Raw genomic sequence first — 55,953 nt, forward strand, 5'->3', positions numbered from 1 at the left:
CGCGCGCACCAGCTCCGTCACCTCGACCCCTTGCGCGAAGATGCCGGTGACGCGTCCGTCCCGCCCGGTGATGGGTTGGTACGTGGTGTTGAAGAAGCCTTCCTCCAGCGTGCCGTTGCCCCGCCGGTCCCACCACAACGGCACCTCGTTGCCCACGTAGGGCTCGCCCGTGCTGTAGACGCGGTCGAGCAGCTCGAAGTAGCCCTGGCCCTCGACCTCCGGGACGGCCTCGCGGGCGGGTTTGCCCAGCACCTGCCTGCCTCCGAAGAGCTGGGTGTGGAGGTTGTTGGTCAGGGTGATGACGTGCTCGGGCCCCTGCATCAGGGCGATGGCCGAGGGGGCCTGCTGGAAGAGGGCGGCCATGCGCTCGGATTGCTCCTCGGACTCGCGCAACAGCCGGGCCTCGGCCTCCTGGTGCTCGCTCAGGTCCGTGGCGAGCGCGTCCACCCTCTCGGCGATGTCGTGGACCAGGAAGGAGAGCAGGGTCCGGACGTCGGACAGGGACAGGCGCGTGCCCGTCTCCGCCACCGAGTCGAGGATGCACTCGTGCAGCACGGCGTACTCCCGCACCAGCGTCGGCAGGTCGACGCCGGGGCAGTGGTGCTGCTCGTGTGCTCGCGTCTCGAGGCCCCGCTCCGGACGCCCGGAGGCCTTGGGGTGCCCGCTCCGGTGCAGCACCCGGGTCAGCTCGTGGAGGTAGCCGTCGACGTGGTCTTCCAGCACGCACCGCGTCCGGGCATCGGGAGTCAGGCTCTCGCTCAGCCGCTCGACCCAGTGGTGGGTGATGTCCTCTCGCCGTGCTTCCAACATGTCCGCCAGGGTGGTGGGCGAGGACGTGGGCCAATGCATCTCGAGGTTCACGGCGGCTCTCCTCCCCCTGCGGCGAAGACGACTTCCCCTTCAAGACACCCGTTCGCTGGCCCATAGTCCCCACGCCAGGAACGCCCCCTTCCCCTCGTCCCCTCGTCGCGCATCCACGCCGGGGCTGCCTGTGGAGGGAGCCCTCGGTCCGCCGTGTCGCCCGGAGGCTCAGCCCGCGCGCCGCACGCGGCCACGCACGCTGGCGAGCACGCACAGCATCACCAGCACGGAGACACCGAACGTGCCGCGCCCCACGGGCTCGCCGAGCAGCAGCGCGCACCACAGCAGGGTGAGCAGCGGCTGGACGAGCTGGAGCTGGCTGACGCGCGCCACGCCGCCGAGCGCCAGTCCCCGGTACCAGGCGAAGAAGCCGAGGAACATGCTCACCACCGAGACGTAGCCCATGCCGAGCCAGGCGCGCGGGCTGGCGGAGAGCATCTCGGGGCGCACGGAGAGCGCCACCACGGGGGCGAGGAAGGGCGCGGAGAGCACCAGGGCCCAGCAGATGACGCGCCAGCTGCCCAGCTCGCGCGCCAGGGCTCCACCCTCGGCATAGCCCACCGCGGCCGCGGCCACGGCGAGCAGCATCAGCGCATTCCCCAGCGTGGGCCGCCCCGTGGCCTGGGCCAGCGCGAAGCCCACCACGCAGCCGAGCCCCGCCAGCGCGGACAGCCAGAAGCCCCACGAGGGCCGCTCGCGCGCGCGGAACACGGCGGCCACGGCGGTGGCCGCGGGGAGCAGGCCCACCAGCACCGCGCCGTGCGAGGCGGGCATGTGGCGCAACGCCAGCGCGGACAGCAGGGGGAAGCCCACCACCACGCCCCCCGCCACCAGCGCCAGGCGCGGCCAGTGCCGGCGCTCGGGGAGCCGCTCGCGCCGTATGGCCAGCAGCAGTCCCGCGAGCACCGCGGCGATGAGCGCGCGCCCCAGTCCCACCACGGTGCCACCCAATTCGGGCACGGCCACCCGGGTGGCGGGCAGGGTGAAGCTGAAGGCCACCACGCCGAGCGCGCCGAGCAGCAGTCCTTCCCAGGTGCGCGCCGACTCGGAGGGCGGCGTGGGCGCGAAGTACAGGCGAGCGGGCCGCAGCGCCTGCACCACCACCCGTCCGTGTCCCTCCATCTGGAGCGCGTCCCCGGGTTGGAGCACGTGGTCCTCGGTGTCCCCCTCGCGGGTGAGCCACACCGTGCCCTCGCCGCAGGAGAGCATCAGCCCTCCCATTCGCGGCAGGTACGTCCACAGCGCGCCCTGTGCGAGCGCCAGACCCGCCGGCTCCCCACCGGCACCCAACATCGTCGCGGCCATGTCTCTCCGCCTCCTGTTCCACGCGCAACATGCGTCCGGCGCGGCGAGCAGAACAGATTCAGCGGATTGCGTTTGTGACCAGTACAGTTCAGGGTTCCCGAACTGTGCTGGTCCTCGCGGGGGTCAGCTGTACCTGGGCCGGGCGGCGTCCCCTCGTTAAAGGAGGAGGTGGCTTCGGGCCCGGCATGGAGGCGCGATGAGGCAGGCGAGCGAGACACCCCACTCCACGCTGTACGAGCAGGTGGCCGAGCGGCTCGGCGAGGCCATCGCCGCGGGCACGCTGAGGGCGGGGGATCGGCTGCCCTCGGTGCGCCAGCTCAGCGCGAGCGAGCGGGTGAGCGTGTCCACGGTGCTGCAGGCCTACGTGCACCTGGAGTCGCTGGGGCTCATCGAGACGCGGCCCCAGTCCGGGCACTACGTGCGCCGGCGCGAGCGCCCCCTGCCCGCCGAGCCCCAGGTGTCGCGGCCCTCGATCGCGGCCACGCCGGTGAGCGTGAGCGCGCTGGTGGCCCGGGTGTACCGCGCGGCGAGCGACCCGCGCATCGTCCCGCTCGGGGCGGCGGTCCCCTCGCCGGCGCTGCTGCCCACGCGGCGCCTCAACCGGGAGCTGGCCGCGCTCGCCCGCGAGGCCGGTGAGGTGGGCATCGACTACGACATGCCGCCGGGGTGTCTCACGCTGCGCCAGCAGGTGGCGCGCCGCTCGTTGGACTGGGGCTGCCCGCTCTCGCCGGAGGACTTCGTGATGACGTGCGGGGCCTCGGAGGCGGTGCACCTGAGCCTGTTCGCGGTGGCGCGCACCGGGGACACGGTGGCCATCGAGTCTCCCGCCTACTACGGCACGCTGCAGGCCATCGAGGCCCAGGGGCTGCGGGCGCTGGAGATTCCCAGCCACCCGCGCCACGGCATGGAGCTGGACGCGCTGGAGGCCGCGCTGAGGAAGCGCAAGGTGGCCGCCGTGCTGGTGGTGCCCAGCTTCAGCAATCCGCTGGGCAGCTGCATGCCCGAGGAGAACCGCCAGCGGCTGGTGGCGATGCTCGCCGAGCGCGGCATCCCGCTCATCGAGGACGACATCTACGGGGACCTGCACTTCGGCCCCCGGCGTCCGAGGCCGGCGAAGGCCCACGACAAGGAGGGACTGGTGCTGCTGTGCGGCTCGTTCTCCAAGACGCTGGCGCCGGGCTACCGGGTGGGCTGGGTGGCGCCGGGGCGCTTCCGGGAGAAGGTGGAATTGCTCAAGTTCGCACAGACAGTGGCCACGCCCACGCTGCCGCAGCTCGCCATCGCCGCCTTCCTGCGGGATGGGGGCTACGACAGACACCTGCGCGCGTTGCGTCGGCGGCTCGAGGCGCAGGTCCGGCAGGTGGTGGAGGCCGTCGGCGAGCACTTCCCGGAGGGCACGCGCGCGACGCGCCCCGAGGGGGGACCGCTGGTCTGGGTGGAGCTGCCGCGCAAGATGGACGCCCTGGTGCTGCACGAGCGGGCGCTGGCGGCGGGCATCAGCATCGCGCCCGGCCCCATCTTCTCGGCACAGAAGCGCTACGGGAACTTCATCCGTCTGAACTGCGGTTTTCCGTGGTCACCGCTGCTGGAGGGGGCGCTGGCCACCCTGGGGAGCCTCGCGCGCAACATGGCATGAGGCGTGGCCTCACTGCCATACTGGGCGTCCTCGCATGCCCACCCAGTCGCTCGTGAATGGAACCAGGACGTGGTCCTCCCCCAACGGAGAGCTGCGCCGCTGGCTGCCCGCCCCTCATGTCCTCGTGTTGAGATTCCGCGGGCGCTTGTTCGACGCCGAGCGCTCCAAGATCGCCGTGGCCGTCATCAACGAGTTCGTCGCCGACACCTCGCAGAAGGTGGACATCTTCCACGACTGGGAGGCGATGGAGCTCTACACCACCGAGGCCCGGACCGAGCTGACGGAGCTGGGATTGCGGCTCGCATCGCGGATCAGCTCCCTGAGTGTGCTGATCGGCTCGAACGTGGTCGAGATGGGCGTGACGATGGCCGGCATCAAGCTGGGCGGCATCCGCATCTTCACCACCCGGGCGGAGTTCGATCAGGCCGTGCGACAGGCCGTGGAGTCCCGGGGCGGTACGTACACGCCGCTGCCTCCGGAGTGAGGGACGGCCGCCAGTGGAGTGTCCACGAAGTCATTGGACAGGGTCCGAGGGCCCGTGGATGTCCCCTCTCCCTCTGGGAGAGGGCTAGGGTGAGGGTCTTTCGCCTGGGAACGCGGGTGAAGACCCTCACCCCCCGCCCTCTCCCAGAGGGAGAGGGAGCATGCGCAACACTAGCTCGCCGGATCCACCGCGCTCGGCGCGGGCCTCTCCGCCTCCCGGGTGGCATGGACGGACCGCCACCAGGGCTCCACACCCTCCACCCGCGAGGGCTCCACGGGCACGCCCAGCTTCGGCATCACGAGCCGCACCCGCTGCTCCTGTCCGAGTCGCAGGAGCGTCTCCGCCGGATCATCCCACGCGTGGATGGCGAGGTTGAACGTGCCCCAGTGCACCGGCAGGAAGGCGCCGCCGCCGAGCAGCTCCAGCGCCTTCAGCGCGTTCTCCGGCCCCAGGTGGATGTCGCCCCACGCCGGGTGGTACGCGCCCACCTCCAGCATCACCAGGTCGAAGGGCCCGAGCCGCTGGCGGATCTCCCCGTACTCCGGCGTGAGCCCCGTGTCGCCGCTGAAGAAGACCTTGTGCCTGGGGGTCTCCAGGACGAACGACGACCAGAGCGTGCGGTTGCGGTCTCCCATGCCGCGGCCGGAGAAGTGCTGCGACGGCGCGGCGGTGATGCGCAGCTCGCCGCGTGGGAGCGTGGCGGACTCCCACCAATCCAGCTCGGTGATGCGCTCCGGCGGCACGCCCCAGGCCTCCAGGTGCGCGCCCACGCCGAGCGACGTGTAGAAGGGCACGTCCATTCGCGCCAGCTCGAGGATGGTGGGGTAATCGAGGTGGTCGTAGTGGTCGTGCGAGACGATGACCGCGTCCAGCGGCGGCAGCTGCGAGAGCCTCACCGGCACGGGGTGGAAGCGCTTGGGTCCCGCGAAGGACGACGGCGAGGCGCGCTCGCCCCAGACGGGGTCCGTGAGGACGCGCAGTCCCTCCATCTCCAGGAGCACCGTCGAGTGCCCGAGCCACGTCGCGCGCAGCCCCGTGTCCACCGGCCGCGCCCACGTCGCCAGCGGGCTCTCGAGCGGCAGCGGCGCGGGCGGCGTCCGGTTCTGTCCTCCGAGGAGGAACTCGCCCATCGTGGAGAACGCGGTGCCGGGCTTGAGCCCGGGGCCCACCCCCGCGGTGTTCTTGAAGACCCCCTCCAGGAAGCGGGGAGAGGCGCGCATGCGCTCGAGGCGGAGACCGTGAGCCTTCCCACCGAAGACGGAACCCTTGGGCATGGGGTGGGTTTAACGCCGGACCCCCCGCGCCTCAACTCGCGGGTATGCGCACGACGAAGGTGTACTCCACGTCGAGCGGCCTGCCCTGCTGGGTGACGGGCGTGACGCGCCAGCTGGACACCGCCTCGAGCAGCTCCTGGTCCATGTAGGGCAGGCCGTTGAGCATCTTGCAGCCCTTCACCTGTCCCTCGCGCGTCACCACGCAGCGCACCAGCGCGGTGCCTCGCACGCGCTCGGCGCGGGCCTCCGGGGTGAGCCGGGGCTCCCTGCCGCTGACCCGCTGCGGGCGCGTCATGGCCGAGGGCTCGAACGGAACGGGCTCGGACGACAGGGCACCAAACCCCTCGGCCTGGGGCCGCCTCGGCTCGGGCGTCCTCGCCGCGACGGACGTCCTCACCTCCGGCGAGGGAGCGGGCGCGGGCTTGGGAGCGGAGCGCTTGGCGACGGACTTGGGGCGCTCGGCCCTGGCGGGCGCCGGGGCGGGCTCGGGCTCGGGCGCCGGGGCCGGAGCGGGCTGGGCCACGGGCTCGGGCATGGGCGCGGGAAGGGTGGAGGTGGTAGCGCGTGAGGTAGTGGCACACCCGGTACCACCCAGGGCAACGCACGCGGCCAGCAGGACAGCGAGGGCAAGGCGGGGCTGCACGGAGAGGGAAGCGCCAGTCATGCCGTAATTTTACACCAAAAACGGCCGAAGGGGTGCGGGCCCGCTGAGAAATCCGTGCTACCCCGGGCCGGGAGGCCGAGGGCTGAGTGCCGAGGTGGGATGGGGTCTCAGCGGCGGGGCCGGACGCGTATCGGGGACTCGATGAGGACGGGCTCGGTGGCCTCCGGGTCGTCCGGGTCGTAGGCCGGTGCGTAGGGGCCGGCGTGCGTCTCCTTCCACTTGCGAGGCACGCGCTCGATGCCCACCGGGTACACGGTGAGCTGGCCCTCCTTGTCGATGCGCAGCCGCAGGAAGTTCTTCCAGTCCTCGATGGCGAGCGAGATGAAGGCCTCGTTGTAGTGGGCGCCGAAGGCGTTGACGCTCACGGCCAGGTACAGGCCCATGATGAAGGGGCCCACGAGGAAGCCGCCCGCGAAGGTGAAGAGGGCGCCCAGCAGGAACTTGGCCCAGACGTGTGTCCACCCGGCGGCGCACAGGGCGACCCCGGGCACCAGGGCCGTGTTGCCGGAGATGACGTCCGGGCAGATGCCCATGACGCTGACGGTGAAGTACACCGAGCCCCAGGCCACGAAGAAGGCGGCGGTGATGTGTGCCAGGCCATGCAGTGTGCCGGCCAGCACGCGCCAGCGCCCGAAGGTCGGGTCCGCGAACCCGATGAGCCCGCCGATGGTGGCCAGCCCCAACGTCAGCGACCACGGGCGCGTCACCACCGAGGACGCCACCGCGGCGAGTGCATCCACCATGTTCGAGAGCCCGAAGACGCCAATCTCCGTGTACGTCGCCAGCGCGAGCAGCAGGTAGAGCGCGCCCGTCATCAGCCCGAAGAGGGGGCTGGAGCGGATGAGCATCAGGTTCCTGCGTGCCAGCTTCCGGGACGTCCGCTCGTCCGGGAAGCACTCCTTCTGCTCGTACCCATCGCGCAGCCGGTGCGCCGACGGCGTGTGCGTGGGGTGCATGAAGGCCCCGGCGCCACCGGCGGTTATCTTCTGACGGCCCTCGGGGTCCTCGTGCCGTTTGTAGTGGTGCAGGTCTCCCGCGAGGAAGAGGCTGATGCGCCGGCCGAACACCTTCTCCTGGAGGTACTCGAGGTTGTTCTCCAGGTAGCCGCGGCGCTGACTGGTGGCGGCGAGAATCCAGGCGGGCTCCGCGTTGCAGAGGATGACGCGGTCGTCCGGCTTCATGTGCGTGGCCACCTGGTGGAAGTACTCCACCTGGGGCACGTCGATGTCGCTGTTGAGCTGCACGTCCGTGCCGATGAGCCACCAGCCACGTGGCAGCTTGAGGGCGAAGTAGCTGCGGCTCTGGCGAGTGCGCCGCCCCGCCAGCCAGCGGTTGGCGCAGAACAGCCGCATGAAGGCGGACAGCCCGTCATACCAGTCGTGGTTGCCGGGGATGGCGAACAGGTCCGGGCTGGGCTGCTTCGTGCGCGCCATCGCCTCCTCGTAGGGAAGCACCAGGCGCTCCTCGTACGTCTCGCGGCTGGCGCCCGGGTACACCTGGTCTCCGCCGAGCACGAGGATGCGCCCGCGCTCGGTGGGGTGCGTCTGGCCCGCAGCGTCCTTCAGCTCCATGGAGGGCAGCGCCATCAACCGCGCCACCGTATAGGTGGAGTTCCACCCGTCACCGCTGTCCGCCGCGTAGTCCAGCCAGAAGTCCCCGTCGGGCGACTCCTCCGAGTAGTCGAAGAAGGGTGGCTGCGGGCGCACCACGGCCTCGATGAGGCGGTGGTCCGCGCGAGCGCCGAAGGCGGCGGCCACCAGCGCGTCCAGCCCGGTGCGCACGAGCATGGCGGGGTGGAGCCAGCGCACCATGTCCGCGTGCTGCTCGGGCCTCGTCGCGGTGCCCGTCTGGCAGGGGCGGGTCTCGTGGAGTGGGGGGTCGCGAGGAGGCGCTTCTTGCGTCCCCGCGGCCTGCTGCTGCTTCGCGGTGCCGGGCTCGTGCGGTGTCACTGAGGGCACGGTCCCCCAGCACCGTGCCCGGGTCAACTCCCCGACGGGGAACTGCCCCGTCAGGTTCCACGCCAGACGGGGAATCCTGGAGCGAGCATCCAGGGGAGCGCTTCCGCCTCGGGCCGGTGGGCCTCCAGCCGATGATTCCGATTGCCCCGAATGGCCGGGCGTGATGCATGGCCCGCCATGAACGACTTTCCCATCACCGTCCGTTTTCCCATGCACTGGGGCGACATGGACGCGTACGGCCACGTGAACAACGCGCGTTACTTCACCTGGTTCGAGGCGGCCCGAATCGCCTACATGGCGCGGGTGGGGCTGGTGAGCACCGAGATGCAGAAGCCCGAGGGGGGCGTGGGACCCATCGTCGCCGCGACGAACGCGGAGTACCTGCGCCCGGTCGTCTTCCCGGCGGACCTGGTGGTGGGGGCGCGAGTCTCGCGGCTCGGTACCACCAGCATCACCATGGAGTACGCGGTGGACGATGCCCACACCGGGGTGCGCTACGCGCGCGGGGGCGCGGTGCTCGTCACCCTGCAATACCCCACCTACCAGAAGGTGGCCGTGCCTCCGGAGATCCGCGCCGCCATCGAGGCGCTCGAGGGCCGCATCTTCGAGTGAGGTGGGAGCGTTCGGGCGCTACCCTCCGCGGCGCGCGTCCGCGGGGGCGTTGGGGTGGCGCTGGAGCAGCATGCGCAACTGCGGTTGCCTCCGGACGGCCTCCTGCTTGAGCAGGTGCGCGATGAGGGCCGGCGGCGCCGCGCTCCAGCGCGCGATGTTCTGGATGAGCATGGGCGAGCGGTACGTGCGCCCGCACAGCAGCGCCCCCGTCTTCCCGTCCACCGCCAGCCCCACCAGCGAGGCCAGCACCCGGCCCTCGGTGTTGAGGATGAGCTCCACGCGTTCCTCCGCGGGCGCGGTGTTGAAGCGCGTCCGCATCACCTCGCGCGCGGTCCGGCGGGTGCCCTCGGGCACGTCCCGGTCCATCGCCACCTTGTACTGCTCCAGCAACCGGCGGCCGCTCCACAGGCGGCGGTAGAGCCCCGCGGGCAGCTGCGGGTTGCGCACCAGCCAGCGTCTCACCCCCGTGTCCGCCACGAAGGCCGCCCGGCCACACAGGGCCTCGAGTCCCACCGGGTTGTGGTGGTGGCGCGCGATGAGCCGCGCGTGCCCCAGTCCCACCCGCGTGTTCTCCAGCACCGACTTGATGACCGCGGGCACCGGATCGAAACAGAACGCGGACAGCTCCGGATCCTCCGCGCCCCGGGCCCTGCTGGCGCGCTCGTCCTCGGGGAGCGGGTGCAACTGCCGCTCGAAGATCTGCCTCCAGTTGCCCGCGGCGGCCTCGACCGTGGCGTCCTCGGGGGCCTCTTCCTCCCCGGCGGCGAGCGGCTCCTCGCCCTCGGCCGGTGTGTCCTCCTCGGGCGGAGCCTCGGCCCTGGCCCCGGTGGACGGCGGCGGCGCGGAGGTGGGCGCGGGTAGGACGGCGCCGTGCTCGACCAGGCGCGTCAGGATGGCCTGGATGCGCTCGGGAGGGAACCCGGTGAGGGCCGTGAGGTGCCTCACGGGCGTGGCGCCGTCCAGACGGGACAGGACGAAGCCCTCCTCGGGGGTGAGGGGGAGCTTCGCCAGGGCGGCCGAGGGAATGGGCTTGGGCGTCCAGTCGTTCACGATCCGTCTCCCCGGAGACCGTCAAGCCTAGACGAATGACACAGAAGCGCCAAAGAGGTGTGGCGGAGGGTTGACGAATGGGGAGGCTCCAGCAGCACAATTCACCTATGAACGAGCGCATCCCGACCTACGCCGAGTTCTGGCCGTACTACCTGCGTGAGCACTCGCTGCCCATCACCCGCTGGTTGCACTTCGTGGGCACCTCGCTGGCGGTGGGGCTGGGCGTCACCGCCGCGCTGACGGGCAGGGCGGGCCTGGTGCCGGCCATGCTCGTGGCGGGTTACGGCTTCGCCTGGGTGAGTCACTTCACCCTGGAGAAGAACCGGCCGGCCACCTTCAAGTACCCCCTGTGGTCGCTCTTCTCCGACTTCCGCATGGCGGGCCTGATGCTCGTCGGCCGGCTCTCCAAGCACCTGGCCCGCGCGGGCGTGCGTGACGAGGACGACCAGTCCGGCGGCCACCTCCGTCCGATTCCGGTGCCCGTCCGCTCGCGCCGCAACGGGCGCTGAGCCTCGGGGCCTGACCGGGGGAATCACTCCCCCGGTCCAGAGGAAGCGGGCAGGCAGCCAGGGTGCGAGGGTTCTTTCCTCTCCGCCCCTCCACTGGTCTACCTTGCACGCTCCATGCAGCCCCCCGCCGAGTCGTCCCCGAGCGTGCTTCCTCGCTGGTTGGCCCCCGTGCTGTGCACGTTGGCGGGCCTCGGCTGGAGCGTGTACATCATCGGCCTCGAGCCCCTCCTGCCCGGCTCCATCGAGTGGATGGTGCAGGATGACTGGGCCCAACCGCTGTTCGGCTGGCTCTACTCGCGCACCAGTCCCTGGAGCCTCCCCATGGGGGACTCCTCGGGCTACCTCTACCCGCTCGGCACGTCGCTGGCCTACATGGATGCCACGCCGTGGTGGAGCACCCTCTTCAAGCCGCTGTCCCCGCTGCTGCCCCTGACCTTTCAAATCCATGGCCCGTGGCTGGCGCTCTGTTTCTCGCTGCAGGGTCTCTTCGGCGCGCTGCTCGTCTCGCGGCTCTCCCCGCGTCCGCTGCACCAGGTGCTCGGGGGCATGCTCTTCGTGATGTCCCCGGCCCTGGCCATGCGCCTGGGCCACCTCTCGCTGTGCGCGCACTGGCTGGTGCTCGCGTCGCTGTGGCTCCACCTGCGGCCCCTCCCCGATGCGCGCGCCGCCTCGCGCACGCTGGGCCTCGCCGCCTTCTTCGTCGTGCTGGCCGCGGGCGTCCACGTCTATCTGGCCACCATGGCGCTCGCCCTGGCGCTCGGGCTCGTGCTGCGCCTGTGGCGCGTGCAGGGCCTCCTCTCCGGCGCGAGGGCCGGGGCATGGGCGGCCGGCCTCTCCGGCTCGGCGCTCGGGGTGATGGCCCTGTTCGGCTACTTCTCCCGCGCCACCACGTCCGCCTCGGGCTTCAACCACTACTCGTCCAACCTCCTCACCTTCATCAACCAGGGCGGCATGTCGCGCTTCCTGCCGGAGATTCCCACCGGCGGCGGGCAGTACGAGGGCGCCGCGTACCTCGGGCTCGGCGTGCTCCTGGTGGGCTTCGCGTCGCTGGGGGTGCTGCTGGCGAAGCGCGAGCACTTCGGGCCGCTGCTGCCCCCGGGGCTCTGGCCGCTGTTGACCGTGTGCGGGCTCATGGCGCTCTTCGCCTTCTCGGCCCGCTTCCAGTTCGCCGGGTGGACCGTCCTCAGCTTCCAGCGTGCCTCCGAGGTGGTGCTCGCGCCGCTCGCCCGCGTCTTCCGCTCGTCCGGGCGTTTCATCTGGCCCCTGCACTACCTGCTCATCCTTGGTGCCATCGCGGGCCTGCTGCGCGTGCTGCGCAACCGCCCGGCCTGGGCCGCCGCCGCCCTGGGGCTCGCCGTGGTGCTCCAGGGCGCCGAGGTGCCCGCACAGGACTGCTGTCGCGCCCGCTTCACCCCGCACGTGCGGCCCGTGCCCGGAGGCGACGCCACGTGGGCCCTGGCCAAGGGGACGTACCAGCACCTCGCCCTCTACCCCGCCACGCGCGTGGATGGTGCCGGGCGCGGCTGCCCGGGCCTGTTCACCAACAGCGAGCTGCTCCCCTACGCCTGGCAGGCCTGGCTGAACGGGATGACGTTCAACAGCGGGTATGTCGCCCGGCTCGATGCGCCCGCCACGCTGGCCACGTGCGAGCGGGAAGAGGCGGACGTCCAGGCCGGCCGCCTGTCGCCGGACACCCTCTACGTGGTGCATGCCCAGGTGGCCGAAAGCTTCCTGGCGAGCACCGCCGGACACGCCGCCTGCGGCAGGGTGGACGGGGTGCTCGTCTGTGTGTCCAGCGAGGTCCAGGGGCCCTTCCGCGAGGCGCTCGCACGGGAGCCGGTGACGGCGGACGTGGCCCGGGACACGCCGTAGGCCCTGGTGTACAGGTGCGGGGCGATGCGCTCCCGACTCCTCGTCCCGCTGTGTCTGCTGCTGCCCTCCCTCGCCCTCGCCGGTGATGCCCGCTGCAAGGGCACCGCCCAGGCCCGCGCCGCCCGCTTCTCCGAGAAGGCGCTGAAGGGCAAGTCCCCCGCCGAGCGCTACGCCGAGTACGTGCGCGCCTGCGCCCTCGACGAGGTGGTGGACCTCACGAAGTCGCTCGTCCGCTTCAAGACGGTGAGCAGCGAGCAGCCCGCGGCGAAGAGCCCGGAGATCGCCGCCATGGGACGCTTCCTGGAGAAGTGGGCCCGTGGCCGGGGCCTCGGCTTCCGCGCGGTGGGCGGCAACGAGGTGTTCGAGCTGTCCTGGGGAGAGGGTGAGCCGCGGCTCGGGTTCGTCTTCCACGGAGACGTGGTTCCCGCGCCGGCGCACGAGTGGAAGAAGCCGCCCTTCGAACCGTATGTGGAGAAGGGCCGCCTCCATGGCCGGGGCGTCGAGGACGACAAGGGGCCGCTGGCCTCCGCGCTCGTGGCGCTCGCGATGGCGAAGGAGCTGGGACTGTCCCCGCGGCAGGGCAAGGTGCTCGTCATCGTCGGCAACGGCGAGGAGAGCGACTGGACGGGCATGCAGCAGTACGCGGAGACGCAGAAGCCGCACCCCACGCACGTCATCTCGGTGGACTCGGACTACCCGGTCATCGCGGCGCAGTGTGGCTTCGTCGCCTGGCAGCTCGAGGCCGAGCTGGGGGCCGTGCCGGAGAAGCCCACCGAGGGCCAGCTGCGCGCCGTGGACGTCACCGCGGGCGAGTTCCTCACCCAGGTGCCCGGTGCCGCCACGCTGAAGCTGGAGCCCGCGGGACTCGCGCCGGAGAAGGCGCTTGCCGCCGTGCGGGAGGCCGTGGCCGCGGTGGGCAAGGAGCGCCCCTCGCTGCGCGCCGAGGTGAAGCAGGAAGGCAACCGGGTCATCCTCACGACCCACGGAAAGGCCGTGCACGCCTCGGTGGCGGAGGAGGGGGCCAACGCCCTGTGGGACCTGGCCGCCGTGGCCGCGAAGCTGCCGCTGGAGCCCAACGGCATCGAGGCCATGCTGAAGGCGGTGACGCTCCGCTTCGATGGGGACCACTGGGGCGAGAAGCTGGGCGTGGCCTACCAGGACGAGCTGATGGGCCGCCTCCTCGTCGCGCCCACCGTGCTGCGCGTGAAGGACGGCAAGGTGGGCCTGGGCATCAACATGCGCCGGCCCCGGGGCAAGGATGCGGCCGTCTTCAACGCCTCGCTCGATGCCGCCGCGGAGCGGCTCTCCCAGGACACCGGTGGCCGGGTGAAGGAGGTGAAGGGCGGAAAGCCGGGCGAGGGTGGCCGCTACGTGGGTGACCCGCATGTGGCGGACACGTCCGGGCCGCTCGTCACCACGCTGCTCGACATCTACAAGCGGCACCGCAACGAGCCGGACGCGAAGCCACAGTCCGTGCGCGGTGGCACGTACGCGCGCCTCTTCCCGCGCTCCGTCGACTTCGGGCCCGCCTTCCCCGGGGACCTCTACACGGGCCACGCCCCGGACGAGTCCATCTCGCTCGACAACCTCGACGCCACCACCCGCATGGTCGCCGAGGCCCTCCACACGCTGGCCCTCACGCCGCCCGAGAAGTGAGGCCCGTCGGCGCTCGTGCGCGAGCCCGAGTCAGAGTGAGCCACCCGGCCGGGGAACGGGTCGGGTGGCCGCGTCGAAGCAGGAGCGGCAGGTTCCCGGGAAGGCATCGATGAACGCCTGCCGCATCTCGGGTTCTGCCTCGAAGACGGCCATCCAGACGGACCAGTGGCCCTGACTTCTCGCCGAATCGATGATGGCGTCGCGGATGTCCGGATCGCCTCTTTTCCGCTGCCATCTTCCCAGGCTCCGCTGGGCCATGTCCCAGGCCTCGCGCCGATTGAGCCAGCGGAGATCCCGAGAGCGGGGATCGCTCGCGGGGGTCTTGTCCAGGCCGAACAGCTTCAGCGTCCTGCGCGCTTTGTCCCGCTGTTCCGGTGCGAGCTCGGGATGGGGGGAAATGAGTCCTTCCTCTCCGTAGCGGAAGGCACGCGCCGTGTTGTCCCTGTCGGGCAGATAGACGTCGGAGGTCTGTGCTCCCTTGGTGCCGTTGCAGTTGGCGCAGGCGAGCAGGAAATTCTCCCAGTCGAGCTCCCGGTGTGGGGCATGGAGCTTGGGCTCGATGTGGTCGATGGTCAGGGCTGCGCTCTGGCGTACCTCGCAGTACGCGCAATACCTGCCGAATCTCGCGATGAGGCTCGATTTGGCTTCCTGGTAGACCGCCATTCGCACTGGATGCCCGGCGGTATCCAGCGGGTGAGGGCCTCGCTCGACAGGCCTCATCGAGGTTCCTCGTCCTGGCCCAGTCCGGCGGCCTCACGTTCCATGCGCAGGAAGGCGTGATACGCCACGTTGTCGCTGAAGGGCGCGGACAGCTCATCGAGTCGGAGCTTGAGGGACTCGCGCCGTTCTGGAGACGTGGTGGCCTTGGCCTCTTGGAGGACCCGGTAGTACTCCTCCGCCGCCTCCATCATCTTCTGGTAACGCTCGCTGCGCTGCGGCACTTCGACGCCCATCACCTGCTCGGCGATATCCTCGATGCTCTGACTCGGAGGCCCGGATTGCGTGGGCTCCTCGAGGTTGATGAGCTCCCCAGGTCTCAATGACTGGATGATGAAGGGCGAGTGCGTCGTCGCCACGAACTGGACCTGGGGGAAGGTGGTGCGCAGGTCATCCACCACGCGCCGCTGCCACTTGGGGTGGAGGTGGAGGTCGATCTCATCGATGAGGACGATGCCCGGCGTCTGTTCCGCCGCGCGCTCTCCGAGATGTGGATTCAGGACGGCCGCGCGGTAGGCGATGTCGGCCACCATCGCCAGCATGTTGCGCACGCCATCGCTCAGCATCCGAAAGGGCAGCTGACGCCCGTCCTCGGCCTCCGCGAGCAGGTCATCCTGGTTGATGTCGAACCAGACCCGCTTCCATCCCACCATGCAGCGGACCACGGCGGTCTTCACTGCTTCCAATGTTCCGATGGTTCGCCCCTGTTGGAGCTGCACCAGCTCCATTCTCTTGGCCCATTTCAGAAGCAGCTTCTGATTCGAGGCGGGATCCAGACAGCCGATATACCCCTCAAGTCGTGAGGTGGGTGGCGCGGGTTCCAACGGGTGCTCATGCTTCTGTAGCCAGAGCCGTCCCGTTCCATAATAGGAGAGGAGCGGCAACGTGATGTCCTGTCCTGCCTGCACCTGACGCTGCCAAGTGGCTGCGATCGGCAGGAGTGGATTCTCATGGATGTTGAGGGTGTATTCGTCCTTGGAGCGGCGCCACGAGAGTTGCTCGCCTTCCAGCCGACCCGTGCACTGCACCTGGACCGGGAACTGCTGCTCGATGGTGGCGATTCCATCCTTCAGGTAGACGACCCGGCGAACGTCATCCTCTCGAACGAAGGGGGCCGAGATTTCCTTCAGGGTGATTCCGACGAGGAAGCTCCCCGCCCCGATGGCCAACGCATCCAGCACGGCCGTCTTGCCGGCACCGTTCTCGCCGATCAACACGTTGAACTGGTCGGAGAGCGTGAAGGTGCGCTGGTCGAAGCCGCGGAAATTGGTGACCTCGAGTCGGTGAATCTTCACCCCTACCTCCTGCCGGTGCGTCCGGGCGACGGTGCCCACTGGGAGCCGATGCTCTTATGGCCCAACACGCGCCTTCAGGGAACGTCATTCCCGGCCGGCTCCTTGCCGGGCTCGGGGAGGCCGCGCGGCAGGCGCACGGTGAAGGTCGTGCCACCCGCCTGGGTGGAGTGCACCGTCACCTGACCCCCGTGCGCGTGCGCCACCTGCTGGACGATGTACAGCCCCAGTCCCACGCTGCGCGTGGCTGCCTTGCCGGTGGTGCCGCGCCGGAAGGGCTGGAACAGCACCGCCTGAAGCTCGGGGCCAATGGGCTCTCCCTCGTTGTGCACGGAGAGGAGCACCTCGGGGCCGGCGTCGCGCACCTCCACGCGCACGGGCGTGTCCGGCCTCCCGTGCTGCAGGGCATTGCTCACCAGGTTGCCCACCACCTGCGCCAGCCGGTCCGGGTCCCAGCACCCCCACCCGTCTCCCTCCACCTCCAACTCCAGCCTCCGGCCCGTGTTGGCCACCTGCAACTCCTCCACCGCGCTCCGACAGATGTCGTGCAGGTTCACCCGCTCGCGGTGCACGGGCAGTCCACCCCCGATGCTGCTGCGCGCGAAGTCGAGGATGTCCGTGAGCATCCTCGCCATCCTCGCCGCGCTGTTGCGGATGCGCTCCACCGCCCGCACTCCTCCCTCGCTCAGCTCCTCCGTCCTCCGCAGCAGGAAGGCCGAGGCGGTGATGGCGTTGAGTGGGTTGCGCAGGTCGTGCCCCACCACCGCGATGAGCTGCTCGCGCATCTCGCCGGAGTGGCGCAGCTCGGCCTCCACCTCCTTCTGCTTCGTGATGTCCACCACCACGCAGCCCAGGCCCACCACCTCGCCGCTCTCCGTCCGCACCGGGTAGTAGTTGCCCAGCCAGTGACGGGTGGGGGTGTTCCCACGAGGCTGGCTGCTGAACTCGTGGTTGGACTGCGGCTGACCCGTCTCGACGACCCGGCGGAAGATGGGCTCGCAGACGTCGGCGACCCGGCTGGGCAGCACCTCCCGCACGGTCTTCCCCAGGTGGAAGTCCACGGGCTTGCCATGGAGCTCCGCCAGCGTCTCGTTGATGCGAAGGAAGCGCAGCTCCCGGTCCATGAGGCTGATGCCCACCGGGGCGGCCTCCAGCAGCGTGTTCAGCTGCGCCAGCGCTCGCTGCACCTCGTCCCGCGCCGCCCGCTCGCGCCCGGCCAGATCCGCCTGCACGATGAAGCCGGTGGCGCGGGTGATCATCGCGCGGAAGAGCAGCTTGTCGGACTCGCTGAAGTCGAAGACGGTCCGTGAGCTCATGTGCGCCACGCCCACCAGGTTGTCCCCGTGCAGCAGGGGGATGCTGTAGCTGGCGCGAATGCCGAGCCGCCGGATGACGTCGTACGCCAGCCTCGGGTCGGTGGCCACCGAGCGCGAGGAGATGGGGTGACGCTCGGCGGCGACCCTGCCGCTGATGCCCTCGCCGATGGGAATGGTGTAGTCGTCGGCCAGCCCCTCCCGGGCGCCCAGCCCCTCGGCCGCGCGCACCCGCAGCCGGTCTTCCTCCCTCAGGAGGATGGAGGCCGCGTCCACCGCCACCGCCGCCTCCATCAACACCTTCAGCAGCTTGGGCAGGAAGGTGTCCACGTCCTCGCTCTCCAGCGCGGCCTGGGAGACACGCTCCAGCGCCTGCAGCATCCGCTCGCGCACCCGTGCGTAGCTGGTGACGGCGCGTGTGATGCCCTGGTCGATGGCCTCGTCGAGCAGCTCCAACTCGGCGAAGCTCGGCCAGTGGTTCTCCCGCTCCAGGCTCCGGAGGATGCAGTTGCGCAGCAGTCCGTACTCGAAGGCCACCTCTCCCGGCTCGTACCCCAGCTCCAGCCGCTCCAGGGCGTGCTCGTCGGTGATGGCCAGGGGCAGCTGGGGGGCGTGCTCGTCGTGGACGTGCTCCGCCGCGTCCGCGAGCTTGTCCAGGAACTCGGGGATGTGGTCGCGCAGTTGCTCGCCGCCCGGCCGCTGCTCCGGGTGCCACGCGCGCAGGGCGCGCTCCCAGTCCGAGAGGATGTCCTCCCGGTGCTTGCGGAGGAAGTCCGCCAGCCGATGGGGTTCACCGGGCTCCGGACCGGATGGCCGGAGCGGTTGAGGTGGATCCTGGTCCCTCATGAGAGCGCTCCCCGAAGGCTGCCTCCCCGCCGCCAGCCTTGAGACTGCTCATGCAAGGAGGGCATGGCGTCGTACCAGCGAACCAGGAGGAGGCGCCCGGGAGGGGCCCGCCCCTTCCCTCGTCACGCCCCGGGGCGTCCTGGCGCTCCGAGGCCCGGCCGTCCATCCCCGGGGGCCCGGGTCCGCGCCGACTCCGGAGAAACGAGACCCCACCGGAGTAGAGGGGAAGGGTTAGGTTGGAGGCAAGATGAGCACGCTCCTGCTGACCCGCACCGACGTCGTCCGCCACATGGAGGCCCTCACCCTGCTCTCGGAGATGCGCGAGGCCTTTCGCGCGGATGCCGAGGGCCGCGCGGTGGAGCCCCAGCGCGCCCGCGCTCCGCTGCACGCCCAGGGCTCCGCGCTGGTGGTCTTCCCCGGCATCCTGGCCGGCATCCCCGCCTACACCGTGAAGGTGCACGCGAAGTTCCCCGGCCGTTCTCCGGCCATCCAGGGCGTGGTGCAGCTGCATGACCTGGAGACGGGGGCGCTGCTGGCGGTGATGGACTCGGGGCACCTCACGGCGCTGCGCACGGGGGTGGTGGGGGCGCTGGCCGCGGACGTGCTCGCCCGGCAGGATGCCGCCCGGGTGGCGCTCATCGGCGCGGGGGCCCAGGCCTCCATGCAGCTCAAGAGCCTGCGGCTGGTGCGCAGCCTCTCGCACGTGCGTGTCTACGACCTGGAGGTGACGCGCTCCGTGGAGTTCGCCGCCCGCATGTACAAGGCGCTGAACCTGCCGGTGCGGCCGGCCATGTCGGTGGAGGAGGCGGTGGAGGACGCGGACATCATCGTCACCGTCACCCCGTCGCGAGAGCCCTTCCTCTTCCCGGGCATGCTGCGCGCGGGCACGCACGTCACCACCCTGGGCGCGGACGAGCCGGGCAAGGCCGAGGTCTCCGCCGGGCTGCTGCGCCAGTCCACCTTCTTCTGCGACAACCGGGCGCTCAACGTGGCCATGGGCGCGCCCGCCGGCGCGGGGCTCGGCGAGGAGTGCATCCAGGCGGAGCTCGGCGAGGTGCTGGCCGGCAGGAAGCCGGGGCGCACCGACGCGGGGCAGGTCACCATCTTCGGCGCGGTGGGGCTGCCCTTCCAGGACCTGGTGGCGGCCTGGCACGTCTACCAGGGCGCGCGCACGGACGACTCGGTGCAGCGCGTGGACTTCCAGGCCTGAGCCGGACCGTGCTCAGTGCGTGGTCCGGCGGCTCGAGCGGTCGATCTCCCTCGGGCCCGACAGGAGGCTGTCGGGGCCGTGGAGGAGGTGCACCTCGTCGGCGATGATCTCCCGCACGTCGTCGAGCGGCACGGCGTAGTCCTTGCGCCAGACGAGCAGCCCCTTCTCGACGATGAGCTCCTCGTCCGTCACCTCGACGACATGGCCGAGCTTCTCGCCACGGTGGGTGAATACCGGCATTCCCTCGTGCAGCTCCGAACGTTCCACCATGTACCCTCTCCTCCTCCCCGGGCAGGGGCCAGCGAGCGGCGACCCCGGATTTCAAGCTAGGAACGAGGAAACGGGGCGTCACCGGGCATGCGGCCAGGCACGTCCCGAGGGTTGGCCGGTGCACGGAGCCGCCGAGCGGCCGGGGACGCTGTGGGGCGGCCCCTGCATGCCCATCTTCAATCGGGCCTGGAGGAGGTGCTCGATGATGGTGGGGTTTCTGGCTTCGAGGACGGGACGTTGGACGCGCATGCTGGCGGGCGCGAGCCTGGTGGTGGGCGGCCTGTCCACCGACTCCGTGAAGGGGAAGATGCTGGCGCTGGTGGGGCTGGTGCCATTGCTGGCGGGAGCGTTCGACGTCTGTCTCTTCGGCCCCTTCTTCGGCCTGCCCATGAAGGGCGAGGCCATCCGCCGCAAGGTGGGGCTCATCGGCGAGGACTCGCTGCTGCCCCATCCCCCCATGCCGATGACGGAGCGCCCCACGCTGCTGCACTAGCGGCTAGGAGCGCACGTCGAAGGGGATGGAGAGGGTGCCGAACTGCTCGCCGGTGCGCGCGTCCACCAGCCGCGCCTGGAGGGTGACGCGGCCCTCGCGCTCGCTCACGTCCTGGAAGTAGAGGAAGCCGGTGATGGTGCCGCCCGTGTCCAGCGTGCCCTCGGGCAGGGCCTGCTTGAGCATGTCGCGCGTGGGCAGCGGCTCCGGGGGGTCCCAATAATAGGAGTAGGGCCGGTAGAACGGGTCGTACCACGGGTCGTACCAGGGGTTGTAGATGCCCCCGCCCCGATGTCTCCAGCCGTAGTAGCCGGTGGCGAACGGCGGCCCCGCCCAGCCAGAGGACCAGCCGAAGCCCATGCCCACGGACATGCGGACGTTGCCACCCGAGCCGCCGTAACCGGAGCCGCCGTACGCGGTGCCGCTCTCATCGGCCAGCTCGAAGGGGGAGAGCGCGGAGTACTGGAAGCGGGAGCTGCCCAGCAGCGTGAACACCTCGTAGCGGATGCGCAGGGGCCGGCCGCTCTGGTTCTCGATGCGGACCTGCACCGGGGTGACGATGCGCTCGAGGCTGGAGGGGGTGCCGCGCCAGGCGTCTCCGTCCGCCACCAGGCGCACGCCTTGTTCTTCGATCACCGCCGCGCCGGCCTGGGTCGTCTGGGCGGTGGGCAGGGGTTGCAACTTCGTCTCGGTCACGCAGCCCGCGGCGAGCAGCGAGGCCGCGAGCAAGAGCCAGGGAGCGCGCGTGCGCATGGGGGGGCCTCCTGTTGGAAAAACTAGGAGTGGACCCGAGCGCGTGCGCGAGGCCGTGGCGAGGCAGCCTGGAGTGCGGGCGGGTGCCGCGCGCTCTCTTATGAAGTATGCGAGGGCTCCGCGGCGGTGGTGCCCCGCCAGGTGGTGCCCAGCAGCCCGTCCCAGTCCTGCACGCGGGCCCAGTCCTCGAAGGTGTGCCAGCCCACCTCGGGGTAGTCGCGGCGCAGCAGGGGGATGTTGGCGTGATAGCCCTCGCGCTGGAGCCACTCGAACATGCGTCCCATGTCCTCGTTGAAGGAGCGGACGACCTCCAGCGGCGCCTCCTCGTAGCGCAGCTTGTGCCCGCTGACGTAGGAGATGAGGGCGGCGGCCTGCTCGCCCGTCACCTCGTCGGAGGCCACCTCGATGCGCCGGCCGAGGAGATCCTCGGGCCACTCCAGCACCCGGACGCAGAAGGCGGCCAGGTCCGCCATGGAGACCATCTGCAGCCCGCGGTGGGGCGGCAGGGCCATGCTCAGCACGCCCTCGTGCAGCCGCTGGGCGAAGGTGGGCCCCAGGAAGTTCTCCATGAAGAAGACGGGGGCCACGATGGTGTAGGGCAGGCCACTCTGGCGCAGGTGCTCCTCCACCACGGACTTCGTCTCGAAGTGGGGGACGCCGGTGGTCTGGTCCGCGCCAGCCACCGAGGAATAGAGGAAGTGCCGCACGTGGGCGAGCTTGGCGGCGTCGATGAGGTGGCGGCCATGGCGCACCTCGCCCTCGAGGCCCCCGGCGTCGAAGGGGGTGGCCATGGCGAACACGGCATCCACCTCGCGGCGCATGGCGTGCTCGAGGCTGTCCGGGTCATCGAAGTCGCCGGTGACGAGCTCCGCGCCGCGTTGCTCCAGGTCCTTCGCCGCGGGCGAGCCCGGACTGCGGACGAAGGCGTGGACGCGATGTCCCCGCTTGAGGAGCAGGCGGGCGAGCGCGCCGCCCTGCTTTCCGGTGGCACCGGTCACCAACACGGTCAGGGGTCGGAACATGCGATTCCTCCGGACAGAACCTTCCCCAAGGTGGGGATGGGCGGCGCGTGAAGCGAGGGGCGTGAGCGAGGGCTACCGCTTCTTGCCTGGTCCCCTCGCCTTCGCGGCGCCCCGTTTCTGGGAAACCTTCTGCTCGCCCGTCTTCTCGCTGTTCTCCTCACGGGAGGCCGAGCGGCGGGCGGATACGCCGCGCGCGACCCGGAGCGCACCGGACATGGCGTCACCGGCCAGATGCTTCGCGCCCGCCAGCGGGTTGCCCTTGGCGGCCTCCTTCGCCGCGCGCAGCACGCTCGCCACCGCCTGCTGGGCCAGTCCCTTCAGGCTCTCGGGCTCGAGCTCGAGCGGCTGGGTGGCCTTGGGCTCCTCGCGCGGCGTGGACTCCGGCTCACGGGCCTCGAGGGGAGGGGCTTCTCCGCCCGCGGGCTCCTGCTGCACCTCCTCGGAGGCACGCAGCCGCTCCTGGAGCTCCCGCTCCTCACGGTGCTTCTGGTACAGCTCCGCCGTCTGCGCATGCTGGCGGCCGTAATGGATGGGAGTTTCCGCCGAGGGCGGCACCGAGGGCGTGGCTTCCTCCACCGGTGGGGTCTGCCGGGCGCCGCCCGGGTTGGTCACGCTGGGTTCCGGCTTGTCCGCGCGGAAATGATCGAAGCTGTACGTCCGCATCCCTGCCTCCTTGGAGAGTAGGCTGTTCGCGTCACTCGTCGGAAGTTAGGGACCCCCTCCGGGGCATGGAACCACGGCTGGAGGCAGGCGGGAGAGCAAGGCCCCCATCGCCAGGACACCCGGGCGGCGGTGCTTCGGCTTTCAGCTCAGGTACGAGGGAGTGAAGTCGTTGGCGTGGACGATGAGCTGCCGGCCCGCGAAACCGCCGTCCAGCTCGTGCCAGTGCGTCACCGCCGTCTCTCCGTACCGCCAGCAGAGGTACACCGGGCGCCCGCGCTTGAGGGCGTGGAAGTCCACCAGACCATCCGCGGCCTTGATCTCCACGCCCAGGTCCTGGAACTGCTCCAGCTCGATGCGGATCCGCTCGATGAGCTCATCACGCTCGGCGCGAACGGGCGCGGTGCGCTCCGGTCCCGCGCCGGCGTCCTGAAGTGACTCCAGCTCGCGGACGATGGCCTGCACACGCGCCACCCAGGGACGCACCCGCTCGAAGGTGCGGGTGAGCAGCGGGATGAGACGGTTGGCCTCTTCCACTCCGAAGTAGCGCATGGTGGCCCCGAGCATATCGCCCGGGGTCCACGCGTGTATGCCGAACGTGTCTCAGCGCTTCTTCGTCGACTTGCGCGAGGTGGCGGTCTTCACGGCGCGAGCCACGGTCTTCTTCGCGGCGGCGGCGGCGCGCGTCACCACCTTGCGGCCGATGGTGCGGAGCGAGGCGACGGCGGGCTGGCTCTTCTTGGCGGGAGTCTTCGAGGCCGTGGTGGTGGCCTTCGCCTGACGGGCGGGAGCCTTGGAGACCGCCGTCTCGGAGGCCTGCTTGCGGGTGGGGGTCCGCTTCGGCTCGGCGGGGCGGGCCTGGGTCGCGACCTTCTTCGCCGCGGGCCGGGCCGGGGCCGTGGCCTTCCTCGCCGCGCTCTTACGCGCCTGGGCCCGAGCGCGGTAGCGCTTCACGGTCTCGGAGTGGGCCTGCCCATAGTTGGTGGCGGACTGGGGCAGGGTGTCCTTCTCCATGTCCTTGGCCAGCGTGACCTTGGACTCGTCGTTGCCGAGTCGTGGACCCGAGCCCTTGTAGGTTTGTGCGGGCTGCTGTGAAGCGAAGGGTTCGAAACTGTAGGTCCTACCCATGAGTGTCTCCCTGCCTGTGTATCCGGGCTGTCCCAGAAGTTAGGGACGATTCCCGATCGCGGCATGGTCCTAGAGGCCGAGATAGGCGAGCACCGCTCCCAGGTCCTTGTCGGAGAGGGATTCACGGCTGTACGGCGGCATGTTTCCCCCCACGCCGAAGAAGCGGCCATGCCGGATCTTCTCGATGAAGATGAGGCCGGGTGCCACGCCGGGGAAGAGGGTGCCGTAGTCCTGGGAGACCTCGGGGAGCACGGGCGCGAGCTGCGTCAGCCGGCCCTTCCCGGTGTGCGCCTCACCGTGACATTCCAGACAGGCGGCCCGGTACACGTCGGCGCCCCGCTCGGCGCTATCTCGCGGCACGTTGCCGATGTCCTTCACGAGGGTGAAGGGCTGCGCGGGCGCGTCCTCGTCCGGGCTGATGCGGACCAGATACTCGTAGAGGGCGCGGCTCCTGGGGTCCTCCGGCGCGAGCGGGGTGACGCCGCGCATGAAGGCCGTGTAGCAGAAGTTCACCGCGTCGAGCAGGCGCGTCTCGTAGCCGCCCCACCAGTGGGGGCGGGACGCCACATCATGGAGAGACAGGCCCGCGTACACCTTGTCCTTGGGGGGCGAGGCGGTCGTCGCGTGGCACGTGGCGCACGAGAAGGTGTTGTATTGGCTGTCCGACAGCTTCGGGTCGCCGAAGAGCTCCTCGCCGTAGTCCGCCGCGGGCACCGGGCCACAGCCCACCGCGAGCAGCACCGCTCCCAGACACAGCCATTTCATGGCGTCCCCCGCAGGATGCCCACCGAGTCCGGATAGATTCCCAGCGTCACCGTCTTCGTCACCGTGCCCGCCGCGAGATCCAACACGTGCAGCGTGCCCGGGCCCTGGTGGTCGCCCTCGCATACCGCGAGCCCGTGCTGGCCGTCCGGCGTCAGCGTCACCTGGTGCACGTTGACGCAGCCCGAGGGCGCGAGCGGAATCTCCCGGATGCTCCTGGGTGGAGTGACGGCCGTGTCGATGACGGCCACCACCTCCTGCCGGGTGTAGGGCATGTAGAGCGTGCGGCCGTCCGCGCTGAAGGTGCCGAACATGGGGGAACCACTGCGCTCCACCGGCACGGCGCGCTCGGGGCGCATGGTCAGGGACTCTGGATCCAGGAACTGCACGACTCCGCTCGTGAGCGAGCTCACCCAGACGGAGCCATCGGTGGGCGACACGGTGAGCGCATAGGGCTCGTGCCGGGGAGCCACGGCGGTGCCCGCGTTGGTCGCCACCTTGATGCGGCTCATGAGGCGGTATCCCTCGGCGTCCAGTTGCACCACGGCCACCTCGTCCGAGATGCAGGTGACATAGGCCCGCTTCTCGTCCGGGGAGAGGCGCACCGCGTGCGGGGCCGGGCACACGGTGACCATCGCCTTGCGCGTCATCGTGTCCGCGTCGAGGATGGCCAGCCGTGCGTTCATCTCGCTCTCGGGGCCGCCACGGCGCGCCACGTCGGTGATCTTCAGCAGGTCGAAGTGCGTCTGGAACAGCGTGCGGCCGTCGGCGCTGGCGATGAGGTCGCCCGGGTTGCGGTCCACGCGCACCGAGCCCACGAGGTGGTTGTCCTTCGCGTCCAGCTTGAGGCAGTAGCCGTCGGCGGTGCCGGTGCCGTGAGCCCCGTGAGGGCCCGAGCCGGCGCCGGGCACGGAGTAGGAGAGGCCCACGTAATAGAAGTCCCCGCGAGGCGAGAAGGCGGCGTGGTGGGGTCCCTCCAACTCCACGGGGTTGAGCCCCACGGGCACGCGCGCGAGCTCGCTCCAGTCCGGCGAGCCCATCGAGTCGAGGTCCAGCAGGCTCACGGTGTCGTCCATGCTGTTGGTGACGACGATGCGCCCGCCGCCGAGCGGGGGAAGCTCGCGCCCCGAGGGCCACGGGGAGTCGATGGAGAAGTCGAGCTCCGGCACCTTGTCGCCGGAGCAGGCCCCGAGCGCGAGTGGCGCGAGCAGGGCGAGCAGGTGGCGCGTCACTGAGCACCCCGGCGGAAGGTGCGGGGCGTGGCGAGCGAGTAGGGGCCCTCGGTGACGCGGTTCTGCACGAGGTGGGCGCTCGTCACCTGCACGGTGAGGTCCTTGCCCGAGCTCTTGCCCAGCTCGGCCCACGAGGTGGCGTCGAGCTGCCACGACACCTCCGAGGTGAGCACCTGGACCACGGGGCACTTGCCGCCGGGGGTGGAGACCTCCACCCAGTAGAGGTCTCCCGTGTAGGGAGGCAGGTGCGCGTGGGCCGAGGGGAGGAGCAGCTCGCCGAGCCACGCCGCGAGGGAGCGGGTGGAGGGGGGCCGCGCCACGGAGGCGCTCAGGGAGCTCCATTGCCAGACGGGCGGGGTGGCATCGGCCGGGTAGACCTCGCCCTCGGAGGGGGAGACGAGGGTGACGGCCCTGGAGGAGTCCTGGGGCTTCTTTCGTGCGTCGACCATGGCGCGCCAGGCCTCGTCGGTGGCCTTTCCGGCGTAGAGGGGCTCGGCGCACTCGGACTCGGAGGAGGACTCCGGAGCGCAGGCGGAGAGGGCGAGGGCCAGGGCGACACAGGGGATGCTCGGGTGTCTCAAGTTCATCTCCGTGAGGACTCCGGGTCGCGCCGTCGCGAGCGGAGGAGGGGGGTGAGGGTGAGGAGGCAGGCGGTGGGCACGAGCCCTCCGGTGGATGAGCACCCGCTCTTCTTGGGAGGCGCTTCCGGTGTTCCGGCATCCACCTCCACCGGCTCTTCGGGGGGAAGGGTGGGATCCGCGCCGATGGAGGGCGCGAACTGAGGCCAGAGGGGCCGGCAGACGTCCTGGGTGGGAGTGCCCGCGGGGCAGGCGGAGGGCAGGATGTGGGGCAGCGAGAAGAGGGGCTCGTACGTGTCGCCCTCGTCGCGGGTGCGCGCCAGGGCCCAGTCATGCACCCAGGTGGAGCCGCAGACGAGGAGAGCGTCGCCCTGGCGGTCCGCGCAGGCATTGCCCTCGGGGAGGGACAGGAGGGTGGTGGGCCCGCCATCGCGGATGCGGAAGAAGCGGGTGTACGTGGCGGCCCATACGGTGCGCCCGTCGGCGGAGACCTCGATGCCGACGAGGTACTCGTCGAGGCCGTCATGGTCCTGGTTGGGGGGATGGAGGACGGACTGGAAGGTGTGGCCGCCGTCCTTGCTCTCCAGCAGGTAGGTCCAGCCCTGGGCGGTGACGCGGGCCCAGAGGTGGTCCGGGTCGTTCTCCGCGATCCGGAGGATGAGCAGGTCATAGGGCCGCGAGTCGACCGAGTATTCGGGGAAGGGCTGGGGAATCTCCTCCCAGGTGGAGCCCTCGTTGTCGCTGCGGAAGATGCGCAGCCCCTTGGGGGTGCTGGCGGAGACGTAGAGGCGCCGCGGGTCGGACGGGGCGACCTTCACGGCGGTGTAGACGTCGGTGGTGCTCTTCAGGGAGGTCTCGGTGAACGTCTCGCCGCCGTCATCGCTGCGGAAGAGGCCATTGGGGGCGGCGGCGCGGGCCGTCGTCACCCACGCGCGAGAGGGCGTGGACGCGGGCGACTCGAGTCCCGAGGGCCACAGGTTCCTGGAGGAGAAGAAGGGGTGTGCTTCCCAGGTGCAGCCGCCGTCGCGCGAGCGGATGAGGGAGGCGCCGGTGGCGGCGAGCAGCTCGCCATGGGCCTGCCAGAGGAAGGACTCGGGGCGCCAGCCGCCGTAGAGCATGGCCTGGGGGCAGATCCACCGCCAGGTCTTGCCGCTGTCGCGGGACACCACGGCGCCAAAGGTGGTGCCGACGAAGAGGTCCTCGGGGTGGCCGCGGCGAACGGTGACGTTGGATGTCTCTGGGAGGCCCGCGTGCGCGAGTGCGGGAGGTGCACGCAGTGCGAGTGAAGTCAGCACCAACGCATAGCGGACGGAGGGCGGAAGTCTCATGGGGGACACTCCGGGGGGCACGGAGCCCGAACGATAGACGTCACGAGGCATGCGGTATACCGAGGTGACCGAGGAGTGACCGATATGTTCACACTGCTGAGCTGGATGCGTCGCGCGAGTGCGCTCCTGGCCATTGGAGGACTGTGTCTGGCCGGTTGCCGTGCCGAGGAGCCTGCACCGCCTCCATCACCCACCACCACCGATACGCGAGGGGATTGGGAGGACACGGGCCGCTACGCCACGTGCGGGTTGCCCCCTGGAGGCGCGGCGTGCGGGGACTTCGAGTCCTTCAATCTGGAGGGGTGTGACCGGGCGTCGCTGGGAGGACTGCCACGGGATGGCGTCTTCACCCTGGTGTACCGGAGCGATGCTCGCACGACCAGCATCGATCCGGACGCCTTCCGCGTCTCGGCGGACGGCGTTCTCGATGCCTATCAAGGGATGACGCCGACGCAGCGGCGGGTGGACGCGGAGAGCTTCTTCCTGTCGAGCGCGACCTCGAGCCGGCGGGATTCACTGGTGGGCTGCCGTGCCGAGGGCAACCGGCTGTACGGCTGCTTCGTCAGATGCCTGAGTGGGAGGCTCTCCAGCTCGGGCACCTTCCTGGCGGTGAAGTGGGAGCGGCGCGCGGGGGAGGAGGAGGCAGCGGGGCTGCGACTGGTATCCGAGTCATTCGTGGAGCAGGGCCTGCCGGTGGACGTCTACGTCACGCAGGGCCACGCGTACGTGGTGTCGGTGCGCAATGGGGGCGAGGGTGGAGGGCTCACGGTGTTCGACGTGAGCGACAAGAAGGCGCCGGTGCTGAAGAAGACGATCACCCTGCCGACGGACAACTATTGGAACGGGGTATGGGCGAAGGACAACGCGCTCTACGTGGCGAGCGCGAGCTCGGGGGTGGTGGTGTTCGACATCTCGAAGCCGGAGGAGCCGCGAATGCTGCGGAGCTATCCAGGGGGGCGGATCGACGTGCACACGGTCTTCGTGGAGGGGGATCGACTGTATGCCATGTCACCGGACGCGCAGCCGCAGACGTTCATCTACGACATCAGCATGCCGACGGCGCCGGTGTTGCTCGGTGGGTACGCGGAGCCGGGGGCGACGACGAACGCGCAGTTGGGCTATCCGCACGACGCGTTGGCGTACGAGGGGCGGCTGTACATCAACCATTGGTCGGGGGGGTACTTCATCGTGGACGTGAGTGATCCGACGCAGCCGAGAAAACTGAGCACGTACACGTACCCCTACGCGACGAGCCACGCGAACGCGGTGGGGAGATTCGGGGAGAGGCTGATCGCGTTCGAGGGAGGGGAGAACTGGGGAGCGCACTTGCGGGTGCTGGACGTGACGGATCCGACGAGCCCGAGGCGGATAGGGGAGTACGAGCTGGAGGAGAACGCGTCCATCCACAACATGGTGTTGAAGGGGGAGAAGCTGTACGTGGCGCACTATCAGCATGGGGTGCGAGTGCTGGACGTATCGGAGCCGGAGAAGCCGAGGCAGGTGGGGTACTACAACACGTACCGGGAGACGGATGCTGGGAGAGGGGAGAGCTTCTACGAGGGGGCGATCGGGATGAGAGTGCCAGGAGACGGGTACCTGTATGTCATAGACACCTCGAGGGGCCTGCTCATCCTTCAAGAGGGTTAGACCCTCTCCCTCTGGGAGAGGGACGGGGTGAGGGTATGCGACCCATGGAATCAAGATCCGTGTAAAGGAGGAGGCCATGAAATCCAACCAGAGGAACCCGAGTCCCCGAGCGCTGTATGCCCTCGTCACGGGGTTGCTGCTGTCGACGGCGGCGTGCAAGCACGCCACGAACCACGGAGGAATGCCGCACCGTTTCGAGAACGCGGAGGAGTGGGCGAAGCGATTCGACGATCCGGAGCGAGACACCTGGCAGAAGCCGGACGAGGTGGTTGCAGCGCTGGCCCTACCGGAGGACGCGAAGGTCGCGGACATCGGAGCGGGGACGGGCTACTTCGCGGTGCGGCTGGCGCGAGCTGTCCCGAAGGGGCGAGTCTACGGGGTGGACATCGAGCCGGACATGGTGCGCTACCTGGGGGAGAGGGCGAAGCGCGAGAACCTGAGCAACCTGGAGCCGGTACTGGGGGGCGCGGAGGAGCCGAGACTCCCGGAGCCGGTGGACGTGGCGCTCATCGTGGACACGTACCACCACTTCGGGGACCGGGTGGCCTACCTGCGGCGGGTCGGCGAGTCACTGAGGCCGGGAGGGCGGGTGGTCATCATCGACTACCGGAAGGAGTCGGCGAAGGGCCCACCGGCGGAGCACAAGCTCTCGCCGGAGCAGGTGGAGCGGGAGCTGGGGTCGGTGGGATTCCGACTGTCCGGGAGGCACGACTTCCTACCGTACCAGTACTTCCTGGTGTTCGAGCGGGGCTGACGGTCACATCGCGATGGGGTGGGAGCGGAGCCACTCCTGGGCGCGGCGGATGCGCTCGGCGGGGACGGGGAGGTTCATACCGGCGAGCAACTGCCGGTAGGGCTCGAGGTCCTCGGCGGTCCAGCGCGTCTTGGCCTCGAGGTCGGCGCGGACGACCTGCTCCTCGGCGGAGCGGGCCTGGGGCTCGTTGCGGGAGGTGAGGATGGCGGCGAGCACCATGCGGACGGGCTCGGCCTCGAAGGAGACGGCGGCGTCGGTGAGGAAGGAGCAGGTGACCTCGTCGAGGGTGGCGTCCTTGGAGCGGATGCGAAGGCGCTCGAGCATGCCGGCGAGGAACTCCTTGTCCGAGTCGAGGGCGGTCCTGACGGCGGCGAGGAAGGCGGAGACGGCGGAGCTCCGGTCCTTGTCGCTGGAGCCGGTCTTCAAGGCATTGAGGGGCTCCCAGAGGACGGTGGTGAGCCACACCTGCTCATCGGGGGTGAAGACGGAGGGCATGGCGCCCAGACGCAGGGCGGACTCCACGCGGGTGGCGCGCTCGCGGCCCTCCTGGGCGATGCGCGAGGCGAGCTGGGGGTCCGCCTCGACGTACTTCACCAGGGGCTCCATCTCGCCCTCGCCGGCCTTGCGGAGCGCCTCGACGGCTTCCTGGGAGAGGGAGCCTCCGGCCTGGAGCGTCTCCATCTTCGAGGCGAGCTCGCGGCTCTGACGGGCGGCCCACTCGCGGAATTGCACGTCGAAGACCACGTCCAGGACGGGGCGGTCCTCGGGCTGGAAGCGTCCGCCCTTGGGGGTGGAGGAGAGGAGGGCGCCCAGACACAGGGCCTGCCGGTCCTCGGAGGAGAGGCCGGCGGTGGTGGCGCGCGCGAGCAGGGTGGAGCGCAGCTTCTCGAGGAAGGGGCGCGTGCCCAGCTCGCGGATGGTGCCCACGCGCAGCGCGTTCTTGGCCTGGCCGGCGTCGCGCTCGATGGCGTCCTCCAGACGCTCGAACTCACGGGACACGTGCGTGTCGAAGGCCTGGGAGTCGAAGCGCAGGCCCGGAGCGGGGCCCCAGCCGGCGAGCAGCGTGCCCAGGCGCTCCAGGGACTCCGAGACGCGCGACATGTCCGAGTCGCCGAGCATGCCCATCGCGGCTTCCAGGTCCTTCGCGATCGGGTGCTGGGGGGCGGGGGGCGGGGCGGAGACCTCGCGGGCGCGGTCCTCGGCGGCGTGACAGGCCTTGTACTTCTTGCCACTGCCGCAGGGGCAGGGGTCGTTGCGTCCGGGCTTCTGGCTGCTCACGGCGATGCACCTCTCCTGGAGAAATGACGAGGCCCGGCACCCCTGGAGGGGCCGGGCCCGGGTCACCCGATGTTGCTCCCTAGCAGGGAGGACGGGTCACTGCGAGTAACCGAGTGTCAGGCCCACCACGTGGGCCGAGCCGCTGTAGGTACCGGGCAGGGGCTGGAAGGTGCTCTTCTGGTCCGTCAGGAGGACGAGCTGGTAGCCGGCGTCCACGCGGAAGGAGGAGAAGGAATAACCGGCGCCCACGGTGACGCGCATGCGGTCGGCGTCCGGCAGGTCGGGCGAGAGCGTCTCCTCGGGAGTGGGGGTCGGGTCGTAGACGTAGCCCGCGCGCACGGCCAGGGAGCTCGTGATGCCGTACTCGGCGCCCACGTGGACGTTCCACCGATCCTCCCAGTTCTTGGGGACGGGGGGACTGGCCTGCGGGGTGTCCTGGAGCTGGAAGTGGAGCTGCTCGACGGAGGACCACTGGACCCAGTTCACGTCGGCGGACACGAGCAGCTTCGGCAGGGGCACGATGGCCACGCCCAGTCCGAGCGAGGCCGGCATCGTCACGTCGAGGGTGAAGGACTGATCCGGGGGCGTGACCGGGGCGAACTCGGGGGGCGTGTTGAAGTCCGCGTCACCCTTGAAGCTCATGTCCACCTGGCTGCGGTAGTGGACGCCGAGGGTGAGGAACTGCGGCACCACGTCCGCCTGGACGCCCGCGTTGAAGCCGATGCCCCAGTCGTTGCCGGACAGGGTCGCCGTGCCCTCGGTGGTGATGAGGTTGAGCTGGCGGCTGATGTCGACGGTGCCGTACACCGCCTGGAAGCCGGCGCCGAGCCGCAGCCATGGCATGGGAGCGAAGGCCACCGTCGGGTTGATGTCGAAGGTGACGACCTTGGACTTCTTGGCGATGAAGCGTCCCACGAAGTCATCCGGCCAGTTGCTGTTGGCGCCGAAGGGGGTGAAGACGCCCACGCCGGCCGCCACCTTCTCGTCGAGCTTGTAGACGAAGTAGGCGTGGGGCGGAGGGGAGACCGTGTTCTGGGTCTGTTTCGAGCCCCCCTCGCGGGTGAAACCCAGGTCCAGGAGGATGAGCGAATCGCCGAGCTGCGCATCCAGTTTGGAGACCCCGAGGATGCCGGCGGGGTTGAAATAGATGGACGAGGAGTCCTGCGAGCTCGCCACGCCCACGGAGCCCATGCCGGTGGCGCGGGCGCTCTGGGAGTCGATGGCGAGACCGGCCGCCTGGCTGGTGCCGGCGGCGAGCAGGGTCACGACCAGGAGTGTCTTCTTCATACGGGTCCTTATGTCGCGAAAGCGGACTACGGTGTATCGCTGAGGAACTGCACCACGTCTGTCTGTGCTTGCTGCGTCACGGTGGGGTTGCCGCCGGTCAGGAAGACATGGCGGGCATCCCCGGGAAGCTCGGCTTCCGTGGGGTCGAATCTGGAGACGCTCAGCTGCCGTGAGGAGCCCCCGCGCGCGTTGGCCGCGTCGATGAGGGCCTGGGTGGTGCTGTTGGGGATGACCTTGTCGCGGGTGATGTACTGCACCAGGGCCCGGCGGTTGGCGGGCACGTCGGGCCCGTTGCTCACGTACCAGGAGGAATTGACGGGGTCGGCCGGGTCGAGGATCCACTGGCCGGTGCGCACGTAGGTGTCGAACGCCGGGCTGCCCTGCGGCATCTGTTGGCTGGCGAGCGTCGCGTAGAGCTTGTCGCGCAGTGTCACGAAGTTCTTGTCGGTGGCCTCGTCGAGCACCTGGGTGAGGCGTCCGCCCGCGGCGTTGAGCACCACGTGGTGCGCGTCCGGAGACACCGCGCCATAGAGGGTACCGAGCAGCCCGCCGAGGCTCTGTCCCAGGTAGTCGAGCTCTCCGCCGTTCAATCCGGGGGCGCCGAGGGCCGCCAGCTGTTGGTTGAAGCTGTTGTCGCCGGTGCCCTGGAGGACGCGGGCGACCTGGGCGAGGTCGATGACCTGGTGGCGGAAGTTGTCGCGCATGACGAAGAAGTTCTGCGGGTCCAGCATGTTCCAGCCGGAGATATCGACCTCCTTCAGCTCGCCCTTGGACGGGTCACCATGGGTGCGGAAGGTCCCGCCCTCGCACTTGTCGTTGTCCCCCGTCGGGTCCACGTCCATGCAGCGGCCCTGGCCCGCGTCGAAGCAGGTGAAGTCGGCGTCGGAGCGGCTGAAGGCGCAGTCCTGGCGCGGCTTGTTGGGCCGGGCGATGCAGCGGCCGAAGGTGGGGCTGGCCGGCTCGTTGTCGCAGCGCTGGTTGACGGGGTCGGCGCAGGCCCAATCATCGGTGGCGGCGGGGTTCTGGAGCACCTCGCGGAGCACGGCCGCGGAGCCCAGGCACATGCTGCGGTCCCCGTGCTTCACGGTGTCGATGGCGATGACGGCGCGCCCGGTGTTGGCCAGCAGGTTGGCGAGGCCCAGCACGTGCTGGTGGTTGCCCGTCAGCCCGTGCCCGAAGAGGGTCACCGGGTAGCCCTCGGGCGGAGCGGCCCTGGCGGGCAGGACGAGCAGGAAGGGGACGCGCTCGTAGCGCCGCCGCCCGGTCTCCATCATGCCGTTGGCGCCCGTGAGGGTGAAGGGCACCACGAGCCGCCCTTCGATGATCTGCTCGATGTGGCCGCGCGGAATCCCCCGCGTGTCCATGACGGGGAAGTAGCGGGAGTTGGCGTTGCGCAGGGCGGTGGGCGCAGCGGGGAGCAGCTCGGGACTGAGGGCGCCGATCTCCGAGGGCAGCGCGTGCAGCTTCCTCAACCCGCTCACCGTGCTCTGCGTGGTGAAGGTCCACGCCAGGGCGATGTCCTTGCGCGCCAGGCCGCTGGCCACCAGCCCCTCCATGAGGCGCGAGAGCTTCGCGCGCCCGGGCTCCAACTGTCGGGCCTGGGCGTCCGACACGCCGGACACCAGGCTCCTGCCGTCCGAGTCCACCAGGGGCGCGCTCAGGCGCAGCAGCGCGAAGGCGCCCGGAGGCACCACTCGCTTGCCCTGCTCGTTCGTCAGACTCGAGGTCAGCACCACCGCGTAGGTGCTGCGCTCCTCCAGGGGCAGGCGCGGGACGAACTGGAGCTGGGAGGGATTGTTGGCCGGGGTGCCGTCGGCCTTCTTGCTGCTCGCGCAGTCCAGGCACACCTGCACGTCGGGCTGTGGCATGGCGCCGGTGGCGGAGAGCTTCAGGAAGCGCGTGGCGGCGGCGAGCCGCGAGGCATCCAGTTTGCCCAGGTCGATGGCGCCACTCGCGTCGCTGTTCTCGGACACGACGGGCATGGTGGTGGAGAAGCCATCCAGCTTGTTCAGTTCCTCGATGAGCGCCTTCTGCTGAGGGGAGGAACCCGGGGGCACCGGCAGGTTCACATGCGAGCCGTCCTCGGAGAGCAGCAGGTCATTGGGGAAGGGGATGACGTTGTGCTCCGGATCGAACGTCACCTCCGGCAGACTCATCACGGTGAAGGTCCACAGGAGGGCCACGTCCTGGCGGGGGATGCCGCGGCTCTCCAGCAGCTCGAGCACCGGCGCGTACTGGACGCGCAGCGCCTCCAGGCGCAGCGCCTTGGCCGCCTGGTCCTTCATGCGGGCGACCACGTCCGTCTCGGTGGAGGGGATGATGTTGGTGACGGACCGGCAGGTGTCGGGCGTCCGCGGCACGCCCTCCTGACACTCGACGAGCGGGGTGGGGGCCCGCAGCAGCGCCCACGTGGGCGAGCCCACCAGCGGCTTGCCCTCGTTGCCCTTCAACCCCTCGGCGCCGCCGATGAGCGCCACCGCGTAGTGGCCGCCCTTGGGCCAGCCCGAGCGAGGCGGCGCGACGGTGAGCAGGCCCTTCTCGGCGTCATAGCCCAGCACGGGCTCGACGATGGGCATGCCCGCCTCGGGCTTCAGGTCGATGAACAGCACACTGGTGGCCTTCACCGTGGCGGGGTCCAGGTCCCGGATGGGCGTGGAGGCCACCGCCGTCGTGGGGAAGCCATCGAGCGTGTTCAGGTAGTCGCGCGTGAACTCCTGCTGGGCCGCGGAGGCGTTCGGGTCCACCGGCGCATCCACCAGCCCCGTCTCCGGGTTGATGGCCAGGTCGTTGGGGGTCGGGACGATGGGCGGCACGGCGGCCGGATCGAACTCGGCGACCACGACGTCGGAGATGCCCGTGGCCGGCTGGGTCTCCTTCTCACACGCGACAGCGCCCAGGGCGAGCACACCGGCTACCCACAGCTTCCTCATGGATGGGACCTCTTCGCTGGCGGAACGGCACGCGGGCGTAACACGGCCAGAAGGCAGACAGAACGTGACGCGTCGAGTCATCCGGCCGGAAGGTATGCCTTCTCACAATGGCGGGCATCCCCCGGCGCGCGGGCCGGAGGGAGTGCATTTCCGGACAGAGCCCGTCGTGGGAGCAACCCGTCGAGTTGGGTGGATTTGGACAGTGCCCGTGGGGTGCTCCGGGGTATAGGTTGAATCCATGAAACGACTGCTCAGTGCGATGATGGTGATGGCGGCCGCGGGCGTTGCCCAGGCCCAGACGCAGCAGACCCCGCCGGCCTCCCAGGCGCAGCCAGGAGCGCCTGCCGCGCAGGGGACGCCTGCTCCACAGGGTGCTCTGGAGGCGGGCGGGCTCACCTGGACGGCGCCCCCCGTCTGGGAGGCGCAGCACGCGCGGCCGATGCGCGTGGCCACCTACAAGATCGCTCCGGCCAAGGGCGACAGCGACGCGGCGGAGCTGGCCATCTTCTACTTCGGTGCCGGACAGGGCGGCGCGGTGGACGCCAACGTGGCGCGCTGGCTGGGCCAGTTCCAGAAGGCCGATGGCGCTCCGGTGACGGACAAGGACGCGCGCACCAAGAAGGAGACCGTCAACGGCCTGCCCCTCACCACCGTGGACGTGAAGGGCACCTATACCGGTGGCGGACCCATGATGGGGCCCTCCACCCCCAAGCCCGGCTACCGTCTGATGGGCGCCATCGTCGAGGGCCCCGAGGGCCCCGTCTTCTTCAAGCTCACCGGCCCCGAGCGCACCGTCGCCAGCGGTGAGAAGGGTTTCCGCAAGCTTTTGGAGTCGGTGAAGAAGAAGTAGGAAAAAGTTTTCCCACTCAGGCTCTGAATTCCTGAGAGGGATTGCGGCCCTCCGTCATGTCCGGAGGGCCGCGTCCGTCCGAGGACACCCTCGAGCGTCGAGCCGCTGACGGCGGCCCCGTTCGGGTGTCCTTGGATTCACACGGAACCACGTTCCCACTGCACGGCGCCCGGGGCGGACACACGTTGGGGGTGAGCCGGGGCGTGTGCATTCCGACCCTCCACTGCGCCACCCCAATGAGTGAACGCGTCACCGGGACTCCTCCTCCCTGCATAGGGGAGGTGCGCCATTACCTCCTTGCTTTGAATGGATAGAGCCATGAGAAGGCCCGCGAAGACATGTCCATGGTTGCCCTCGAGCCTCCTGTCGATGCTGTTGTCGGCCACGCTCCTCGGTGCGTGTACGCAGCAACGACAGCCACCGCCCGCCGAGCAGGTGGACAGGCAGGCGCTCGCCAATGACTCGCGTGTCATGGCCCGGCTCTACGAGGAGTGGCAGCGGTCCCTCCACTCGCAATCGCTGAAGGGGGGCGCCAACGAGCAGATGCCCCTCGACCTCTCCGACGAGGTGCAGTACCGCTTCGTGAAGAACCGGCTGAAGGCCTCGGGGCTGAACGCCCTGAATGCCCCGCGGCTCTTCTCGCGCCTGGAGGAGCTCCACCGGTTGGTGCGTCTGCCCGAGCGGCCCTCGAGGGTCCCGGCGCGGGTGACGGCCCAGGCGGGCTCCGAGGCGGAGTGGTGCGGGCACATGATTCCGCTCGGTGGCGAGGCAGGGGACGCGACGCAGGCCCGCTTCCAGGGCACCGCGCTCGCCTCCTGCTTCAACGGCTCGGACTACGGCTACGTGGACGCCAGCGCCTTCGCCACGGACAAGGCGCGGACGACCTTCGAGCTGCTCGCCACCGAGTACCATGAGGAGTACGCCGGCAAGGTGCTGGAGACGGCGCCCGTCTCCGTCGCGTTGCCGCGCGAGTCCGGCAAGGAGCTCCTCGTCGACTCGCTGGCCATGGCCTTCAACGAGGAGACGGGCCAGGAGCACCTCACCTATACGTCGGTGAGCGCCTCGCTCCATGGGAACACCCCGGTGGACGGCGACTTCATCCTCGAGCACCCGAGGGAGCTGCTCGAGGGCAACCCGTGGGACAAGTCCATCCGCCTCTGCCTGGAGCGCGGCGCCATCAATGGCTCCCTGGATTGTGATTACGGGTCCATCTACATCCGGCCGGATGGCGTGTGGCAGCCATTCCCGGGCTCGGGGGCGGTGGGCATCGCCGCGGTGGACGTCGCGGCCACGCTGGCCTCCAGGCAGCCGGATGGCTCGACGACGTGGATTCCGGACAAGAGCGCCTTCTGGGAGCCCGCGGTGAAGCCTTTCGATCCGGCGCGCTTCCAGGTCCCCACGCGTGGCCGGTTCGTGCCCCACGTGCTGCCGGAGTGCCAGGTGGAGAAGGTGACCAGCAAGGTGGTCGCCGTCCTGACGGAGACCGGTGGGTGGTGCGAGGCGGGCTCGTCCATTGGCACCGTGGTGGGCAAGGGCGAGCTGCCCTGGAAGACGCCCACCGTGTCCGGGGAGTACCCCTTCGACGGCATCCTGGACTTTGGCAAGGGCAACTGCCTGGACAACGCGCAGGGGGTCCGGCTGGAGATGTGGGTCTACGCCGAGGGCCATTGCCCCGACCCCTACGGTGGCGAGCCCGAGTTCTTCCGTTGCCCCTCGAAGAAGGAGGTGAAGCCGGTGGACTACACGCGGCTGTGCATGGCGGAGGGGACGCAGGTGTCGAAGCCGGACGGCACGCGGGTGGCGGTGGAGCAGGTGAAGGTGGGGGACAATCTGCTGACCGACGGCAGCGGGCTGGCGCTGACGGTGACGACGGTGCACCGCGGAGGGGAGAGCAAGCCCCTGGTGAAGCTGCGCGACGCCGAGGGGCGCGAGGTGCGGGTGACGGAGACGCACCCGATGATGACGGTGGCGCGTGGGCTGGTGCAGGCCCGGGAGCTGAAGGTGGGCGAGGCCGTGCTGACGCGTACCGGGGCGAGCAGGCTGGTGGCCGTGGAGCGCGTCCCCTATGACGGGCTCGTCTACAACTTCGCGCTGGGCACTCCGGAGGAGCTGGCCCGCGCCGGCACCGGGGCGCACACGCTGTATGCCAATGGCTTCCTGGTGGGGGACAGCCAGTCGCAGCAGGCGTTGGAGAAGCAGAGGCGGGTGGACGCGCGCGCGTTGCTGGCGCGGCTGAATGGTGCCTGGCATCAGGACTACCAGCTGTCCCAGGCTCGCCAGCACGCCAGGAGATGAGCACGCGGCCCTGGCCGCCCGCCCGGTTTCGCTGAGTCATCGAGGGGCCGCTCCGGACACCGGGGCGGCCCCTCTGCTTTTCACAGACACCCGGCGGGAGGCCAGGGGCATCCGCTCGTCTGGCCGGGTGTCCACCCCGTCTGGCGTATGGGATTGTCCTCTGCTCGCGGGGGTTGTTTGAAGGGTGTCTGTGTTTGGACAGGAGGGGAAAAGCTTTTCACACCCTGTCTTCACATCCAGCGGGGCATCCCCACGTTGATGGGCGAACCGGACAGGTGAGTGGTTGGCCCTTCATCCCACCAGCACCCCTCACGCACCTGCCCCCGCGTTCCTCTTCCCGGCGTTTCGGGGGGAGTGGCGTGTCGTTCTCGTCCCCTGAGGTGAACCCCATGAACGTGTCTTCGACCGCATCATTCCGGATGCTCCGCCGTCTCGTCCCGGCGCTCGCCTGCCTGGCGATGCTGGGCGCCGGCTGCACCCAGCAGAAGGTGCCTCCACCCCAGAACGAGGTGGACAAGCAGACGCTCGAGACGGACTCGCTCTACATGGCCCGGCTCTACGCGAAGTGGGACCAGACCGTCCGCATGCAGGGGGCGGGGCCCGGGCAGGAGCGCGGGCGGATGTCCATCGACCTCGCCGATGATACGCAGTACCGCTTCCTGAAGAACCGGCTCCACTCCGCTGGCAGCACCCCGGACAACTCGCCGCATCTCTTCCGCCGCATCGAGAAGCTGCGCAAGGAGAGGAAGGACGGCATCCCGGACACGGTGACCCGGAAGGACCAGCTCACCTCGACGGGCACCGGCCCGGCCCGGGACAATCCCTGGTGCGGCCACGTGCTGCCGCTCAAGGACGAGGAGGATGCCGACTCCTTGGTGGCGAAGTTCGAGGCCACCGGTCTCGTCACCTGCTTCAAGGGCGCCGACTACGCCTACGTGGACGTCACCGCCTTCGCCACCGATGCCTCGCGCACGAACCTGCGTGTGCTCGACACCCGGGCCGAGGAGCAGTACGCGGGCGCCGTCCTCGAGACGCAGCCCCTGGACCTCCACCTGAAGGTCGGCGAGCACGAGCTGCTGCTCGTGGACTCGCTGTCCCTGGCCTTCAACGAGACGACGGGCGAGGCACACCTGTCCTACACCGTGGCCGAATCGTCCATCGTGGCACTGGGCGTTCACCAGCCGAACATCAACACCATGTACTTCGAGCACCCGCGCGAGCTGATCGGCTCGTTCCAGGCGGACAATGCCATCCGGACCTGCCTGGAGCGGGGGGCCACCGTCGGCTATCTGGACTGTGATTACACGACGGGCAGCAAGGACCCCGTCACGGGCGCCTTCACGCCGTTCGGCAAGCCCTTCACCGGCATCTCCGCCGTGGATGCCGAGGCCACCAAACCGCCCTATGGCTCGTGGCTGCCCAGGCGGGGCGACTACTGGGAGCCGGCCAATGGCGCCTTCGACCCCTCCCACCTCTATGTCGCCATGCGGGGCCGCCATCTCGTCTCGATGCCCACCCGGCTGTGCACCATCGACGAGCGCGACAGCGACGTGTCCGTCATCCTCATGGAGCAGGGCGGGCGGTGCACCGCGGGCAGGAACACGGGAGACCCGGTGCTCAATGGAGGCCTGCCCTTCACGCCCCACAAGTGGGATGACTACTCCCCGGGCATCCTGGTGCTTCCCTTCGATGGGCTGGCGGACTTCGGGAAGGACTGCCTGGACCACATGCAGAATGTCCGCCTCCTCATTCGCTCCACGGTGAAGGCCACCTGCCACCAGATTGGCGTGAATACCGCCGGACAGCAGATCATCCGCACCCGGACCCAGCCCATCCTCAACCTCGACTTCCGCAATGCCTGCCTCGCCGAGGGCACGAAGGTGACGAAGGCGGATGGCTCGCTGGTGGCGGTGGAGCACGTGAAGCAGGGCGACAAGCTGCTGACCAATGGCAGGGGCGTGGCGCTGACGGTGACGACGGTGTCACGCGGCGGCGAGAGCAAGCCCATGGTGAAGCTGCGCGACGAGCGGGGCGGTGAGGTGATGGTGACGGAGACGCACCCGATGGTGACGGCGGCCCGAGGGCTGGTGCAGGCCGGGGAGCTGAAGGTGGGTGACGCCCTGCTCACGCGCACCGGCACCGCGAAGCTGGTCGGGGTGGAGCGCGTGCCCTACACCGGCCAGGTGTTCAACTTCGCGCTGGGCACGCCTGAGGAGCTGGCCTCGGTGGGTCCCGAGGCGCGGACGCTGTATGCCAATGGGTATCTGGTGGGTGACAGTTCCATGCAGTCCCGGCTGGAGCGGCAGCGCAAGCTGGACGCGCGCGAGGTGCTGGCGAAGCTGAACGGCGCCTGGCACGAGGACTACCGCCGGCACCAGGCGCGCAGGTGAGCGCGCGTCCTTCCCGCCCGAGTCCCTGAAATCATCGAGGGGCCGTCCCGGTCATTTCTACCGGGGCGGCCCCTGCGCCTTTCCAGCGGACAGTGGAATGGCGCGGACATGCCGTATGCCCTTCCCTCTGAGCCCGCGCCCGGGGAGGAGGGGGCCAGGGGAGCGGCAGGGGGATTGCTACAGGTCCCGGAGAACCTGGATCACTTCCTTCCTGGAGGTTCCCGTGTCGCGCAGAACTGTCGAGACCCAGATTGTTGCAATGCCAGACATCATCCTCTATCCGCGCGATACGGTGATACGTGCGCTCGAAGTGATGCACCGTTACGGCGTGCACCTGTTGCCAGTGGTGGATGAGCGACACGGCGAGGTGCTCGGCCACGTCTCCGAGGAGGAGCTGCACCGCATCTGGTCCACGCTCCCGCTGGCCCGCATGTCTGAAATTCTGACCGCCCGCGCGGCCCTCGCCTCGGAAGGAATTGCAGGCGAGCGGCCCTCGCGCATCGTCTTCGTCCCCGGTGGGCAGGGCTCGCGCTCCTCCTGGCTGCACTAGCGCGAGGGTAGACCTCGGTGTGGTGCCGTGGGGCCCTTCCCAGGATGAGGTCCTCCCCCGCCCGCCACACCCGTTTCACGGGCCCCCCTGGAAGGCGCGGGCCCACGTCTCGTTCCAGTGCTCCGGGTGGCCGGGCCCCCTGCGCGTCAGCGCCAGCGGCGCCCCCCCTGTCCCATGGGGCGAGGACGATGTCTCCCAGTGACAGTTCCTGTACGAATTCCCGGTGCGACTCGCCGTCGCCGTGCCGCCGCGGTGGGTGCGCGGACGGCTCGTGGCGCGTGGGTGATGAAATCGGGAAGTTCGCTCATGGGCGGAATTCCGTATCACTTCCACGCATGGCCAACATCTGGCCGTCCGCGACTGCCTCCTTCCCAACGACCTGCCCTCGGGGTCGCGGCCAGATCGCTCCACGCTTGCCAGGGTGTAGGCGGTCGTCCCCGCGCCTAAACGGCGGGGCTTGAGGAGGCGTGGCATGAAGGCTGTGGCAATCATCCTCGCTGCGGGCGAGTCCAGGAAGATGGGCTATCCCAAGGCGCTCATCGAGCACGAGGGGGGCAGAAGCTTCCTCCAATCGCTCGCGTCGACGTTCGGCAAGGCGGGGTGCACCATCATCGGCGTCATTGGCAAGGACGCCGATGCCGTGCGAGATCAGCACCCCACCGTTCATCTGGTGGAGAACGAGCGGTGGCAGGACGGTCAGCTCGCCTCGGTGAAGACCGGGTTGGAGGAGGCCTTCGAGGAAGGCGCGGACGTGGTGCTCATCCACCCCGTGGACATGCCCGCCCTTCGGGCCTCCACCCTCAAGTCGCTCATCAAGGCGCTCGGCGACTCCGTGGAGGGGCTGCGTCCCGAGTACGAGGGAGCCTCCGGCTTCCCCATCGTCCTCTCGCGCGCCGCCGCCGAGCGGCTGCGGGACGGGGACTCCGGCGAGACGCTGCTCGAGGGCGCCCTGCGCGGCGTGCAGCTGCGCCGCATCCCCGTGAAGGACCCGGGCGTCGTCGTCAACATCAACACCCCGGAGACCTATGAGCGCCTGTTCGGCTCCGCTCCGAAGCTCGCTCCTCCCCCCAAGCGCCGGGGCAAGAAGGGCGGCGAGTCTTCCGCCGGGGCGAGCGCGGGCTCGGGGGCCTCGGCTCCCATGGAGGCGTCCTCCGAGGGACTCTCCGGAAAGTGAGCCCGGGGCGCGGAAGACCCTCACCCTTTCCCTCTCCCAGAGGGAGAGGGGGAGATGTCAGATGTTCAGGCCGAGGCCTACGTAGGGACCACTGAGGACGTCCTGGTTGGCGTCTCCACCCGCCAGGCCCCGGTCATTCAGCAGCATCCAGCGCCAGCCGCCTCGCAGGGTCAGGATGCCCATGTGCAGCCCGAGCCCCGCCTGCGCGTCCAGTTGCATGTACGGCACCGGCACCAGTTGTGCCCGGCCTTCCAGGTCCATCGCGCCGAACAGGCACCGCTCGAAGGACAGGGCGATGCTCGGGCCCACCAGCGCCACGTCCGGCGCCCTCGCTCCCGCCACTCCCGCCTCGGCGCGCAGCCGCCCCTCGTCGCCCGTGAGCAGCGCGTACGTCAGGTGCACCGAGTACAGCTCCAGCTTGTCCGTCCCCGCCGTCCCGTCATCCGTGGGCAGCTTCATCGAGGTCATCGCTCCGCCCACACCCCAGTGCAGCCCCTCGAGCCCCAGGTTCAGCGCCATCGCCGCACCGCCCCCCAGCGCCTGTCCTTCCACCCCCGTCCGGAAAAGCATCAGGTTGCGCGAGCGCGTCTCTCGCGGCTGCCGCTGCTCGACCACCTCCTGCTGCACCGCCACGGGCGGCGGGGGCGGCGGGTAGTACGTCGTCTCGTTGGCCGCGTGCACCTCGCTCGCCACGTGGGCCACGTCGACGAGGAAGGAGAGCACGGACAGCGCCGTATCCACGTCCGAGCGGACGTCCGAGTAGCTGGAGCCGGAGTTGTGTGACCTTCCGCCTCCCCCACTGCTACTCCCGCCGCTCTGGCCCACCGCGGTGGCGTCGTGGACCTTGTCTGACTTGGAGTCTCCGTCATCGTCGGACGAGCGCTTGCCGAAGCGCGCCTCCGCCGGGCCAGAGGTGAGGAACAGGCCTGTCGTCAGGGCCGCGCACAGCAGTTGGCGGAGGTGGGGCACGGAGCGCCCTCCTGGAGAAGCGGATGGAAGTGGGTGACCTGGGGCTCGGACGTCCGCCTGCTCCGTTTATTCACCGCGTTTTTACCGCTTGGGGGACGGGCGTTTCTTCGCCATCCGCGCATCCGCCGGAGCTGGCGGCGGCGGCGGGGGTTGTCGCGGCGCCGGCGCCGGCATCAGCTGCAACTCGAGTCTCCGGTTCCGCTCCCGCGCCTGCGGTCCATCATCCGGTACCACCGGGTGGTATTGCCCGTAGCCCGCCGCCACCAGCTTCTCCGGCGGCAGCTTCACCGTGTCTCCCAGGAAGTGCACCACCGTGACCGCTCGCGCCGCCGACAGCTCCCAGCTCGTCCCGGGCACGCTCGTCTCCGGCGTCTCCCGCACCGCGTCCGTGTGTGCGGCCACCTGCACCAGGTGCCCCTCCACCCCTCCCAGTTTCGCACCCACCCGCGTCAGCAGCTCCGCTCCCCCGGGGGTCAGCTCCGCCCCGCGCGGCTCGAAGAGCAGGTGTTCCGCCAGCTCCAACCGCAGACGGCCCTCGGCCTCCTCCAGGAAGGCCTCGCCCTTCTCCAGCTCCGTCTTCAGGAGGGGCTCGAGCTCCGCCCTTGCCGCCTCCCGCTTCGAGAGCTGTGCTCCCGGCTCCAGGGACTTCTTGCCGAGCGCCGCCGTCAGTCCCTGTTGCTGCTGCTCCAGCACGCGCAGCCTCCGCGTCATGCTGTCGCGCAGCACCTGCAGCTCCGCCACCCGCGCCTCGGAGTCCGCCGCCTCTCGCTCCAGTTGCTCCACCCGCGTCAGCAGCGAGGAGATGGATCGCGAGGCCAGCCACCCGCCCACCATCGACACACCCAGCGAGCCCGCCAGCAGCCACCACGGCAGCCGCGCGCGACGGCGCTTCTCCGTGTCGCTCGCTGTCCGCTCCATCCAGGGGCCTCCCTAGGCACTCGGGGTTGGAGCTTCGAGTCTACTCCCTCGTGCCGCTTCAGCGCAGCAGGCCCGCCAGCAGCCAGGCCCCCAGCACCAGCGGGCTCAGTGTCACGGCCGCGCCCAGTGCCCCCATGAGCAGCGCCGCGCACGACCAGCCCGCGAAGGCGAGTCTGTCCTTCCTCGTCGGCGCGGGCACCGGCGCATCCATCCCGCGCTCCCGCTTCATCTCCTCCACCGTCTTCCCCAGCAGGGCGTCGCCGTACTCGGTCCGGTAGAGGTTGCCCGTGTACCGGCCCCTCTGGAAGGCCCTCGCCACCCTGCGCGGCATGAAGCACAGCCCCACCCCCATCCCCCCCAGGTTCAGCGCCCAGGCCACCCAGTGGTTCGTGCACCCTCCCGCGACCTCCCAGGCCGATATCTCGCACTCGCCCGGGAAGTCCGTGCGGTAGCCCGTCAGCACGTGGTGCAGGTCATGGAAGCGCAGCGCCCGCACCCGCTCCGCCGAGTTGGGGAACCACACCGGCAACGGGCCCACGTCCACCCGCACCCACCGCTCGTCGTAGTTGCCCCCCTGCCCGAAGCCGTTCTCCTCGAAATATCGCTCGCGCGCCTGCCGCAGCGTGAGCGCCGCCTCCTGGCTCATGACTGTCTCCGCTTCTTCCGGGGAAGGGTGTCCGCGCCCGGCCCGAAGCCCCGGAGCTGGAGCGCGAGCGTGCGTTCGAGCATGGGTCGCCAGCTCTCCCCCGGGCCCAGTGCCCCGGACAGCCAGGCGATCAGCGTCGTGACGTACAGCGAGAAGAGATTGAGGCCGGCCACTTCCAGGTCCACCTCGGGCGCCACCTCGCCGCGCTCGCGCGCCGCCACCACCAGCTCCGCCAGCCGCGCCGCGAAGGCCCGCTCCAACCTCATGCGCTCACCCGCGGGCCCCGGCTCCACGAAGAGCAGCTCCCGGATGAACGTGCGCGCCAGCCCCGGCTCCTTCGCGTAGAAGGTGAAGAAGCCCTCGAAGACGTGCAGCAGCTGCTCGAGCAGCGGTGCCTCCCGGGGCAGCGTGCGGAAGCGCTCCTCCTGCACCGCCTCCACCCGCTCGGAGAGCACCAGCATCAGCAGCTCCTCCTTCGTGCGCGCGTAGAGGAACAGCGTCCCCGTCGCCACGCCCGCCCGCTGGGCGATCTCCCGCGTCGTCGTCTCCGCGAAGCCCTTCTTCGCGAAGAGCTCCCGCGCCGCCTCGCGGATGCGCTCCAGCTTCTCCTGCTTGTTGCGCTCCCTCAGTCCGGGCGCCTCGGCGTCCTCCCGTGGAGGGCTGGTTTTTCGAGAAGTGACCATGCTCATTTATGAGCATGCTCAGTTTTTCGGCGCGGCGCAACCCATTCGTACCGGACGGCAGGGGAGGGAAGGGGTCAGCCGAGCGGGAGGCGGAGGCGGAAGAGGGAGCCCTGGCCGGGGGTGCTCTCCACCGACAGCTCGCCCCCATGGGCACGGGCGAGCTGCCGCGCCACGTAGAGGCCCAGTCCCAGGCTCTCGCGCGAGTGCCGGCCCGAGGCCCGCTGGTAGCGCTCGAAGACGCGGGCCTGCGCCTCCGGGGAGATGCCCGGCCCGTAGTCGCGCACCCCGAGCACCGCCTCCGTCCCCTGGCGCGCCACGCTCAGCTCCACCGGCTGGCCGGGGGCGTACTTCATCGCGTTGGACAGCAGGTTCATCAGCACCTGCTCCACCCGGAGCCGGTCCACCCTCGCCCTCACGGGCGCGTCCGCGTCCACCACCGCGACGCACCCGGCCTCCGCCAGCTTCTCCTCGAAGCGCATCACCAGCCGCCGCACCACCTCGGAGAGGTCCACCTCTTCCAGCTCCAGCTCCAGCCGTCCGGTGGAGATGCGTGACACGTCCAGCAGGTGGTTGACCAGCTGCTCCAGCCGCTCCGTCTGCCGCTGCGCCATCACCAGCGACTGCTTCAGCCGCTCCGGGGTGGGCATGTTGCCCGCGTCCACCGCGCGCTGCAGGGACACCAGTTGCAGGCTCAGCGCGGACAGCGGCGTGCGCAGCTCGTGCGTGGCGATGGCCACGAACTCGTCCCGGGCCTCCACCGCCCGCGCCGCCTGTTGGAAGAGTGTCGCGTTGTCCACCGCCAGCGCCGCGCGCCAGGCCAGGTCCTCCAGGAAGCCCAGGTCCCGCTCCGTGTAGCGGCGCGCCGTCTCCAGGCTCAGCACCGTCAGCACGCCCAGCGTGCGCTCCCGCGCGATGAGCGGCACCATCATCACCGAGCGCGGCCTCAGCTCCCTGAGCACCCGCAGGTGCTCGTCCTGGCTGGCGGCGGTGTCCAGCATCGCCTCCGTCACCTCGGACAGCAGCCAGGGCCGGCCCGACTTCAGCACCTCCCACAGGGGCGAGCCCGGCCGGGGTGGAGGCGCCATGCGCATGGCCTCCTCGAGGTGCGGCGAGGTGCCGGGCTGTCGCGCCGCCACCGCCATCCGCTCCAGGCGCTGTCCGTCCTCGGAGCGCACGTCCACCAGGCAGTAGTCCGCCAGCTGCTCCGCCACCACCCGCGCGGTGCTCTCCAGCGTCGCGCGCAGATCCAACGAGGAGGACAGGCGCGTGGTGGCCTCGGCGAGGAAGCGCAGGCCCCCCTCCACCCGCTTCTCCTCGGTGGTGTCCAGCACCGTCACCCCCACCCCCAGCGTCTCCCCGTCCACCTTCACCGGGAAGAAGGAGGTGCGCACCGGGCGCGGTGGGATGTCGGGACGCGCGGGCACCACGTTCTCCCGGTTCAGCAGGGGCTCACCGCTCTCCATCACGCCGCGCAGCAGCGCTTCCACGTGCGTGGACCTCTCCAGCTCCGGCAGCACCTCGTGCACGGTGCGCCCCAGGTGCTCCTCTCGCGTCTTGCCGTTGATGGTGGCCAGCACCGGGTTGACGTGGACGTAGCGCAGCTCCCGGTCCAGGAAGCCCATGCCCACCGGAGAGGCGGCGAGGAAGGCCTCCAACAAGGCCAGCGAGGTGTCTCGCGCCCTCAGTGCCCCCTGCGCCTCCCGGTAGAGGCGGGCATGCTCCACCACGAAGGACACGCGCCGGGCGAGCTCCTCGGCGTACTTCGTCTCCTGCTCCGTGTAGCGCCGGCCCGGGGTGAAGAGGACGAGGTTGATGACGCCCAGCCGCCGCTCCCCCAACACCAGGGGCACCACCAGGCAGGCGCTCCCCCCAGCTCCGCCAGCAGCCGCCGGTGCTCCGGCGAGCGCGCGTGCGCGTCCAGGTGCTCGGGGGTGATGTCCGGCACCAGCAGCGGACGGCCCTCGGTGAAGACCCGGGCCACCGGGCTCGTGCCTCCCAGCTTCGGAGGAAGGTGCATCGCCTGGCGCAGCAGCGTGTCGCGCCTCGGGTCCCTCGCGGCGACCGCCAGCCGGTGCAACTCCCCGTCGTCGCCCAGCACGTCGATGACGCAGCCCTCGGCCAGCTGGCGCGTGGCCAGCCGCGCCACCGCCTGCAGTGTGCTCTCCCAATCCAGCGACTCCACCAGCAGGCGCGTGGCCTCGGTGAGGAAGTCCTCGGCGTGCTCCGCCTGCCGCCGCGTGGTGATGTCCACCTTCACCGCCACCGCCCCCAGCAGCGTGCCCTGCGTGTCCTTCAACGCCGTGGTGGAGTGCAGCACGGTGCGCCGCGTGCCGTCGAAGCCGACGATGTCCACTTCCTCGTTCACCACCGGCTTCCCGTCGCGCAGCGTGCGCGCCAGCGCCCACTCGTGAGGCTCCAGCCGCCGGCCACTCTCCGGCCAGTAGCCTTCGTAGACTCCGTAGCCCTCCAGGGCCACTCGCGGCAGCTCGCCTCCCCAGATGCTCTCCGCGCTGGGGTTGGACTCCACGAGCCGTCCTCGCTCATCCACGATGAAGACGCCCACCGGCATCATCCGCAGCACCGCGCGCAGCTGGTCCCGGTCGGCCAGCAGGGCTGCTGCCGCCGAGGAGCCGGATTGGTTGGTATAGGCCATCGCTGTGCGGAATCCCCCGACCCCACTAAGGCAGGGCGCGCGCGGAGGGCGCAAGCGGACTTCCCCGAATCCGTTCGAAAAAGATGAGGCGGCGCGCCCGGGGAGGGGATCCGGACGCGCCGCCCCCGCCGCCTTCGCACCCAAGAGGTGCCCGGCGGAAGTGCAGCCTTACTGCCATGCTGCTCCAGCGGCCTTCCCAGGGGACCGCCGAAGCACGCGGCGCCTGAATCGCGCCGACATTCCCAGGTCTACAGGGAGGGTCTGACATCCCCGTGGGCCCTGGCGTCTCCCCAGAGCCAGGGCCCACGGTTCCTCCACCGACCATGGACTCGTTCTACACGGAGGGTCTGACACGTCCGCTCGGCAGGTGGTTCCCTCGTCCCCCTGACGCGCCCCGGCTTGATTCCAGGGGGAAAGGGCGCCTATTTCCCACCTCCTGCGACAGCGCGAGGACTCAGGACGATGGCGATTCGATGCGTGGTGTTGGATTTCGACGGGACCTTCACGGACGTGGTGGCGGAGGGCGCCCCCTTCGTCGAGCACTTCCGTCGCCGCCTGTCCGAGGTGCTCGGCCGCGATGTGATGGAGGCGGGCTGGGCCGGGGTGGAGGCGGAGGTGGTGAGCAGCTCCGAGGAGCATGGCTGGGAGGTGGGAGGCCGCGTCGTGGCGCCGGCCGTGGCGGACCCGTACCTGCTGTCCAACTTCGTGGCGCGCCGGCTGTGCGACAAGCTGGGGGTGCTGCCCGACAAGGCCGAGCGCGCGAAGCTGCTGGACGACCTGTACCGCGAGGCCTACGCGCGCACGGCCATGGCCTTCAAGCCCGAGGCCAAGGAGGTGTTGGAGGCGCTGCTGGACACCGGGCTGCCCGTGCACGTCGTCACCAACGCGCACACGGACGCGGTGGAGGCCAAGCTGACGAAGCTGGCCCCGCGCGGCCGCGAGCGCCTGCGCGTGTCCGGTGACGCGCGCAAGTTCCTCATCGAGTCTCCCGCCACGCCCGACGCCGTCTTCGACGCCGTGCCCGACACGACGCGGGTGGAGGGCGCGCTGGTGCGTCCCATCTACCTGCGCCGGGGCCGCTACTACGAGGCGCTGCGCCGCATCTGGAGCGAGACGGACACCTCGCCGGAGACGACACTGGTGGCCGGGGACATCTTCGAGCTGGACCTGGCGCTGCCCGCGGCGCTCGGCGCCAGCGTGCAGCTGGTGGCCCGCGCCAACGTGCTCGAGTACGAGCGCCGCGCCATCACCGCGCTCGGGGCCCGCGGCGGCATGGACACGAGCCTGCGCGCCATCCTCCCCCGCCTGCGCGGCTGAGCGCGGCGCGCGGATCGTCCAGGATTCTACACTTCCGGGACGGGGTGCTCGCGGACGGGCCACGCGCTCGTCCTGTTGGCCAGAGGCGGGGAGCCGGGGCTGACGTGCTCGGCTGTCCGCTCGAAGCGGTAGGCTGGTGGGCAGGACGTAACGCTCACAGCCGCAGGGGGAGCCGATGACGTGGACGCGAGGGTGGACGCGGGTCGTTCCGGGCGCATCACTGGCGCTCGTGCTGGTGCTGCTGCCGGGGTGCAAGACGCCCGGCAGCTTCCGGGAGCCCATCGCCCGGTTCCAGCAGGGCACCTCCCAGGCCAGCTCCGCCCTGGGCCTGTACTACGCGCAGATGAACCGCTTCGAGAGGGATCTCTACCTCGATGACCGGCTGTACGACTCCTCCCTGGAGGTGCTCGCCACCGACGCCGCCGGCCCCACGCCCCTGCTGGGCAAGGTGTTCTCTCCCGAGTCCATCCAGGCGCGCATGGACGCCATCGCGCTGCTGGGCGTCTACGCCGGCCGTCTGGCCACGCTCGCCGGCTCCGAGGAGCCGGGAAAGCTGCCCGAGGCCGCGACGGTCCTGGGCACACAGCTCGGCTCGTTGAGCCAGCAGATGCAGACGCTGGCCGGCAAGGGAGACACCACGGCCAGCCGCTACGTGGAGCCGTTGACCACCCTGGTGGGCGTGGTGACCTCGCTCTACGTGGAGAACAAGCAGGGCGCGGCGCTCCAGAAGGGCATCGAGGAGGGCACGCCCCGGGTGAACGCCATCATCGACCTGCTGGAGGCGGACATGCTGGGCGTGCTCGGCCCTCAGCGGCTCACGGGCGCCAGGCAGGCCCTGGCCTCCCGGGTCATGTTCTACAACACCCACCGCGACAAGCTCTCGCTGGCCGAGCGCCGCGCCGTCCTCGCCGACATCCGCCAGGCCGCCGAGGACTATGAAGCCCTCGTGGTGGCCAACCCCGTGGAGATGGCCCGCGCCCTGCGCGACGCCCACGAGGCCCTCCGCCGCTTCGCCCTCACCGACCGCAAGTTGGAGTCCTTCGAGGAGCTCTCCGCCGCCATGCGCGCCTTCCAGGGTCGCGTGGAGACGGCCGCCGCCGCCGTGCAGCGCATCCACTCTCCCAAGCCGGAGTGAGCCATGATCTTCGACACCCAGACGTTGGCCCGCATCATCGAGCGCAGCTTCGATCTGTCGATGGATGGCTCCCTTCCCCAGGAGACCCGCGCCGAGTACCTCGCCCACGGCAAGAAGCTGCGCGAACAGATGGTGCAGTTGCTCGGAGCCCGCTTCTCCGCCGACTCCGTCGAGCTCAAACAGGCTACTTCCGCCATGCACGAGACCAATGCCGCCCTCTCCCAGGCCGCGGATGATTTGAAGGCGGTTCTCCAGGTCGTGGGCCGGTTGGGCGAGCTCGCCGGTTATCTCGACAAGGCCCTCAAGGTGGCGGGACGGGTCGTCTCGTAGGCGGGCATGACCCTCACCCCAGCCCTCTCCCAGAGGGAGAGGGGGCATACACGGGGGAAAACACGAAGCCCCGCGTTCCTCTTGGGAACACGGGGCTCGGGGTGAGGCTTCAGCTCTCGCTGGCGTCGATCAGATCTTCGCGCCCTGCGTCGGCTGGAACACCTCGTTGAACTCGGCCAGCGCCTTGTTCAGCGCCGCCTTGATCTCGTTCGTCAGCTCGCGCTTCGTCGAGATGTCCTTGGCGATCTGCGGGTAGCGGCCGTCCGCGAACTCGATGAACTCGCGCATCCACCGCACCACGTCGCTCACCGGCACCTGGCGGATCCACCCGCGCTTGTTCGCGTCGTCACGGTTGGTCGCCGCGTACAGCTGCATGACCTGCTTCTCGACCGGCATCGGCTCGTACTGGCCCTGCTTGAGCACCTCCACCAGACGCGCGCCGCGCGCCAGCGTCTCCTGCGTGGCCTTGTCGAGGTCCGAGCCGAACTGCGCGAACGCCGCCAGCTCGCGGTACTGCGCCAGGTCCAGCTTCAGCGTACCGGCCACCTGCTTCATCGCCTTGATCTGCGCCGCCGAACCCACGCGCGACACGGACAGACCGACGTTGATGGCCGGACGCACGCCCGAGAAGAACAGGTCCGTCTCGAGGAAGATCTGCCCGTCGGTGATGGAGATGACGTTCGTCGGGATGTAGGCCGACACGTCACCGGCCTGCGTCTCGATGATCGGCAGCGCCGTGAGGGAGCCAGCGCCCTCCTCGTCGGACAGCTTGGCGGCGCGCTCCAGCAGGCGGCTGTGGATGAAGAACACGTCGCCCGGGTAGGCCTCGCGCCCGGGGGGCCGGCGCAGCAGCAGCGACAGCTGGCGGTAGGCCACGGCCTGCTTGGACAGGTCGTCGTAGATGATGAGCGCGTGCATCTTGTTGTCGCGGAAGTACTCGCCCATCGCGACGCCGGCGTACGGCGCGAAGAACTGCATCGGCGCGGGGTCCGACGCGTTCGCCGCCACCACCGTCGTGTACTCCATGGCGCCCTGGCGGGTCAGCTTCTCCACCACCTGCGCCACCGTGGACTGCTTCTGACCGATGGCCACGTAGATGCAGTAAACGTTCAGGCCCTTCTGGTTGATGATCGCGTCCACCGCGACGGCCGTCTTGCCCGTCTGGCGGTCACCGATGATCAGCTCGCGCTGACCGCGGCCGATCGGCACCAGCGCGTCCAGCGCCTTGATGCCCGTCTGCAGCGGCTCGTGCACGCTCTTGCGCTTCACGATACCGGGGGCCTTCACCTCCAGCTTGCGCTGCTCGGTGCCCACGATGGGGCCCTTGCCGTCCAGCGGCTCGCCCAGCGCGCTCACGACGCGGCCCAGCAGGCCCTTGCCCACCGGAACCGAGGCGATCTGCCCGGTGCGCTTGACCAGGTCACCCTCGCGGATGTCCTTGAAGTCGCCCATGATGGCGACGCCCACGTTGTCCTCCTCGAGGTTGAGCACCAGGCCCTTCACCCCGTTGGAGAACTCCACCAGCTCGCCGGCCAGCACGCCCTCGAGCCCGTAGATGCGGGCGATACCGTCGCCCACGGAGAGCACGGTACCGGTCTCGGCGACGGTGACCTTCTTGCCGTAGTCCTTGATCTGCTCCCGGATGATTCTGCTGATCTCGTCGGCGCGGATTTCCATCTTGCGTCCTTGCACAGGGGCGGCCGGTGAGATTGCCGCCAGAGAAACCTGAAATGGCCGGGGCCCCCTTACCACGCGCCCCCCCCTACCGCAACGCGCAAGGGTTCCCTCGGGCATACGTTGTCATCGACTCTGTAAGAGCCACTGGGGGCCGGAGAATTCCCTCGGGGCTCAGGTGCCGGGAGCGTGCCGGGGCAGCCACACCAGGAAGCGCGTGCCCATGCCCACTCCGGACTCCACCGAGATGCGGCCCCCATGGGCCACGACGATCTGCCGGGCGATGTAGAGGCCCAGGCCCAGCCCGTCGCCACTGGCGCGCTTGCCGCGCTTGAAGGGCTCGAAGAGCGAGGAGCGCTCCTCCAGGGGCACCGGCGGGCCCTCGTTGCGCACCGACAGGTGGATGCCGTCCGGGGCCCCCGCCAGCTTCACCTCCACGGGGGTGTCCTCGGGGCTGTGCTGGAGCGCGTTGCCCACCAGGTTGTCCAGCAGCTGGCCGAGCCGGGTCTCGTCCCAGTTCCCCCGGACATCCCCCTCCACCTTCGGGGAGATCAGCCGGGTGGGGTGCGAGGCCTGGAACTCCTCCACCACCCGCTCCAGCAGCTTGTCCAGGGACAGCGGGGTGGGACGCACCGGGATGCCCCCGGCCAGCCGCGCGCGCGTGAAGTCCAGCAGCTCGTGGATCATCCGCTCCATGCGCTTGGCGGCGGCGGACACGTACGTCACCTGCCGCTCCTGCGTCTCGTTCAACCCGCCGGCGCGCTGGAGCGCCCCCACGCTGAGTTGAATGGCGTACAGGGGCGAGCGCAGGTCATGCCCCACCACGCCCAGGAGCTGCTCGCGGAAGGCATCGGCACGGGTGGCGGCCTCCTCGGCGGCCTTGCGTGCGCTGATGTCCCACACGGCGGTCATCCGCACGGAGCGCCGGGCGTGCTCCACCTGACGGCCGAGCACCTCCAGGAAGAGCCGCTTGCCGTCGGCGCGCAAGCCCGTCAGCTCGTAGGGCGTCTCCACGTTGCGGGAGAGCGCTTGCTGCACGGCGTCCCGGGACTCGGGGGCCACCCAGCGCGTCAGCGGCTGACCCACCATGTCCTCCGGCGTGGTGCCGAAGAGGCTGGCCAGCGAGCCGCTCGCCTCGAGGATGATGCCCCCGTCATGCAGGAAGAAGCCGTCGCAGGAGACGGTGACGAGGCCGCGCAGCCGCGCCTCGCTCTCGCGCAGGGCCAGCTCCTGCTCCACGCGCGCCGTCTCGTCCTCCAACAACAGCCCCACGCCGGTGCGCAGGCCGCCCGAGAAGGTCGGCAGCAGCGAGAGCCGCAGGTGGTGGCGCGGGCCCGTCGGGGACGGCGGGCCCAGGGTACCGGACACCCGGGCCCCCACCACCGGCTCACCCGCCAGGGCCTTGCCGAGCAGCGGCGCCAGGTCCCGCTCCAGTCCCGGCCAGACCTCGGAGGGCGTGTGCCCCTCGCACTGGGAGGCGGGCATTCCCGTCAGGGTGATGAAGGCCGTGCTGACGAAACGGAAGCGCAGGTCCTTGTCGAGGAAGGCCAGTCCCAACCCGGGCGCCTGGAGCAGCGCCCCGAAGAAAGGCACGGCCTCCTCGGGCAACGAGGGAGCCGGGGGGCTGACATGAGAGCGGTTGAGAACGGGCTGCGCCATGGAAAGGAGGGAGACACGGGTTGGGGACCCGCGCCGTCACCATAACCTTTCCAGGGCCCGCTGGGAATACCGGGCTTGCCGGGAAGTGCGAGGGACCGGACAACACCACCTGTCCGGTCGGTTGGAGCCCTGGGGGACTAGCGCTGCTTGAGCTCGCGGCGCATCTGCTCGAGCTGGGTGCGCAGCGTGCCGTCATACAGGGTGCTGCCCACCTGGGCGGCGACACCGCCGAGGACCTTGGGGTCCACCTTGGCCTCGAGCACCACGTTGCGCTGGGTGAGCGTCTTGAGGGTGCCGGAGAGGCTCTGGAGGGTCTCCGGGGAGAGGGGGACGGCGCTGGTCACGTGGCCGCGCACGCGTCCGGCCTGGGCATCGGCCATGTCGCGGTAGAGGCGGGCGATGTCCGGCAGATAGACGAGCCGGTTGCGCTCCACCAGCAGGCGCAGGGTGTTGGCCAGCACGGGCTCCATGGGACCGAGGGCCTTGAGGAGCGCCTCCACCACGCGGACGCGCTGCTCGCGGGAGTAGGCAGGGTTGAAGAGCACGTCCGCCAGCTCGCGGTTCTGCGAGAGCGCACCGGAGAAGGTCGAGAGCTGCTCGGAGACGGCGTCGGAGCGGGCAGCCTCGGTCGCGACGTCGAGGAGCGCGCGGGCGTAACGGCGGGCGATTGACACGTTCACCATGGCGCGGCGGCCCTTAGCACGCCCCCGGGCCCCGGGCAACGCCAGGGCGCCTGCCCTGTCCGGAGTCTCCAATAAGTTCCCCTGTGGCTGTACCCACCGGGTGGGGGACAAGGGGGCCTCCGGAACCGCGCTTCTCCGGCGTATCATGCCAACACCGGCCCCGGTCCCAGGCCCCGGCCACCGGCTCCTTCTCCATGCGCGAACCCGTCATCGGTATCGATCTGGGCACCACCAACAGCGCCGTGGCCTCCGTGGAGGAGGGCCGGCCCCGTGTCATCCCCTCGCGAGCGGGAGGGCGGCTGACGCCGTCCGTCGTGGGACTCACGCCGAAGACGGGCGAGCGCGTGGTGGGCGGCAAGGCGCAGGCGCTGGCCGAGGAGCATCCCGAGTGCGTGGTGTGGGCCACCAAGCGGTTCATCGGCCGGCGTTTCACCCCGGAGCTGCTGCAGGCGGCGAAGGCGGTGGTGCCCTACCAGCTGGTGGGCGGCAACACCGGGGACGTGCGCGTGAAGATGGCGGGGCGCACCGTGCCGGTCACCCAGGTGTCCGCCATGATTCTGGGTGAGCTGAAGCTGGACGCCGAGGCGCACTTCGGGCGGCCGGTGAACAAGTGCGTCATCACCGTCCCGGCCAACTTCGATGATGGTCA

The 55,953-nt window shown here is 70.1% G+C and carries 49 protein-coding genes and 1 pseudogene (2 of these 50 cut by a window edge); 19 read left to right on the forward strand and 31 right to left on the reverse strand.

Annotation, left to right across the window (positions count from 1 at the left end; genetic code table 11):
- A protein-coding gene (locus JRI60_RS03940; RefSeq protein WP_204224534.1) for a sensor histidine kinase crosses the window boundary here: on the reverse strand, positions 1-861 show its beginning. It extends 2,334 nt beyond the left edge of the window; the window shows 861 of its 3,195 coding nt (coding positions 1-861); it begins with the start codon at positions 859-861; its stop codon lies off the left edge, out of view.
- Between the two features lie 168 nt (positions 862-1,029).
- On the reverse strand, positions 1,030-2,166 hold the full coding sequence (locus JRI60_RS03945; RefSeq protein ID WP_204224535.1) for an EamA family transporter: 1,137 nt from the start codon (positions 2,164-2,166) through the stop codon (positions 1,030-1,032).
- A 196-nt stretch (positions 2,167-2,362) separates the two neighbouring features.
- Between JRI60_RS03945 and JRI60_RS03950 the strand changes: the two genes are divergently transcribed.
- Together JRI60_RS03950 and JRI60_RS03955 are read left to right on the forward strand one after the other, a co-directional pair.
- Positions 2,363-3,802, forward strand: a complete 1,440-nt coding sequence (locus tag JRI60_RS03950; protein WP_204224536.1) for a PLP-dependent aminotransferase family protein — start codon at positions 2,363-2,365, stop codon at positions 3,800-3,802.
- A gap of 34 nt (positions 3,803-3,836) precedes the next feature.
- A complete protein-coding gene (locus JRI60_RS03955) occupies positions 3,837-4,286 on the forward strand; it encodes a hypothetical protein (protein WP_204224537.1) in 450 nt (149 codons plus the stop codon).
- A gap of 170 nt (positions 4,287-4,456) precedes the next feature.
- Here JRI60_RS03955 and JRI60_RS03960 read toward each other — a convergent pair whose 3' ends face one another.
- The 3 genes from JRI60_RS03960 to JRI60_RS03970 all read right to left on the reverse strand — a co-directional run bounded on the left by JRI60_RS03960 (position 4,457) and on the right by JRI60_RS03970 (position 8,035).
- Positions 4,457-5,560, reverse strand: coding sequence for an MBL fold metallo-hydrolase (locus JRI60_RS03960; RefSeq protein ID WP_204224538.1), 1,104 nt, complete (start codon positions 5,558-5,560; stop codon positions 4,457-4,459).
- A 31-nt stretch (positions 5,561-5,591) separates the two neighbouring features.
- A complete protein-coding gene (locus JRI60_RS03965; RefSeq protein ID WP_204224539.1) occupies positions 5,592-6,224 on the reverse strand; it encodes an energy transducer TonB in 633 nt (210 codons plus the stop codon).
- A 107-nt stretch (positions 6,225-6,331) separates the two neighbouring features.
- Positions 6,332-8,035, reverse strand: a complete 1,704-nt coding sequence (locus tag JRI60_RS03970; protein WP_204228719.1) for a metallophosphoesterase — start codon at positions 8,033-8,035, stop codon at positions 6,332-6,334.
- Between the two features lie 324 nt (positions 8,036-8,359).
- Between JRI60_RS03970 and JRI60_RS03975 the strand changes: the two genes are divergently transcribed.
- Positions 8,360-8,794 (forward strand): acyl-CoA thioesterase, encoded by a 435-nt coding sequence (locus JRI60_RS03975; RefSeq protein WP_204224540.1) that lies wholly within the window; start codon positions 8,360-8,362, stop codon positions 8,792-8,794.
- 18 nt (positions 8,795-8,812) lie between these two features.
- Here JRI60_RS03975 and JRI60_RS03980 read toward each other — a convergent pair whose 3' ends face one another.
- Positions 8,813-9,844 (reverse strand): hypothetical protein, encoded by a 1,032-nt coding sequence (locus JRI60_RS03980; RefSeq protein ID WP_204224541.1) that lies wholly within the window; start codon positions 9,842-9,844, stop codon positions 8,813-8,815.
- A gap of 107 nt (positions 9,845-9,951) precedes the next feature.
- On the opposite strand from JRI60_RS03980, the gene JRI60_RS03985 reads away from it, so the two are divergent.
- The 3 genes from JRI60_RS03985 to JRI60_RS03995 all read left to right on the forward strand — a co-directional run bounded on the left by JRI60_RS03985 (position 9,952) and on the right by JRI60_RS03995 (position 13,881).
- Positions 9,952-10,353, forward strand: a complete 402-nt coding sequence (locus tag JRI60_RS03985) for a DUF962 domain-containing protein (RefSeq protein ID WP_204224542.1) — start codon at positions 9,952-9,954, stop codon at positions 10,351-10,353.
- A gap of 114 nt (positions 10,354-10,467) precedes the next feature.
- Positions 10,468-12,225 carry a DUF6311 domain-containing protein gene (locus JRI60_RS03990; RefSeq protein ID WP_204224543.1) on the forward strand — a complete coding sequence of 586 codons (1,758 nt, stop codon included), beginning with the start codon at positions 10,468-10,470 and terminating at the stop codon, positions 12,223-12,225.
- 24 nt (positions 12,226-12,249) lie between these two features.
- A complete protein-coding gene (locus JRI60_RS03995; RefSeq protein WP_204224544.1) occupies positions 12,250-13,881 on the forward strand; it encodes a Sapep family Mn(2+)-dependent dipeptidase in 1,632 nt (543 codons plus the stop codon).
- A 30-nt stretch (positions 13,882-13,911) separates the two neighbouring features.
- Here JRI60_RS03995 and JRI60_RS04000 read toward each other — a convergent pair whose 3' ends face one another.
- The 3 genes from JRI60_RS04000 to JRI60_RS04010 form a co-directional block, all read right to left on the reverse strand.
- Positions 13,912-14,544 (reverse strand): retron system putative HNH endonuclease, encoded by a 633-nt coding sequence (locus JRI60_RS04000; protein WP_204224545.1) that lies wholly within the window; start codon positions 14,542-14,544, stop codon positions 13,912-13,914.
- A 53-nt stretch (positions 14,545-14,597) separates the two neighbouring features.
- On the reverse strand, positions 14,598-15,893 hold the full coding sequence (locus JRI60_RS04005) for an AAA family ATPase (protein ID WP_204224546.1): 1,296 nt from the start codon (positions 15,891-15,893) through the stop codon (positions 14,598-14,600).
- A 74-nt stretch (positions 15,894-15,967) separates the two neighbouring features.
- Complete coding sequence (locus JRI60_RS04010; protein ID WP_204224547.1) at positions 15,968-18,049, reverse strand: ATP-binding protein; 2,082 nt, start codon at positions 18,047-18,049, stop codon at positions 15,968-15,970.
- 247 nt (positions 18,050-18,296) lie between these two features.
- On the opposite strand from JRI60_RS04010, the gene JRI60_RS04015 reads away from it, so the two are divergent.
- Positions 18,297-19,259, forward strand: coding sequence for an ornithine cyclodeaminase family protein (locus JRI60_RS04015; protein ID WP_204224548.1), 963 nt, complete (start codon positions 18,297-18,299; stop codon positions 19,257-19,259).
- A gap of 12 nt (positions 19,260-19,271) precedes the next feature.
- Here JRI60_RS04015 and JRI60_RS04020 read toward each other — a convergent pair whose 3' ends face one another.
- Positions 19,272-19,529, reverse strand: a complete 258-nt coding sequence (locus JRI60_RS04020) for a PRC-barrel domain-containing protein (protein WP_204224549.1) — start codon at positions 19,527-19,529, stop codon at positions 19,272-19,274.
- A 202-nt stretch (positions 19,530-19,731) separates the two neighbouring features.
- Here JRI60_RS04020 and JRI60_RS04025 point away from each other — a divergent pair, with 202 nt between their 5' ends.
- Positions 19,732-20,022 carry a YgaP-like transmembrane domain gene (locus JRI60_RS04025; protein ID WP_204224550.1) on the forward strand — a complete coding sequence of 97 codons (291 nt, stop codon included), beginning with the start codon at positions 19,732-19,734 and terminating at the stop codon, positions 20,020-20,022.
- Positions 20,023-20,025: 3 nt separating this feature from the next.
- On the opposite strand, the gene JRI60_RS04030 is transcribed toward JRI60_RS04025, so the two are convergent.
- From JRI60_RS04030 to JRI60_RS04070, 9 genes are all read right to left on the reverse strand, one after another.
- Positions 20,026-20,772 (reverse strand): hypothetical protein, encoded by a 747-nt coding sequence (locus JRI60_RS04030; protein ID WP_204224551.1) that lies wholly within the window; start codon positions 20,770-20,772, stop codon positions 20,026-20,028.
- A gap of 98 nt (positions 20,773-20,870) precedes the next feature.
- Positions 20,871-21,794 carry an NmrA/HSCARG family protein gene (locus JRI60_RS04035; RefSeq protein WP_204224552.1) on the reverse strand — a complete coding sequence of 308 codons (924 nt, stop codon included), beginning with the start codon at positions 21,792-21,794 and terminating at the stop codon, positions 20,871-20,873.
- A gap of 72 nt (positions 21,795-21,866) precedes the next feature.
- A complete protein-coding gene (locus tag JRI60_RS04040) occupies positions 21,867-22,457 on the reverse strand; it encodes a hypothetical protein (RefSeq protein ID WP_204224553.1) in 591 nt (196 codons plus the stop codon).
- A gap of 141 nt (positions 22,458-22,598) precedes the next feature.
- Positions 22,599-23,006, reverse strand: a complete 408-nt coding sequence (locus JRI60_RS04045) for a DUF2203 domain-containing protein (RefSeq protein WP_204224554.1) — start codon at positions 23,004-23,006, stop codon at positions 22,599-22,601.
- 51 nt (positions 23,007-23,057) lie between these two features.
- On the reverse strand, positions 23,058-23,582 hold the full coding sequence (locus JRI60_RS04050) for a hypothetical protein (RefSeq protein WP_204224555.1): 525 nt from the start codon (positions 23,580-23,582) through the stop codon (positions 23,058-23,060).
- 69 nt (positions 23,583-23,651) lie between these two features.
- On the reverse strand, positions 23,652-24,347 hold the full coding sequence (locus JRI60_RS04055) for a c-type cytochrome (RefSeq protein ID WP_204224556.1): 696 nt from the start codon (positions 24,345-24,347) through the stop codon (positions 23,652-23,654).
- The gene (locus tag JRI60_RS04060; protein WP_239470752.1) at positions 24,344-25,564 is read right to left on the reverse strand and encodes a YncE family protein; all 1,221 of its coding nucleotides are present in this window, start codon (positions 25,562-25,564) and stop codon (positions 24,344-24,346) included. Before JRI60_RS04060 ends, JRI60_RS04055 begins: the two co-directional genes overlap by 4 nt.
- Positions 25,565-25,572: 8 nt before the next feature.
- Complete coding sequence (locus JRI60_RS04065) at positions 25,573-26,163, reverse strand: hypothetical protein (RefSeq protein WP_204224558.1); 591 nt, start codon at positions 26,161-26,163, stop codon at positions 25,573-25,575.
- A complete protein-coding gene (locus tag JRI60_RS04070; RefSeq protein ID WP_204224559.1) occupies positions 26,160-27,482 on the reverse strand; it encodes a WD40/YVTN/BNR-like repeat-containing protein in 1,323 nt (440 codons plus the stop codon). Before JRI60_RS04070 ends, JRI60_RS04065 begins: the two co-directional genes overlap by 4 nt.
- Positions 27,483-27,566: 84 nt before the next feature.
- Between JRI60_RS04070 and JRI60_RS04075 the strand changes: the two genes are divergently transcribed.
- Together JRI60_RS04075 and JRI60_RS04080 are read left to right on the forward strand one after the other, a co-directional pair.
- Positions 27,567-29,129: an LVIVD repeat-containing protein gene (locus JRI60_RS04075; RefSeq protein WP_239470335.1), complete on the forward strand. Its 1,563-nt coding sequence runs from the start codon at positions 27,567-27,569 to the stop codon at positions 29,127-29,129.
- A 76-nt stretch (positions 29,130-29,205) separates the two neighbouring features.
- Positions 29,206-29,883: a class I SAM-dependent methyltransferase gene (locus JRI60_RS04080; RefSeq protein ID WP_204224560.1), complete on the forward strand. Its 678-nt coding sequence runs from the start codon at positions 29,206-29,208 to the stop codon at positions 29,881-29,883.
- Between the two features lie 3 nt (positions 29,884-29,886).
- On the opposite strand, the gene JRI60_RS04085 is transcribed toward JRI60_RS04080, so the two are convergent.
- The 3 genes from JRI60_RS04085 to JRI60_RS04095 all read right to left on the reverse strand — a co-directional run bounded on the left by JRI60_RS04085 (position 29,887) and on the right by JRI60_RS04095 (position 35,378).
- On the reverse strand, positions 29,887-31,161 hold the full coding sequence (locus JRI60_RS04085; RefSeq protein ID WP_204224561.1) for a YecA family protein: 1,275 nt from the start codon (positions 31,159-31,161) through the stop codon (positions 29,887-29,889).
- Positions 31,162-31,257: 96 nt separating this feature from the next.
- Positions 31,258-32,448, reverse strand: a complete 1,191-nt coding sequence (locus tag JRI60_RS04090; RefSeq protein ID WP_204224562.1) for an OmpP1/FadL family transporter — start codon at positions 32,446-32,448, stop codon at positions 31,258-31,260.
- 26 nt (positions 32,449-32,474) lie between these two features.
- On the reverse strand, positions 32,475-35,378 hold the full coding sequence (locus JRI60_RS04095) for a hypothetical protein (protein WP_204224563.1): 2,904 nt from the start codon (positions 35,376-35,378) through the stop codon (positions 32,475-32,477).
- 238 nt (positions 35,379-35,616) lie between these two features.
- Here JRI60_RS04095 and JRI60_RS04100 point away from each other — a divergent pair, with 238 nt between their 5' ends.
- The 5 genes from JRI60_RS04100 (at position 35,617) to JRI60_RS04120 (ending at position 42,637) form a co-directional block, all read left to right on the forward strand.
- Positions 35,617-36,228 carry a hypothetical protein gene (locus JRI60_RS04100; protein WP_239470336.1) on the forward strand — a complete coding sequence of 204 codons (612 nt, stop codon included), beginning with the start codon at positions 35,617-35,619 and terminating at the stop codon, positions 36,226-36,228.
- A 369-nt stretch (positions 36,229-36,597) separates the two neighbouring features.
- Positions 36,598-38,523 (forward strand): Hint domain-containing protein, encoded by a 1,926-nt coding sequence (locus JRI60_RS04105; RefSeq protein ID WP_204224564.1) that lies wholly within the window; start codon positions 36,598-36,600, stop codon positions 38,521-38,523.
- Positions 38,524-38,912: 389 nt separating this feature from the next.
- Entirely contained in the window at positions 38,913-40,913 is a 2,001-nt protein-coding gene (locus tag JRI60_RS04110) for a Hint domain-containing protein (RefSeq protein WP_204224565.1), read from the forward strand.
- 259 nt (positions 40,914-41,172) lie between these two features.
- Complete coding sequence (locus JRI60_RS04115; RefSeq protein WP_204224566.1) at positions 41,173-41,463, forward strand: CBS domain-containing protein; 291 nt, start codon at positions 41,173-41,175, stop codon at positions 41,461-41,463.
- A gap of 472 nt (positions 41,464-41,935) precedes the next feature.
- A complete protein-coding gene (locus tag JRI60_RS04120) occupies positions 41,936-42,637 on the forward strand; it encodes a nucleotidyltransferase family protein (RefSeq protein ID WP_204224567.1) in 702 nt (233 codons plus the stop codon).
- A gap of 57 nt (positions 42,638-42,694) precedes the next feature.
- On the opposite strand, the gene JRI60_RS04125 is transcribed toward JRI60_RS04120, so the two are convergent.
- The 6 genes and pseudogenes from JRI60_RS04125 to JRI60_RS54940 form a co-directional block, all read right to left on the reverse strand.
- Positions 42,695-43,606, reverse strand: a complete 912-nt coding sequence (locus tag JRI60_RS04125) for a hypothetical protein (RefSeq protein ID WP_204224568.1) — start codon at positions 43,604-43,606, stop codon at positions 42,695-42,697.
- Between the two features lie 81 nt (positions 43,607-43,687).
- Positions 43,688-44,524, reverse strand: a complete 837-nt coding sequence (locus tag JRI60_RS04130) for an OmpA/MotB family protein (protein ID WP_204224569.1) — start codon at positions 44,522-44,524, stop codon at positions 43,688-43,690.
- Positions 44,525-44,582: 58 nt separating this feature from the next.
- Positions 44,583-45,170 (reverse strand): hypothetical protein, encoded by a 588-nt coding sequence (locus JRI60_RS04135; RefSeq protein ID WP_204224570.1) that lies wholly within the window; start codon positions 45,168-45,170, stop codon positions 44,583-44,585.
- Entirely contained in the window at positions 45,167-45,859 is a 693-nt protein-coding gene (locus JRI60_RS04140) for a TetR/AcrR family transcriptional regulator (protein ID WP_204224571.1), read from the reverse strand. Before JRI60_RS04140 ends, JRI60_RS04135 begins: the two co-directional genes overlap by 4 nt.
- A 68-nt stretch (positions 45,860-45,927) precedes the next feature.
- Positions 45,928-47,703: an ATP-binding protein gene (locus tag JRI60_RS04145; RefSeq protein WP_343213391.1), complete on the reverse strand. Its 1,776-nt coding sequence runs from the start codon at positions 47,701-47,703 to the stop codon at positions 45,928-45,930.
- 428 nt (positions 47,704-48,131) lie between these two features.
- Positions 48,132-48,506: pseudogene (locus tag JRI60_RS54940) on the reverse strand (PAS domain-containing protein); the annotation flags it as partial.
- A gap of 462 nt (positions 48,507-48,968) precedes the next feature.
- On the opposite strand from JRI60_RS54940, the gene JRI60_RS04150 reads away from it, so the two are divergent.
- The 3 genes from JRI60_RS04150 (at position 48,969) to JRI60_RS04160 (ending at position 51,288) form a co-directional block, all read left to right on the forward strand.
- Entirely contained in the window at positions 48,969-49,823 is an 855-nt protein-coding gene (locus JRI60_RS04150; protein ID WP_204224573.1) for an HAD family hydrolase, read from the forward strand.
- A 175-nt stretch (positions 49,824-49,998) separates the two neighbouring features.
- Positions 49,999-50,958, forward strand: a complete 960-nt coding sequence (locus JRI60_RS04155) for a hypothetical protein (protein ID WP_204224574.1) — start codon at positions 49,999-50,001, stop codon at positions 50,956-50,958.
- 3 nt (positions 50,959-50,961) lie between these two features.
- The gene (locus JRI60_RS04160) at positions 50,962-51,288 is read left to right on the forward strand and encodes a hypothetical protein (protein WP_204224575.1); all 327 of its coding nucleotides are present in this window, start codon (positions 50,962-50,964) and stop codon (positions 51,286-51,288) included.
- Between the two features lie 129 nt (positions 51,289-51,417).
- On the opposite strand, the gene atpA is transcribed toward JRI60_RS04160, so the two are convergent.
- From atpA to atpH, 3 genes are all read right to left on the reverse strand, one after another.
- The gene (gene atpA / locus JRI60_RS04165; RefSeq protein WP_204224576.1) at positions 51,418-52,965 is read right to left on the reverse strand and encodes a F0F1 ATP synthase subunit alpha; all 1,548 of its coding nucleotides are present in this window, start codon (positions 52,963-52,965) and stop codon (positions 51,418-51,420) included.
- 171 nt (positions 52,966-53,136) lie between these two features.
- On the reverse strand, positions 53,137-54,621 hold the full coding sequence (locus JRI60_RS04170; protein ID WP_204224577.1) for a sensor histidine kinase: 1,485 nt from the start codon (positions 54,619-54,621) through the stop codon (positions 53,137-53,139).
- Positions 54,622-54,758: 137 nt separating this feature from the next.
- Positions 54,759-55,304: an ATP synthase F1 subunit delta gene (gene atpH, locus JRI60_RS04175; protein WP_204224578.1), complete on the reverse strand. Its 546-nt coding sequence runs from the start codon at positions 55,302-55,304 to the stop codon at positions 54,759-54,761.
- A gap of 194 nt (positions 55,305-55,498) precedes the next feature.
- On the opposite strand from atpH, the gene JRI60_RS04180 reads away from it, so the two are divergent.
- Positions 55,499-55,953, forward strand: partial view of an Hsp70 family protein gene (locus JRI60_RS04180; RefSeq protein WP_204224579.1) — the beginning only. The gene runs 1,360 nt beyond the window's last position; 455 of the gene's 1,815 nt are visible here — the first part of the coding sequence; its start codon is at positions 55,499-55,501; the stop codon falls past the right edge of the window.

It is taken from the genome of Archangium violaceum (assembly GCF_016887565.1).
Lineage (GTDB): Bacteria > Myxococcota > Myxococcia > Myxococcales > Myxococcaceae > Archangium > Archangium violaceum_B.

Bases quoted from the DNA above. Each gene is read 5' to 3' on its own strand.
- JRI60_RS03945 (WP_204224535.1), bottom strand. From the start codon at position 2,166: ATGGCCGCGACGATGTTGGGTGCCGGTGGGGAGCCGGCGGGTCTGGCG.
- JRI60_RS03950 (WP_204224536.1), top strand. From the start codon at position 2,363: ATGAGGCAGGCGAGCGAGACACCCCACTCCACGCTGTACGAGCAGGTG.
- JRI60_RS03955 (WP_204224537.1), top strand. From the start codon at position 3,837: ATGCCCACCCAGTCGCTCGTGAATGGAACCAGGACGTGGTCCTCCCCC.
- JRI60_RS03960 (WP_204224538.1), bottom strand. From the start codon at position 5,560: ATGCCCAAGGGTTCCGTCTTCGGTGGGAAGGCTCACGGTCTCCGCCTC.
- JRI60_RS03965 (WP_204224539.1), bottom strand. From the start codon at position 6,224: ATGACTGGCGCTTCCCTCTCCGTGCAGCCCCGCCTTGCCCTCGCTGTC.
- JRI60_RS03970 (WP_204228719.1), bottom strand. From the start codon at position 8,035: ATGGTGCGCTGGCTCCACCCCGCCATGCTCGTGCGCACCGGGCTGGAC.
- JRI60_RS03975 (WP_204224540.1), top strand. From the start codon at position 8,360: ATGAACGACTTTCCCATCACCGTCCGTTTTCCCATGCACTGGGGCGAC.
- JRI60_RS03985 (WP_204224542.1), top strand. From the start codon at position 9,952: ATGAACGAGCGCATCCCGACCTACGCCGAGTTCTGGCCGTACTACCTG.
- JRI60_RS03990 (WP_204224543.1), top strand. From the start codon at position 10,468: ATGCAGCCCCCCGCCGAGTCGTCCCCGAGCGTGCTTCCTCGCTGGTTG.
- JRI60_RS03995 (WP_204224544.1), top strand. From the start codon at position 12,250: ATGCGCTCCCGACTCCTCGTCCCGCTGTGTCTGCTGCTGCCCTCCCTC.
- JRI60_RS04000 (WP_204224545.1), bottom strand. From the start codon at position 14,544: ATGGCGGTCTACCAGGAAGCCAAATCGAGCCTCATCGCGAGATTCGGC.
- JRI60_RS04010 (WP_204224547.1), bottom strand. From the start codon at position 18,049: ATGAGGGACCAGGATCCACCTCAACCGCTCCGGCCATCCGGTCCGGAG.
- JRI60_RS04015 (WP_204224548.1), top strand. From the start codon at position 18,297: ATGAGCACGCTCCTGCTGACCCGCACCGACGTCGTCCGCCACATGGAG.
- JRI60_RS04020 (WP_204224549.1), bottom strand. From the start codon at position 19,529: ATGGTGGAACGTTCGGAGCTGCACGAGGGAATGCCGGTATTCACCCAC.
- JRI60_RS04025 (WP_204224550.1), top strand. From the start codon at position 19,732: ATGATGGTGGGGTTTCTGGCTTCGAGGACGGGACGTTGGACGCGCATG.
- JRI60_RS04030 (WP_204224551.1), bottom strand. From the start codon at position 20,772: ATGCGCACGCGCGCTCCCTGGCTCTTGCTCGCGGCCTCGCTGCTCGCC.
- JRI60_RS04035 (WP_204224552.1), bottom strand. From the start codon at position 21,794: ATGTTCCGACCCCTGACCGTGTTGGTGACCGGTGCCACCGGAAAGCAG.
- JRI60_RS04040 (WP_204224553.1), bottom strand. From the start codon at position 22,457: ATGCGGACGTACAGCTTCGATCATTTCCGCGCGGACAAGCCGGAACCC.
- JRI60_RS04045 (WP_204224554.1), bottom strand. From the start codon at position 23,006: ATGCGCTACTTCGGAGTGGAAGAGGCCAACCGTCTCATCCCGCTGCTC.
- JRI60_RS04050 (WP_204224555.1), bottom strand. From the start codon at position 23,582: ATGGGTAGGACCTACAGTTTCGAACCCTTCGCTTCACAGCAGCCCGCA.
- JRI60_RS04055 (WP_204224556.1), bottom strand. From the start codon at position 24,347: ATGAAATGGCTGTGTCTGGGAGCGGTGCTGCTCGCGGTGGGCTGTGGC.
- JRI60_RS04065 (WP_204224558.1), bottom strand. From the start codon at position 26,163: ATGAACTTGAGACACCCGAGCATCCCCTGTGTCGCCCTGGCCCTCGCC.
- JRI60_RS04070 (WP_204224559.1), bottom strand. From the start codon at position 27,482: ATGAGACTTCCGCCCTCCGTCCGCTATGCGTTGGTGCTGACTTCACTC.
- JRI60_RS04075 (WP_239470335.1), top strand. From the start codon at position 27,567: ATGTTCACACTGCTGAGCTGGATGCGTCGCGCGAGTGCGCTCCTGGCC.
- JRI60_RS04080 (WP_204224560.1), top strand. From the start codon at position 29,206: ATGAAATCCAACCAGAGGAACCCGAGTCCCCGAGCGCTGTATGCCCTC.
- JRI60_RS04090 (WP_204224562.1), bottom strand. From the start codon at position 32,448: ATGAAGAAGACACTCCTGGTCGTGACCCTGCTCGCCGCCGGCACCAGC.
- JRI60_RS04095 (WP_204224563.1), bottom strand. From the start codon at position 35,378: ATGAGGAAGCTGTGGGTAGCCGGTGTGCTCGCCCTGGGCGCTGTCGCG.
- JRI60_RS04100 (WP_239470336.1), top strand. From the start codon at position 35,617: ATGAAACGACTGCTCAGTGCGATGATGGTGATGGCGGCCGCGGGCGTT.
- JRI60_RS04105 (WP_204224564.1), top strand. From the start codon at position 36,598: ATGCTGTTGTCGGCCACGCTCCTCGGTGCGTGTACGCAGCAACGACAG.
- JRI60_RS04110 (WP_204224565.1), top strand. From the start codon at position 38,913: ATGAACGTGTCTTCGACCGCATCATTCCGGATGCTCCGCCGTCTCGTC.
- JRI60_RS04115 (WP_204224566.1), top strand. From the start codon at position 41,173: ATGCCAGACATCATCCTCTATCCGCGCGATACGGTGATACGTGCGCTC.
- JRI60_RS04120 (WP_204224567.1), top strand. From the start codon at position 41,936: ATGAAGGCTGTGGCAATCATCCTCGCTGCGGGCGAGTCCAGGAAGATG.
- JRI60_RS04130 (WP_204224569.1), bottom strand. From the start codon at position 44,524: ATGGAGCGGACAGCGAGCGACACGGAGAAGCGCCGTCGCGCGCGGCTG.
- JRI60_RS04135 (WP_204224570.1), bottom strand. From the start codon at position 45,170: ATGAGCCAGGAGGCGGCGCTCACGCTGCGGCAGGCGCGCGAGCGATAT.
- JRI60_RS04140 (WP_204224571.1), bottom strand. From the start codon at position 45,859: ATGAGCATGGTCACTTCTCGAAAAACCAGCCCTCCACGGGAGGACGCC.
- JRI60_RS04150 (WP_204224573.1), top strand. From the start codon at position 48,969: ATGGCGATTCGATGCGTGGTGTTGGATTTCGACGGGACCTTCACGGAC.
- JRI60_RS04155 (WP_204224574.1), top strand. From the start codon at position 49,999: ATGACGTGGACGCGAGGGTGGACGCGGGTCGTTCCGGGCGCATCACTG.
- JRI60_RS04160 (WP_204224575.1), top strand. From the start codon at position 50,962: ATGATCTTCGACACCCAGACGTTGGCCCGCATCATCGAGCGCAGCTTC.
- atpA (WP_204224576.1), bottom strand. From the start codon at position 52,965: ATGGAAATCCGCGCCGACGAGATCAGCAGAATCATCCGGGAGCAGATC.
- JRI60_RS04170 (WP_204224577.1), bottom strand. From the start codon at position 54,621: ATGGCGCAGCCCGTTCTCAACCGCTCTCATGTCAGCCCCCCGGCTCCC.
- atpH (WP_204224578.1), bottom strand. From the start codon at position 55,304: ATGGTGAACGTGTCAATCGCCCGCCGTTACGCCCGCGCGCTCCTCGAC.